At 63.1% G+C, this 57,251-nt stretch carries 52 protein-coding genes and 3 pseudogenes (2 of these 55 cut by a window edge); 22 read left to right on the top strand and 33 right to left on the bottom strand.

Translation table 11 applies throughout. From position 1 onward, the window contains the following. The 4 genes from GKZ92_RS23305 to GKZ92_RS23290 form a co-directional block, all read right to left on the bottom strand. A protein-coding gene (locus GKZ92_RS23305) for a hypothetical protein (protein WP_155225826.1) crosses the window boundary here: on the bottom strand, positions 1 to 277 show its 5' portion. Its footprint begins 137 nt before the window's first position; only the first 277 of its 414 coding nucleotides appear in the window; the start codon lies at positions 275 to 277; its stop codon lies off the left edge, out of view. An 80-nt stretch (positions 278 to 357) separates the two neighbouring features. Further along, positions 358 to 594 carry a glutaredoxin-like protein NrdH gene (gene nrdH, locus GKZ92_RS23300; protein WP_155225825.1) on the bottom strand — a complete coding sequence of 79 codons (237 nt, stop codon included), beginning with the start codon at positions 592 to 594 and terminating at the stop codon, positions 358 to 360. Positions 595 to 899: 305 nt separating this feature from the next. Continuing rightward, on the bottom strand, positions 900 to 1,274 hold the full coding sequence (locus tag GKZ92_RS23295) for a helix-turn-helix domain-containing protein (RefSeq protein ID WP_230461985.1): 375 nt from the start codon (positions 1,272 to 1,274) through the stop codon (positions 900 to 902). Continuing rightward, positions 1,271 to 1,945 (bottom strand): DUF6349 family protein, encoded by a 675-nt coding sequence (locus GKZ92_RS23290; protein ID WP_155225824.1) that lies wholly within the window; start codon positions 1,943 to 1,945, stop codon positions 1,271 to 1,273. The genes GKZ92_RS23295 and GKZ92_RS23290 overlap by 4 nt, the downstream gene beginning before the upstream one ends. A 114-nt stretch (positions 1,946 to 2,059) precedes the next feature. Here GKZ92_RS23290 and GKZ92_RS23285 point away from each other — a divergent pair, with 114 nt between their 5' ends. Both GKZ92_RS23285 and GKZ92_RS23280 read left to right on the top strand, forming a co-directional pair. Continuing rightward, complete coding sequence (locus GKZ92_RS23285) at positions 2,060 to 2,314, top strand: hypothetical protein (RefSeq protein WP_155225823.1); 255 nt, start codon at positions 2,060 to 2,062, stop codon at positions 2,312 to 2,314. Positions 2,315 to 2,346: 32 nt separating this feature from the next. Next, positions 2,347 to 2,877 (top strand): hypothetical protein, encoded by a 531-nt coding sequence (locus GKZ92_RS23280; RefSeq protein ID WP_155225822.1) that lies wholly within the window; start codon positions 2,347 to 2,349, stop codon positions 2,875 to 2,877. Between the two features lie 11 nt (positions 2,878 to 2,888). Here GKZ92_RS23280 and GKZ92_RS23275 read toward each other — a convergent pair whose 3' ends face one another. The 5 genes from GKZ92_RS23275 to GKZ92_RS23255 all read right to left on the bottom strand — a co-directional run bounded on the left by GKZ92_RS23275 (position 2,889) and on the right by GKZ92_RS23255 (position 8,709). Further along, complete coding sequence (locus GKZ92_RS23275) at positions 2,889 to 4,145, bottom strand: PIN-like domain-containing protein (RefSeq protein ID WP_155225821.1); 1,257 nt, start codon at positions 4,143 to 4,145, stop codon at positions 2,889 to 2,891. Positions 4,146 to 4,202: 57 nt separating this feature from the next. Next, positions 4,203 to 5,234 (bottom strand): nucleotidyl transferase AbiEii/AbiGii toxin family protein, encoded by a 1,032-nt coding sequence (locus GKZ92_RS23270; RefSeq protein WP_155225820.1) that lies wholly within the window; start codon positions 5,232 to 5,234, stop codon positions 4,203 to 4,205. Beyond that, positions 5,234 to 5,902 (bottom strand): type IV toxin-antitoxin system AbiEi family antitoxin domain-containing protein, encoded by a 669-nt coding sequence (locus GKZ92_RS23265; RefSeq protein ID WP_155225819.1) that lies wholly within the window; start codon positions 5,900 to 5,902, stop codon positions 5,234 to 5,236. Before GKZ92_RS23265 ends, GKZ92_RS23270 begins: the two co-directional genes overlap by 1 nt. Positions 5,903 to 6,521: 619 nt before the next feature. Beyond that, positions 6,522 to 7,775 (bottom strand): IS256 family transposase, encoded by a 1,254-nt coding sequence (locus tag GKZ92_RS23260; protein ID WP_075862536.1) that lies wholly within the window; start codon positions 7,773 to 7,775, stop codon positions 6,522 to 6,524. A gap of 127 nt (positions 7,776 to 7,902) precedes the next feature. Beyond that, complete coding sequence (locus GKZ92_RS23255) at positions 7,903 to 8,709, bottom strand: hypothetical protein (RefSeq protein ID WP_155225818.1); 807 nt, start codon at positions 8,707 to 8,709, stop codon at positions 7,903 to 7,905. Positions 8,710 to 8,803: 94 nt separating this feature from the next. On the opposite strand from GKZ92_RS23255, the pseudogene GKZ92_RS23250 reads away from it, so the two are divergent. Then, a pseudogene (locus GKZ92_RS23250) lies at positions 8,804 to 9,965 on the top strand (IS3 family transposase). A 15-nt stretch (positions 9,966 to 9,980) separates the two neighbouring features. Here the strand turns inward: GKZ92_RS23250 and GKZ92_RS23245 are convergent. Further along, positions 9,981 to 10,205, bottom strand: a complete 225-nt coding sequence (locus GKZ92_RS23245; protein WP_155225817.1) for a hypothetical protein — start codon at positions 10,203 to 10,205, stop codon at positions 9,981 to 9,983. A gap of 279 nt (positions 10,206 to 10,484) precedes the next feature. Continuing rightward, a complete protein-coding gene (locus tag GKZ92_RS23240) occupies positions 10,485 to 10,646 on the bottom strand; it encodes a hypothetical protein (protein WP_155225816.1) in 162 nt (53 codons plus the stop codon). Between the two features lie 133 nt (positions 10,647 to 10,779). Here GKZ92_RS23240 and GKZ92_RS23235 point away from each other — a divergent pair, with 133 nt between their 5' ends. Beyond that, the gene (locus GKZ92_RS23235) at positions 10,780 to 12,033 is read left to right on the top strand and encodes an IS256 family transposase (protein ID WP_155225815.1); all 1,254 of its coding nucleotides are present in this window, start codon (positions 10,780 to 10,782) and stop codon (positions 12,031 to 12,033) included. 24 nt (positions 12,034 to 12,057) lie between these two features. On the opposite strand, the gene GKZ92_RS24030 is transcribed toward GKZ92_RS23235, so the two are convergent. After that, positions 12,058 to 12,639, bottom strand: a complete 582-nt coding sequence (locus tag GKZ92_RS24030) for a DUF2510 domain-containing protein (protein WP_155225814.1) — start codon at positions 12,637 to 12,639, stop codon at positions 12,058 to 12,060. A gap of 373 nt (positions 12,640 to 13,012) precedes the next feature. Here GKZ92_RS24030 and GKZ92_RS23225 point away from each other — a divergent pair, with 373 nt between their 5' ends. Then, entirely contained in the window at positions 13,013 to 13,519 is a 507-nt protein-coding gene (locus tag GKZ92_RS23225; RefSeq protein WP_155225813.1) for a hypothetical protein, read from the top strand. Positions 13,520 to 13,593: 74 nt separating this feature from the next. Here the strand turns inward: GKZ92_RS23225 and GKZ92_RS23220 are convergent, their stop codons facing one another. Further along, positions 13,594 to 14,367 (bottom strand): DUF4839 domain-containing protein, encoded by a 774-nt coding sequence (locus GKZ92_RS23220; protein WP_196222063.1) that lies wholly within the window; start codon positions 14,365 to 14,367, stop codon positions 13,594 to 13,596. A 172-nt stretch (positions 14,368 to 14,539) separates the two neighbouring features. Here GKZ92_RS23220 and GKZ92_RS23830 point away from each other — a divergent pair. From GKZ92_RS23830 to GKZ92_RS23210, 3 genes and pseudogenes are all read left to right on the top strand, one after another. Next, a pseudogene (locus GKZ92_RS23830) lies at positions 14,540 to 14,650 on the top strand (DUF2510 domain-containing protein); the annotation flags it as partial. Positions 14,651 to 14,761: 111 nt separating this feature from the next. Further along, on the top strand, positions 14,762 to 15,121 hold the full coding sequence (locus GKZ92_RS23825) for a hypothetical protein (protein WP_230462006.1): 360 nt from the start codon (positions 14,762 to 14,764) through the stop codon (positions 15,119 to 15,121). Positions 15,122 to 15,161: 40 nt separating this feature from the next. Next, a protein-coding gene (locus GKZ92_RS23210; RefSeq protein ID WP_085948641.1) for an IS3 family transposase occupies positions 15,162 to 16,327 on the top strand; the annotation gives its coding sequence in 2 pieces (ribosomal slippage) (positions 15,162 to 15,446 and positions 15,449 to 16,327; 1,164 coding nt in all). Positions 16,328 to 16,659: 332 nt separating this feature from the next. On the opposite strand, the gene GKZ92_RS23205 is transcribed toward GKZ92_RS23210, so the two are convergent. Continuing rightward, entirely contained in the window at positions 16,660 to 16,977 is a 318-nt protein-coding gene (locus tag GKZ92_RS23205; protein ID WP_155225810.1) for a DUF732 domain-containing protein, read from the bottom strand. 764 nt (positions 16,978 to 17,741) lie between these two features. Here GKZ92_RS23205 and GKZ92_RS23200 point away from each other — a divergent pair. Beyond that, positions 17,742 to 18,137, top strand: a complete 396-nt coding sequence (locus GKZ92_RS23200) for a hypothetical protein (RefSeq protein ID WP_155225809.1) — start codon at positions 17,742 to 17,744, stop codon at positions 18,135 to 18,137. A 186-nt stretch (positions 18,138 to 18,323) separates the two neighbouring features. Here GKZ92_RS23200 and GKZ92_RS23195 read toward each other — a convergent pair. The 8 genes and pseudogenes from GKZ92_RS23195 to GKZ92_RS23160 all read right to left on the bottom strand — a co-directional run bounded on the left by GKZ92_RS23195 (position 18,324) and on the right by GKZ92_RS23160 (position 29,729). After that, positions 18,324 to 18,894, bottom strand: a pseudogene (locus tag GKZ92_RS23195) (sigma-70 family RNA polymerase sigma factor). A 257-nt stretch (positions 18,895 to 19,151) separates the two neighbouring features. Next, on the bottom strand, positions 19,152 to 21,329 hold the full coding sequence (locus tag GKZ92_RS23190; RefSeq protein WP_155225808.1) for a hypothetical protein: 2,178 nt from the start codon (positions 21,327 to 21,329) through the stop codon (positions 19,152 to 19,154). Positions 21,330 to 21,347: 18 nt separating this feature from the next. Continuing rightward, positions 21,348 to 21,911 carry a hypothetical protein gene (locus GKZ92_RS23185; protein WP_155225807.1) on the bottom strand — a complete coding sequence of 188 codons (564 nt, stop codon included), beginning with the start codon at positions 21,909 to 21,911 and terminating at the stop codon, positions 21,348 to 21,350. Positions 21,912 to 22,129: 218 nt separating this feature from the next. Continuing rightward, positions 22,130 to 26,185 carry an Ig-like domain-containing protein gene (locus GKZ92_RS23180; protein WP_155225806.1) on the bottom strand — a complete coding sequence of 1,352 codons (4,056 nt, stop codon included), beginning with the start codon at positions 26,183 to 26,185 and terminating at the stop codon, positions 22,130 to 22,132. 174 nt (positions 26,186 to 26,359) lie between these two features. Beyond that, positions 26,360 to 26,689, bottom strand: a complete 330-nt coding sequence (locus GKZ92_RS23175) for a response regulator transcription factor (RefSeq protein WP_155225805.1) — start codon at positions 26,687 to 26,689, stop codon at positions 26,360 to 26,362. A 180-nt stretch (positions 26,690 to 26,869) separates the two neighbouring features. After that, complete coding sequence (locus GKZ92_RS23170) at positions 26,870 to 27,889, bottom strand: hypothetical protein (protein WP_155225804.1); 1,020 nt, start codon at positions 27,887 to 27,889, stop codon at positions 26,870 to 26,872. Continuing rightward, complete coding sequence (locus GKZ92_RS23165; RefSeq protein WP_155225803.1) at positions 27,889 to 29,106, bottom strand: sensor histidine kinase; 1,218 nt, start codon at positions 29,104 to 29,106, stop codon at positions 27,889 to 27,891. Before GKZ92_RS23165 ends, GKZ92_RS23170 begins: the two co-directional genes overlap by 1 nt. Further along, positions 29,070 to 29,729 (bottom strand): response regulator, encoded by a 660-nt coding sequence (locus GKZ92_RS23160; protein ID WP_155225802.1) that lies wholly within the window; start codon positions 29,727 to 29,729, stop codon positions 29,070 to 29,072. The genes GKZ92_RS23165 and GKZ92_RS23160 overlap by 37 nt, the downstream gene beginning before the upstream one ends. A gap of 1,055 nt (positions 29,730 to 30,784) precedes the next feature. Between GKZ92_RS23160 and GKZ92_RS23155 the strand changes: the two genes are divergently transcribed. The 5 genes from GKZ92_RS23155 to GKZ92_RS23135 all read left to right on the top strand — a co-directional run bounded on the left by GKZ92_RS23155 (position 30,785) and on the right by GKZ92_RS23135 (position 35,898). Next, a complete protein-coding gene (locus GKZ92_RS23155; RefSeq protein WP_155225801.1) occupies positions 30,785 to 31,801 on the top strand; it encodes a hypothetical protein in 1,017 nt (338 codons plus the stop codon). 249 nt (positions 31,802 to 32,050) lie between these two features. Continuing rightward, complete coding sequence (locus GKZ92_RS23150) at positions 32,051 to 32,557, top strand: hypothetical protein (RefSeq protein WP_155225800.1); 507 nt, start codon at positions 32,051 to 32,053, stop codon at positions 32,555 to 32,557. Between the two features lie 444 nt (positions 32,558 to 33,001). Continuing rightward, a complete protein-coding gene (locus GKZ92_RS24025; protein WP_155225799.1) occupies positions 33,002 to 33,967 on the top strand; it encodes a cutinase family protein in 966 nt (321 codons plus the stop codon). A gap of 1,252 nt (positions 33,968 to 35,219) precedes the next feature. Further along, a complete protein-coding gene (locus GKZ92_RS23140) occupies positions 35,220 to 35,570 on the top strand; it encodes an ArsR/SmtB family transcription factor (RefSeq protein WP_078111946.1) in 351 nt (116 codons plus the stop codon). After that, entirely contained in the window at positions 35,557 to 35,898 is a 342-nt protein-coding gene (locus GKZ92_RS23135) for a DUF3703 domain-containing protein (protein ID WP_055476920.1), read from the top strand. Before GKZ92_RS23140 ends, GKZ92_RS23135 begins: the two co-directional genes overlap by 14 nt. A 92-nt stretch (positions 35,899 to 35,990) precedes the next feature. Here the strand turns inward: GKZ92_RS23135 and GKZ92_RS23130 are convergent, their stop codons facing one another. Further along, positions 35,991 to 36,650, bottom strand: a complete 660-nt coding sequence (locus GKZ92_RS23130; protein ID WP_055476902.1) for a DUF5134 domain-containing protein — start codon at positions 36,648 to 36,650, stop codon at positions 35,991 to 35,993. Positions 36,651 to 36,705: 55 nt separating this feature from the next. Here GKZ92_RS23130 and GKZ92_RS23125 point away from each other — a divergent pair, with 55 nt between their 5' ends. Further along, a complete protein-coding gene (locus GKZ92_RS23125) occupies positions 36,706 to 38,769 on the top strand; it encodes a cytochrome c oxidase assembly protein (RefSeq protein ID WP_223258964.1) in 2,064 nt (687 codons plus the stop codon). On the opposite strand, the gene GKZ92_RS23120 is transcribed toward GKZ92_RS23125, so the two are convergent. Then, on the bottom strand, positions 38,707 to 40,953 hold the full coding sequence (locus tag GKZ92_RS23120) for a heavy metal translocating P-type ATPase (RefSeq protein ID WP_055476901.1): 2,247 nt from the start codon (positions 40,951 to 40,953) through the stop codon (positions 38,707 to 38,709). The two genes, GKZ92_RS23125 and GKZ92_RS23120, sit on opposite strands and share 63 nt — an antisense overlap. A 162-nt stretch (positions 40,954 to 41,115) precedes the next feature. Between GKZ92_RS23120 and GKZ92_RS23115 the strand changes: the two genes are divergently transcribed. Beyond that, positions 41,116 to 41,487: a BlaI/MecI/CopY family transcriptional regulator gene (locus GKZ92_RS23115; RefSeq protein WP_055476900.1), complete on the top strand. Its 372-nt coding sequence runs from the start codon at positions 41,116 to 41,118 to the stop codon at positions 41,485 to 41,487. A gap of 4 nt (positions 41,488 to 41,491) precedes the next feature. Next, positions 41,492 to 42,424, top strand: coding sequence for a M56 family metallopeptidase (locus tag GKZ92_RS23110; RefSeq protein WP_055476899.1), 933 nt, complete (start codon positions 41,492 to 41,494; stop codon positions 42,422 to 42,424). Between the two features lie 357 nt (positions 42,425 to 42,781). Here the strand turns inward: GKZ92_RS23110 and GKZ92_RS23105 are convergent, their stop codons facing one another. The 3 genes from GKZ92_RS23105 to GKZ92_RS23095 all read right to left on the bottom strand — a co-directional run bounded on the left by GKZ92_RS23105 (position 42,782) and on the right by GKZ92_RS23095 (position 46,000). After that, positions 42,782 to 43,057, bottom strand: coding sequence for a hypothetical protein (locus GKZ92_RS23105; RefSeq protein ID WP_055476898.1), 276 nt, complete (start codon positions 43,055 to 43,057; stop codon positions 42,782 to 42,784). Further along, entirely contained in the window at positions 43,054 to 44,844 is a 1,791-nt protein-coding gene (ctaD, locus tag GKZ92_RS23100) for an aa3-type cytochrome oxidase subunit I (protein ID WP_055476897.1), read from the bottom strand. The genes GKZ92_RS23105 and ctaD overlap by 4 nt, the downstream gene beginning before the upstream one ends. Before the next feature lie 229 nt (positions 44,845 to 45,073). Continuing rightward, on the bottom strand, positions 45,074 to 46,000 hold the full coding sequence (locus GKZ92_RS23095; RefSeq protein ID WP_055476918.1) for a M23 family metallopeptidase: 927 nt from the start codon (positions 45,998 to 46,000) through the stop codon (positions 45,074 to 45,076). Between the two features lie 446 nt (positions 46,001 to 46,446). Between GKZ92_RS23095 and GKZ92_RS23090 the strand changes: the two genes are divergently transcribed. The 3 genes from GKZ92_RS23090 to GKZ92_RS23080 all read left to right on the top strand — a co-directional run bounded on the left by GKZ92_RS23090 (position 46,447) and on the right by GKZ92_RS23080 (position 49,014). After that, a complete protein-coding gene (locus GKZ92_RS23090; protein WP_155225869.1) occupies positions 46,447 to 47,016 on the top strand; it encodes a TlpA family protein disulfide reductase in 570 nt (189 codons plus the stop codon). Next, entirely contained in the window at positions 47,013 to 47,825 is an 813-nt protein-coding gene (locus GKZ92_RS23085; RefSeq protein WP_155225798.1) for a cytochrome c biogenesis CcdA family protein, read from the top strand. Before GKZ92_RS23090 ends, GKZ92_RS23085 begins: the two co-directional genes overlap by 4 nt. Positions 47,826 to 48,072: 247 nt before the next feature. Further along, complete coding sequence (locus GKZ92_RS23080; protein WP_155225797.1) at positions 48,073 to 49,014, top strand: cation diffusion facilitator family transporter; 942 nt, start codon at positions 48,073 to 48,075, stop codon at positions 49,012 to 49,014. Positions 49,015 to 49,110: 96 nt separating this feature from the next. On the opposite strand, the gene GKZ92_RS23075 is transcribed toward GKZ92_RS23080, so the two are convergent. Together GKZ92_RS23075 and GKZ92_RS23070 are read right to left on the bottom strand one after the other, a co-directional pair. After that, positions 49,111 to 49,683: a vitamin K epoxide reductase family protein gene (locus GKZ92_RS23075; RefSeq protein ID WP_155225796.1), complete on the bottom strand. Its 573-nt coding sequence runs from the start codon at positions 49,681 to 49,683 to the stop codon at positions 49,111 to 49,113. Between the two features lie 65 nt (positions 49,684 to 49,748). Next, a complete protein-coding gene (locus tag GKZ92_RS23070) occupies positions 49,749 to 50,393 on the bottom strand; it encodes a DsbA family protein (protein ID WP_035755528.1) in 645 nt (214 codons plus the stop codon). A 217-nt stretch (positions 50,394 to 50,610) separates the two neighbouring features. Between GKZ92_RS23070 and lnt the strand changes: the two genes are divergently transcribed. Beyond that, the gene (gene lnt, locus GKZ92_RS23065) at positions 50,611 to 52,113 is read left to right on the top strand and encodes an apolipoprotein N-acyltransferase (protein ID WP_035755530.1); all 1,503 of its coding nucleotides are present in this window, start codon (positions 50,611 to 50,613) and stop codon (positions 52,111 to 52,113) included. Between the two features lie 16 nt (positions 52,114 to 52,129). Here lnt and GKZ92_RS23060 read toward each other — a convergent pair whose 3' ends face one another. The 4 genes from GKZ92_RS23060 to GKZ92_RS23045 form a co-directional block, all read right to left on the bottom strand. Next, positions 52,130 to 54,319, bottom strand: a complete 2,190-nt coding sequence (locus GKZ92_RS23060; protein ID WP_035755581.1) for a heavy metal translocating P-type ATPase — start codon at positions 54,317 to 54,319, stop codon at positions 52,130 to 52,132. After that, positions 54,312 to 54,728 (bottom strand): ArsR/SmtB family transcription factor, encoded by a 417-nt coding sequence (locus GKZ92_RS23055; protein ID WP_035755532.1) that lies wholly within the window; start codon positions 54,726 to 54,728, stop codon positions 54,312 to 54,314. The genes GKZ92_RS23060 and GKZ92_RS23055 overlap by 8 nt, the downstream gene beginning before the upstream one ends. Before the next feature lie 117 nt (positions 54,729 to 54,845). Then, a complete protein-coding gene (locus GKZ92_RS23050; RefSeq protein WP_035755533.1) occupies positions 54,846 to 56,018 on the bottom strand; it encodes a L,D-transpeptidase in 1,173 nt (390 codons plus the stop codon). Positions 56,019 to 56,301: 283 nt separating this feature from the next. Next, positions 56,302 to 56,922, bottom strand: coding sequence for a class I SAM-dependent methyltransferase (locus tag GKZ92_RS23045; protein ID WP_035755535.1), 621 nt, complete (start codon positions 56,920 to 56,922; stop codon positions 56,302 to 56,304). A gap of 49 nt (positions 56,923 to 56,971) precedes the next feature. On the opposite strand from GKZ92_RS23045, the gene GKZ92_RS23040 reads away from it, so the two are divergent. Beyond that, positions 56,972 to 57,251: the 5' portion of an ArsR/SmtB family transcription factor gene (locus tag GKZ92_RS23040; RefSeq protein WP_035755537.1), read on the top strand. 125 nt of this gene lie beyond the right edge of the window; only the first 280 of its 405 coding nucleotides appear in the window; the start codon lies at positions 56,972 to 56,974; its stop codon lies off the right edge, out of view.

Here is a 57,251-nt window from a genome sequence, read left to right as displayed (position 1 = left end):
TGCGGCAGCAGTCCGGGCCGATGTCGGCAACGGTGACCTGAAGTCCCGCCTCGGTGACGGTGACGGCGTGAATGTGGCCGGCGGGGACGTCGATGGTGATGACGAGATCGTCGTCGACGTTGGCCAGAGTGGCCTGCACCTGGGGTGCGGAGGTGTCGGCGGGATCCGCTGCGGCGGGGCTGGCCCACAGTGCAGCATTATCGGCGGCGATCGCGAGGCCACCGAAGGTCCACGGGCCGGTGTGGTTGATGGCGCGGTAGGCGGATGGACGGCTCATCCTGGTTCTCCTTGGTCGGTGTACTTCGGGGTGGGTGTCGTCGACGGCAAGCGCGACACCCGGTTGCGGGGGCTGGCGGGTCAGGCGGCGGTGGCGAGCGCCTTCACTCGGTCGGGGCGGAATCCGCTCCATGACTGCTGGCCGTCGTCGATCACCACGACCGGGGCCTGCTGGTGACCCAGGCTCATCACGTAGTCGCGGGCGTCGTCGTCGGCGCTGATGTCGACCACCTGATAGGCCAGGCCCTGCTTGTCCAACGCTTTGTAAGTGGCGTGGCACTGGACGCAAGCGGGCTTTGTGTACACGGTGATGGTCATTTCTTTAAAACCTTCCCTCAGTGGCTGTTTGCTTTTTTCTATTCTATACCTAAAGGACTGTATATGCAAGGGCTGCAACGTATTTCACGAATCAGGTTAATGTACTTCGACCTGCTGTTAGGGTCATTCGAATACCCACCCACTCCTCTCGTCGAGGATTCTTTTATTCATTCTGAAAGCACCACAGAAATCGCGCCGAAATACGCGAGGGAATGACGGGGGGTTGTGTGACTATGCCGGTAGGCAAGAGGGCTGCGGCCCTCGTAGGGCGGGCATCAGCGCGGCCGGATGTAGTGGAGCCGGCGTCAGCGGATGGTGGTGATGAGCTCGCTGGGGGTGGTGTGCAGGGCGCGGGCTATCCGGGTGAGCGTGACCACGGTCGGCGCACGCTCGCCCGCCTCGATGCCGCGCAGGAAGGTCCGGCTGGTGCCGACGGTGCGCGCCAGGGCTTGCTGGCTGATCTTGAGTTCGGTGCGGCGGGCGACGATCGCCGCACCGACGGCGGCCATGACGGCGGTCTCGTCAACGCTGACGGCGGACGGGTCGCTCGACATGGATTCGGGCCTCTCGGGGGCGGTCGGTGATCGTGTGGTGTTGAGCTTGCCAGAGCCGGGGAGGGCGAGTGCGTGCCGTGCCCGGGCAGACAGGCCGGGCACGGCACCATCGGTGGTGTCGGTCATCGGCCGAGGGTTTCAGCGGCGACGTCGTAGCCTCCCCACAGTGACCGGCCCGGCACGGCTCGCCACCCGTGCGGTCCGCGGCGGGTGATCATCGGATAGCCCTGGGGACGGTCGGTGCCGTGCAGTTCGGTGACGGTGGTTTCCCAGTTGATGCGGGTGCGGCGCTTCGGTCCGTCGTCGTAGGGCGCCGAGGGCACGATCGGGTCGTCGCGCCATCCAGGGAAGCAGTGGTCCAGGCCCAGCAGCGCCGCGTCGGTGTCGTCGTCGACGACCTCGGAGTGCCAGCCGCATCCTCGGCAGAAGCTGCGCGAGACCAGATCACCCACGCACAGGCAGCCGCGGTGCGAGGTCCGGTTGCATCGGAGGTCGGTTTGCAGGGTGATCGGGATGCACGCGCTGGTCGGCTCCCGGCTGCTCGCGTATTCACCGATCGCGACGTGCCAGCCGTGCGAGTCGCGCAGGCAGGCAAGGTCCGGCCACGCCTGGCTCCACTGCGTCATCGCGTGTTGGTAGTCGGCAATCGTGTTGCACCGCAACGTATACAGCCTGGGCACGCCGGTCGTGCGTTCGGCGGTCTCGCGTTCATCGCGGGCCGCTTCGGCGAACATGTCGAGCTGCTGGCCGGGCGAGGGCACCGCGATCGCTGTCGTCGGGAGGGTGGTTGTGGTCATGACTTGACGGTACCCTATAGGGTGCATATTGTGAACCCTATGAGGTACATGCTTTCGGGGGGCGTATCGCCGGAAGTCGCACGGTCGCATCAGCATTCAGCAGAGGGGCATCGCATGTCGTGGAGCTACAGCAACATCGTCGCCAGTCCGAGCGCACGTGAGATCATCCGCGCCACCAGCGTGCTTCAGACCGGCCACGCCGAGCTGGTGCCCATCGAGCACGTGCACGCCATGGTCGATCTGACTTGGTCGAGGTGGGCACTCGGTCTCGCCGAAATCCTCACCACCGGTATCGGGGTCGTCCTGGCGGATGACGAGAACCGGGAATGCCTGTTCCTGACCTGCACGCCGATCTACGCCGCCGACTAACCACCTGAGACCTCGACGAGGGGAGCTGTGCAATGGCACGCCGCCACACACCATCCGATCACGACGACATCGACCTGCTCGATCTGCTCGACGGCACCGCAGAGCGCATCGAAGAGCAGCGCCGCCTCGAGACCGAAGTCGCCACCCTGCGCCAGCTGTGGGAACAACGCCGCGCTGGGCGACCCGACGGCCTGCCCGTACCGACTGGTGAGGACTGGTGTGGCCGCTGCGGAGAGAACACCTTCGACTACGGGCTGGTCATCAACCACGACCTGGGCTACCTCGGATGCCCGGTCGAGGTCGACCCCACCTGGTCGAAATACCAGTGCGTCGGCTTCCGAGGCGCCGTGGGCTACCCGTCAGCAACGCTGACCGTCGAGGACCTCTGCGACCGCTGGGACCGCCAGCACTTCCCCGACTGCGAATGCGGACACCCCTGGGGAGTACACACCCACGCCGCCCACCCCACCTGGAGCTTCGCCTGCAACACCTCGTGCGGCTGCCCGATCTACCGCGAGGCTACAGACAAGACGGGCGGCGTTCGCGGTACGCCAGCGACTTGAAAACACCTGGTCTATGCGGGTGCTGCTGGCTTGTCCTCGTCATCTTGGCCGTCGTCCCGATCGTCCTCGTCTTTCACGACCCCTGATCGCTCGCCGGAATCGCTAAACGAGGGCGTCTGGCTCACTGCGCTGCGCAAGAACTCCGCGAGTGCCGCAGACGCGGGATTACCCGGCCCGAACATGGTGTTCTCGAAGTTCATCGATGCTGGCTTGCCAGCACTCAACAAGGTATGGAACGCCTCAGAATTCAGCCTCGTGCTAAACGCCTCGTTGGTGCGAACCCATTCCCTCAGGCGCTCCTTCGTCTCTTCGGGCAGGAAGATCCTCGAACCAGAATCGGAGAGAGAAATGCGTGCGTTTTTGACCTCGTCGATCACGTCGTCGTCCACATCGGCATCGAGATAGGTGTTGAGGTCTTCGAGGAAGGTGTCCGAGTTCACGTGGTGGTATCGCTGGCCGGTTTCGTCAGCGAACTCGCGCAGAAGGTCAGGTAGAGGTCCGAAGTCCTTGTCGTCAACGATCTGACGCCAGTCTGCCTTCATGTCGTCGCTCACAAACAGCACGTCCTGCTCGACAGCTCGGGCCAGGTCCATCATCTCCATCCAGATGAGCGGGTCACCGATCCCGCCGTCCCGCTTGGACTCATCGACTCCGGTCCCGGGGGGCATGGCAGCGGCGAGCCGAGCACGCGCTTGGTCCTCCCATGCCCGGAGGTCGGTCGATATCCGCCGACGACCGATCTGACCGGCATCGGTGAACAGCTTCTCGATACGATCCCGGATTGGGTCATCTGTCTGAATTTGTTTGGGGTGGAGGATGTTCGACTCTCGCTCTGCCCGTATCGCTTCGCCGACGGTAGTCGCGGCTTCCTTGAATGCCGTGTCCGCCGCGTCGAGTAGTCGTTTCTGCACTCCGGCGTCCTTGACTTCCCTGATAGCCGCGCGAAGTTCCTGCAGGAGCTGACTAGTGACGCCTCTGCCCTTGACTCCCGAGATGATGTTCGTCGCTCTGGTGTATTGCTTGGCGTGATCGGGTGCGACAGCCAGTCGTTGACGGTGGTATTCGAGGCCTGCGCGGTAGGGAAGGAAGAGGCGGGGACGGATATCGTCCCGTTCGAGCTGGACTAGGATCTTCTCGCGGGACTCCTTCGATATCCGGTACAGGCCCAGCAGGACGTTGGCATCCACAGCGATTCTGGCGGAGGTGACGAAACCGCGGCGCTCACCAGCGCTATCGGCGGGGTACCACTCACCGAACACCTCATGCATCGCGTTCTCCTGCCTTCACTGCGCTGTGCCGCTGTGCCCGGGCGCGTTGGTCACAATCTAGAGTTCGGGTCCGTGGTCGCGGGGGCGTTCTGTGCTACGAGCTGATGGCCGCGGGGAGGTCTCAGGTGTCGGTGTGCGGGGTGCTGCGTGTGGAGCGCGGGTGTCGGCGAGCAGTTCTCCGATCGAGCGCGTTCTCTCCGAGGTCCACGCACCGTCGTCGGGGTCCCACCGGCTGTGCCCGGCCGCGCCCGTCAAGATCGGTTCGATGAGGCTGTTGGCGGCCGTGAGCGCGGCGTCGGCCTGGTGCAGGTGCGCCGGCAAGCCGCTGTGCGCGGCTCGCTCAGGGTAGTCGCGCTCCCAAGTTGGGTTGGGCAGGACCAACGGCACCGGGATCGTCAGTCCACGGCGCTGTTCTTGGTGGCGGATCGCGGCGCGCAGCTGCTCGGCATCGAACGATTGTGTGCGGGCGAGGATGACGAGATCGACCAAATCGTGAGCGCGCGTGGAGGGGCTGTCGCCGTGGGTGCCGTGCAGCTCGTAGAGGGCAGCGACCTTGTCGGCGACCGCTTCGGCGGCGGCCTGCATCCGGATCACGGGCATGGGGTCGAGTTCGTCGAGCGCAAGCACCGGGCGCGGGCTGATCGTCTCGGGCGGTAGCAGCATCTCCCGGTGGGTGGCGAGGTCGAGCGTCGCATCGGAGAACCGTTGTCCAGCAATGTTGTAGCGGATACGTCCGGCGAACAATCCGGGACTGCGCGTGGGAGCAATCGTGATGTCGAACTCGCCGAAGTCGCCGGGTCCGGGGTGGGCGGCCTGGCGCAGCGAGTGCTGCATGTGTTCGGCGTCGAGGCGGGTGGCCAGGTCGGCGTCGGCGGTGGGCCGCGCCTGGGTCGGTGCCCGGAATTGCAGGGCGGTGCCACCGGTGAGGATCCACTGGTCGGCGTCGGGGGAGCGGAACAGCCGGGCCAGAAACAACTGCAGGGTCACGGTCTGAGCGAGCTCGTCACGACTGAACCTGCTCGTCCGAGCCTCGGCGGACAGGCGGGCTTTCAGCCCGGCACGGAACGCCTCTTCGGACGCATACGCCATCAGCCGACCAGCACCGGTTCGGCCGGCATCTGCGCCTGATCGAGCAGCGAAGCGAACAGGTCAGCACCCGAGGCGTAGTTCCAGCGCGGCGCAGCCCGATCACATGCCGCGATCAGCTCGTCGGCGTCGACCAGCGACTCGCTCAGGCAGGTGTGTAGCGCGGTCCCGAGGTGTCCGCCGTCGCCGTGGGTGAGGAGCAGGTCGGCCACGGTGCGCGCGGGGGTGGTCACCGGCAGCCCGTCGACGAGGTCCCAGTCGCGGCCGCCGTCACCGATCGGCCGGCGCCAGGTGCGCACCGACGGGTCGCGGACGTTGATGCGGTGCGGGCTGCTCAGCTCGAGACCGAATGCGGTGATCGTGCCCAGCCGCAGGACCTGGGCGGCGGCGGCGTGGCTCACGACGCTGTCGGGGCGCGTGCGGCGTTCCTCGATGTCGGCGGTGGGGTGCAGCGCCAACCACTGTGCCGCCCAGTCACCGAAAGTCGTCCAGGCCGAGGACTCGGGGAGCTCGTAGACGCCGTGGTGGACCCGAACGATGGCCTCACGGCCAGCGAGGCGAGCCAGGACGTACGGCGCGACGCCGAGGTGGCGGGCCTGGGCGGTGGTGAACAGCCCGAACTGGCGATCCGCCAGCTCGCGGATCGCGCCCCACCGGCCAGCATCGCTCATGCAGCAATAATAGCAACAGGTGTCTGGCGCCGGACAAGATTTACGATCGTTCTGACCCGACGCAGATGGCAGCCCTACCTGTCTCTGTCGTAGAGGGGTTTGAGCAGTTCGGTGGCACGGTCACGAGCGGACTCGCCTGCACCTATGAGGGTCCACCATGGCCAATCGCTGCCCGCCCGCAGCGAATTCGCCCCAAACCTTTCTGCAAGCCGCTGCAACGTTTCATCCAAACTCCGGCTCCAATATCGGTCACCGAGAAACTCACCCCAGAGAGGTCGCTGATAGTAGCTCTCAGGGGGGGTAACGGTTGCGATCAACAAGGCGTGTCGGAACTCGACATCGTCGAACAATTCCCGCGGCGGCTGGGCGAACAGTTCCTCAAAGAGTGCGCTCAGATGCTCTCGAATTAGGTGGCTCGGCGGGACTTGCCACTTCGTGCCGTTCCACCTGCTAAATCGGTTGATCGCGTCATAGTCCAAGACCGAATCGGGCCTCAACACGAATGCAACTGGCACGGGTTGCTTCGGATTCAGTGAAGTGTCGTAGGCGTGATCGCGGGCGAGGGAGATCGGTCAAGTCCCAGGTAGTGGTGTAACTCGTTTCTGATCCTTCGTCGCTTTCAGGCAGGCAGTTCGATCAGCGGGTCGGTAGTGGCCTCCGTTGTTGTGGTGGTGTCGGTGGTCAGGGTCAGTCGGCATCGGGTGAGGACCTCGAGGCCGAGGTATCGGCGGCCTTCGGCCCACTCGTCGGTCTGCTCGGCCAGGACCGCGCCGATGAGTCGGATGATGGCGTCACGGTTGGGGAAGATACCCACAACGTCAGTGCGGCGGCGAATTTCGCGGTTGAGTCGTTCGGTGGGGTTGTTGGACCAGATCTGTCGCCACACGTCATCGGGGAAGCCTGTGAAGGCCAACAGGTCCTCTCGAGCGTCACCGAGATGGTCAGCAACCTTGGGGAGTCTGCCTTCGGTGTATTCCAGGAGTCGGTCGAACTGCTCGTGCACGGCAGTGGCGGTGGGCTGGTCATAAACGCTGTGCAGCATCGCTTTGACCGCCGGCCACATGGACTTGGGGCACACCGCCATCAGGTTGGCCGCGTAGTGGGTACGGCACCGTTGCCACACGGCGCCGGGCAGGTTCGCCGCGATCGCCTCGACCAGTCCGGCGTGGGCATCAGAGGTCACCAGACGCACCCCGCCCAGCCCGCGGGCGACCAGATCGGCGAAGAAGGTGTTCCAGGAGGCTTTGGTTTCGCTGGTCGCTACTTGCATGCCCAACACCTCGCGGTGGCCATCGCCGTTGACACCGGTCGCCAGCAGGACAACGGCTTTGACGACCTGCTTGTTCTCGCGGACTTTGATCGTCAACGCATCGGCGGTGACGAAGGTGAACGGCCCGACCTCGTCGAGGCGACGATGGCGGAACGCTGTGACCTGTTCGTCGAGGTCGGTGGCCATGCGTGAGACCTGTGACTTCGACAGCGAGTCGATGCCGAGAGTTTTGACCAGCTTGTCCATCCGGCGGGTCGAGACTCCAGCGAGGTAGCAGTCGGCCACGACGGTGATCAGTGCTGACTCGGCCCGCTTGCGGCGTTCGAGGAGCCACTCGGGAAAGTAGCTGCCCGAACGTAGCTTGGGAATGGCGACGTCGACGGTGCCGACGCGGGTATCCAGTGGCCGGTGGCGGTAGCCGTTGCGGCGGTTGGTGCGCTCTGGTGTGCGTTGGTTCCATTCGGCTCCGCAGACCGCGTCGGCATCGGCCGACAGCAGCGCGTTGATCATGGTTTGCAGCAGCTCACGCATCAGATCTGGTGACGCCTCGGCCAGGGCTTGGCCAAGAAGGCCTGCAGGGTCGACAATGTGGGGTGCGGTCATCGCGATGACTCCTCGAGGATTCTGTGGAAGGTTGACTCGAAGGATCACGCGGTGGCCGCTCTGCATCCGTTAACGACACGACGTCGATAACGAACTCGGCCACCGAGTTACACCACTCTATGGGGCACTACTGGGAGATCATGAGTTCATCCCTACGGACAGCCACCGAAGCAGCACTCATTGCGTAGAACGCGAGCAGAGCTGGGTAGAGCTGGGCGTCGAGCATAGTGTCGTTGTAGACCTGACCTGGCTTGGGCTGGCGGTGCAACGCTAGGAGCCGGTCAAGCACCTCGCCCCAGAGATCACGATGTGTGCCATCGTCGTATCGAACACCGGTGATGAGTAGCTCAAGCAGCGGCGTCGAGGCGCGCAAGTACTCGTTCAAGGCTGCGTCGTAACCGTCGGCACCCTCGCCTGAGATCGGTGCACTCCCGCGCCGCTCGACCGCATCTCGGACGGGGTCAAGACGTCCCATAACTAGGTCGTGTAGATCAATGCGCCGGACTGGGTCCGGCAAGAAGCGCTTCATTTGCGCAATCGCCATCGCCGTGGTTAGCGGCGGCTCGGCGAGCCGATCGAGTGCCTCGACACTGGCCAGTAAATCCTTGAACAGGTCATCGGCTGACGATGCCTCGATGATGTGGCCGCCAGACGAAGACAGAAGTTGCCGCGCGGGCTGCTTGTTCGATGAACGACTGTCCCAGTACAGAGGATACCGGCGCGGTGATGCCTGCAACGTGGCGACAAGGCTTCGATCCCACTCGGCTGACCACCCCGAGATCAGTAGACCGTACTCGCTGAAAATCCGAGTGAGCAGATCAGTCCATGCTGGCGGGTAGTCGCTTAACTCGTCCACAGTGTTGCGGGAGTCGAGTTCGGTGTAGTCCCCATGCAGTTTGATAACAGTCGGGCCGGCATGGGCGAGCGGCGACATCCCAGCCACCGCGTCTGCGCGGGTGAGGGGACTGCTGCACGAATAGGTGACATCTGATCTGGCTTGCCTTCGGGCGGTCGGGAAGGATGTAGCTGTGCCCAAGCCGTACCCGCAGGAGTTCCGTGATGATGTGGTCCGGGTGGCCCGTGATCGTGGAGAAGGCGTCACGATCGAGCAGGTCGCCAAAGACTTCGGTGTGCACCCGATGACGCTGCACAAGTGGATGCGACGTGCTGACATCGATGAGGGCCGCAGTCCTGGCGTGACCTCGACCGAGTCCGCTGAACGCGCGAGGCCCGCAAGCGGATCCGGTTACTCGAGCAGGAGAACGAGGTACTGCGTCGCGCGGCGGCGTATCTGTCGCAGGCGAATCTGCCGGGAAAAGGCTCTACCCGCTCGTGAAGGAGCTCGCCGCCGACGGGATTGCCGTGGCGGTGTCGTGCCGGGTTCTCAAGCTCTCCCGCCAGCCCTACTACCGGTGGCTGGCTGCTCCCGTTATCGATGCGGAGCTGACCGCGGCGTATCGGGCGAATGCCCTGTTCGATGCCCACCGCGAGGATCCGGAATTCGGGTACCGATTCCTCACCGGGGAAGCCGCCACCGTGGGTGAGTCGATGGCCGAGCGGACCGCGTGGCGGATCTGCCGTGACAACGCCTGGTGGTCGGTGTTCGGCAAGAAACGAGGCCGCAACGGCCGACGACCGGGACCACCAGTCCATGACGATCTGGTCCAGCGCAACTTCACCGCCGAGGAGCCAAATCGTTTGTGGCTGACCGATATCACCGAACACCACACCGGCGAGGGCAAACTCTATCTGTGCGCAATCAAGGACGTCTACTCCGGGCGGATCGTCGGCTACAGCATCGACTCGCGGATGAAGTCCCGGCTGGCCGTGGCTGCGCTGCACAGTGCGGTCTCCCGTCGTGGTGAGGTGGCCGGGTGCATCGTTCACTCCGATCGAGGATCGCAATTTCGGTCCCGAAAGTTCCAGCACGCCTTGAACACTCATGAGCTAACGGGGTCGATGGGCAAAGTCGGAGCGTGCGGAGACAACGCCGCGATGGAGAGCTTCTTCGCACTCCTGCAACGCAACGTCCTCGACCGCCAACGCTGGGACACCCGTGAACAGCTTCGAATCGCGATCGTCACCTGGATCGAACGGACCTACCACCGACGACGCCGGCAAGTCCGCCTCGGCCGGTTGACGCCCGTCGAGTTCGAAGCAATGATCAACACCGCCGCTGCCGCGGCGTGACACCGTAACTGTCACCTATTCGTGCAGCAGTCCCCTCTCTCTGTCGGCGTGCTTGCCGCCGCCTTTTGCGCGGCCTGGCGGATCGCCGCCGGCGCGTGGCCGCCAGGGGTCCTTGTCGGGGCAAGTTGGGCACTGGCCATCCTCGGCTGGCTGGTATTGCTGATGGTCGGCGAGATGTCGATCGCCAAAGAACTCGGAGCAGGCCGCGCAATCCGTGTAGCCCTGCACCGTCACCGACACCGGAGCTTCCTCAGTTCGTGACGGAACGGCCATACATCACTAACCGCTGCGAGTCGTTCTCCCCCATCATCATTCAAGTGCCGATAGTGTCTCGTTATGTCCACCGGTCCTATGAACTGGACCTGAAACCGCGCGGCGCTACTGGGTCTCGTCCCAGCTACCCGTCACTAGTCTCACCTCTAGCGTCATCCGACATTCTCTCGGATGACAATACGACCACCAGCCCGCGAAACTCGGATCTCGGACAGATTGGAAACGAACCGCTCGGCGGGCCCATGTTCAGGGGGCGTAGCCACCTACGTTGCGGCAGAACTCAAGGGCCTCTTTGAGGTTGGTGGGTTCCGATGACGAGTAGACCGCACCGAGTGCACTATTCATGTAGCCGCCGGGATCGATGTAGCAACGTACATCGACGTTCGGTCCGAAGGCGGGGTTTCCCATGAGTAGTGCCCCATAGAGTGGTGTAACTCGGTGGCCGAGATCGTGTCTGACGCTGTGTTGTTGACCGATGCAAAGCGGCCACCGCGTGATCCTTCGAGTCAACCTTCCACAGAATCCTCGAGGAGTCATCGCGATGACCGCACCCCATATTGTCGACCCTGCCGGCCTACTCGGCCAAGCCCTCGCAGACGCGTCACCGGATCTGATGCGCGAACTGCTACAGACTATGATCAACGCCCTGCTCTCGGCGGATGCCGACGCCGTGTGCGGTGCCGAATGGAACGCACGATCTGCCGAACGCACCAACCGCCGCAACGGCTACCGTCACCGCCCCCTCGACACCCGGGTCGGCACCGTCGACGTCGCCATTCCGAAGCTACGCTCGGGCAGCTACTTTCCCGAGTGGCTCCTCGAACGTCGCAAGCGGGCCGAGTCAGCGCTGATCACCGTCGTGGCCGACTGCTACCTGGCCGGTGTATCGACCCGCCGGATGGACAAACTGGTCAAGACACTCGGCATCGACTCACTGTCGAAGTCGCAGGTCTCACGCATGGCCGAAGACCTCGACGAGCAGGTCGCCGCATTCCGGCACCGCCGCCTCGACGAAACCGGACCGTTCACCTTCGTCACCGCCGATGCGTTGACGATCAAAGTTCGTGAGAACAAACAGGTCGTCAAGGCCGTCGTGCTGCTGGCGACCGGCGTCAATGGCGACGGCCACCGCGAGGTGTTGGGCATGCAGGTGGCCACCAGTGAGACCAAGGCATCGTGGAACACCTTCTTCGCCGACCTGGTGGCCCGCGGCCTGGGCGGGGTGCGCTTGGTGACCTCCGATGCTCATGCCGGGCTCATCGAGGCGATCGCAGCGAACCTGCCCGGCGCGGTATGGCAGCGCTGCCGCACCCACTACGCCGCCAACCTCATGGCAGTATGCCCCAAGTCCATGTGGCCGGCGGTAAAAGCGATGCTGCACAGCGTGTATGACCAGCCCACCGCCACCGCGGTGCACGAGCAGTTCGACCGGCTCCTCGAATACACCGACGGCCGATTGCCCGAGGTCGCCGACCACCTCGGCGACGCCCGCGAGGACCTGCTCGCCTTCACCGAGTTCCCCGACGACGTGTGGCGCCAGATCTGGTCTAACAACCCCACCGAACGGCTCAACCGCGAGATCCGCCGCCGCACCGACGTTGTGGGCATCTTCCCCAACCGCGACGCCATCATCCGCCTCATCGGCGCCGTCCTGGCCGAACAGACCGACGAATGGGCCGAAGGCCGCCGCTACCTCGGACTCGAAGTCCTCAGCCGCTGCCGACTTACCCTGACCACCGACACCCCAACACCAACGGAGGCGACCACCGATCCACTGATGCAACTACCCGCCTGACCCCCCCGAAGGATCAGAAACGAGTTACACCACTACTCGGGGCTTGACCTTTCCCATGATCGAGTAGCCGTCTGCGTCAATGGTGGGCGAGTTGTTGCATGCAGAGAAGTCGAGGACATTTTTGCTGATGAGATAGAGGTAGTACACCGTCCCGGTGCTCGCGCCGAGCTGGCACATCCTCGTCCCTGGCTCTAATGCGGGGGCCGCTCCGGGTGGTGGCTGGGGAGTTTGAGGTGCGGGCCGCTGTGGCGTGTCTGTCCGCGACTGCTCAGGTGGGCTTACTTTCGGCGGCAAGGACCGGGTAGCAGCGTACGACGGGGATGGCTCCGCCATGGACTGGGGTGTCCTGTCTGGCCGCGGTTCTTCAAGGCCCTTAGTCGGGGTCAGATACTCGACGAGTGCCACAAGAACCACGATCGGTGCGAGTAGGGCGAGGATTGTCACCAAAACCCACCGATACTTCCCCTTCAAAATCTTCGCCGGCGGCTGAGATTCATGGCCTGCAGGCAGCGCCGGGTTGGTGCTCGTGGTCCATTGCGTTCCGTCCCACCAACGGACCCGGCGCGGGTCCTCAGGATCTTCGAACCAACCTGGCCCCGATGTCATACGACATGACGCTACCGATGTTGGTTGGATTGATGGGCGATGCGGGAGTTCCGACGCGGTTTTTCACGTTGGGGCGAGGTCCTTGCATAACCCCGCATGCTGTTGTTGACGAGTCTCACCTAGGGTGTCAAAGTCCCAGGTGTGTTGTCATCCGGCACTCTTAAGGGGTCGAATCACACTGTGCGTCAGCAGATTTCGTGCCTGAAATCACTGGCCACCACCTGCGGGTGGCGGTCGCGAGATGGCATCACGGACCAGCGAGCTGACCTGCGGTTCTGTGCCGATGATGCATCTGGTGAATCATTGGTGCATCCGATGAACCGCCACGAGCGCAATCGACCGACAGCCAGCCATCATGTGGGAAGGTTGCCCTGTGAGTTCTCACGAGCAGACTGGCGACCACCGGTCCGAACGCGACGATCGCGAAGTCGACGAACTCAACAAGCTGGCGAGCCCTCTCGGACTGCACGTACGGCGCCTGACCTACCCGCCTCGGCGATTCGCGATCGGCCCGGAGGGACCGCACCCGAACTACTTCGGGTTCGGCTACGCAATCGCGGACACCTACGACCAAGCCGTCAGCCACCTCATCTCACGAGCAAACAGCGGTCGATGGTTCCTCCACCTCGTCCATCCGTCCGTGGAAGCGACCTTGCTCCCCGACACCACCCCACGCACCGTTCAGGTCCGCGACCTCGACACCGGCCAGACCCTGACCCTGCGTGACGGAATCGACGCGGACATCCACGCCGGCTCAGAAGCCACAGGACCGGTCGTAACCGTGCGCGTACCCCCACAGCCTGCCCGGGACGGCACCGGCCGGCCACAACCGAGACCAAGGCTGGCCAAACCACCGTCGGTCGGCCTGTGGCACCACTAAGTGAGCCGCGGCGCTACGGCGTACGGCGTCCTGGTTGCTGAGCGCTTCTGCGCGTCGCGATCTGTTACAACGATCTAGCGGACGGCAGTGGCGACCGGCTCAAGAAGTAGCAGGCAAGACCGATCCTCGTAGCGGTCGACTTCGGCCGTTATGCCCAGGTTCGTCCCCACGCCGATCGTGTCCGGTACTGGGCCGACCCAGTGAAGGTCGTTGAGGGTGTTCTCATCACGGAACTGGAAAGCCGGTCCAGGCGCTGACGCAGCGTCTCCCGCGTTGATGAGGATGTCGTACCTCGTCTTTGCGTTCCCGTGCGGTGCCATCGCGGCGATGCTGCCGGAAAACTCGATCGTTCGACCACGATGAGCCGCAGCAAACGCTGCGATGTCCGGCGAGCAGGAGTCGGTCAACGCGAGGACAGTCGCGAACTCAGGACTGTTCTCAGGCGTGAGCACCTCGCCATCGCGGGTCGATGACCGTGACGCTGCTGAGGCTGTCGTTTCAGCGGACGGCTGCCCGCTCGTCGAAGCTGTCGCTTCACTCGATGTGGGATTCGCGGATTTCGCCGGGGCAGTGTTCTTCTCGCTGACTAGCCCGATAGTGACAATGATTGCCAGCACGAGCACAACCACGCCGCCACCGATGATCCAAAGCAGCCGTCCAGACTTGGGCCGGGGGCGACGGAAGGTGATTTCAACCTGCACCTTGCCTGGCGACTGCGAGACAAACTCCCAGCCGTCGGCCTCCCATTTCTTTATAGTCCGCGACTCCATGCCGCGGACCGCACGGATCGTTTTCGTCTCGTACGTGACTCCGGTGTCCGTTGCCATGTTCACACCCCTCAGCTTCATGCCCGGAAGGTGGCCGGCCCGTGCTGAGCCTACTGGCCATCCGAGTCCGTGCCCGCCACTGGGACGCCCCATATCCCTTTGCAGCCCGCGGGTGACCCTGGCGGAGGGTCAGGGACGGAGGACGAACGAGAGCGGCTAGTCTTGTCGAGTTTCGTCAAGAGAGGGCACCCCTATGACCACTCCACCGCCTCCCCCACCTGGGTGGTATCCAGATCCATCGGGAGGTTCAGGATCACGGTACTGGGACGGCAATAAATGGAGGGCACAGGTGGCACCCGCCCCGCCAGCGCCCGACTTGGGTAGTGGGAAGCTAGCCCCGCTGCAGTCTGATACACGGGGTGCTGCGGGTGCTCCGAGAACTGTTGTCAGCCTCCGTGACTGGCGAACAGTCGCCGTGTTGCTCGTCGTCGGTGTGATCGCGGTTGTCGGGGCAATAGCTGTGAACGATTCGCAGCCGGACGAAGATGTCTACATCGCCGATGCCGCTCGATCCGTCGAGCGCACATCAACAATCAAGAGGGCACCGGTCAAGGCTGACCCGCTGACTACTGATGGCCTGTACAAGGTGGGTACCGATGTTGTGCCTGGCGAGTACAGCTACACCGCGAACGACGGCAGAAGCGGCTACTGGGCGACGTGCCCTGATGCCAACTGCTCCGACGTGCTCGAAAACGACGTCACTGGCGTCACGGGTTACCTAACGATCGCCCCTTCTGTGAAGTACGGGGCTGGTGCACGAGTAGGTGACATCTGATCTGGCTTGCCCTGCCGGGCGGCCTGGAAGGATGCCAGCTGTGCCCAAGCCCTATCCCCAGGAGTTCCGCGACGACGTTGTCCGCGTCGCCCAGAACCGTGAAGACGGTGTGACTCTCGAACAGATCGCTGCCGACTTCGGTATCCACCCGATGACCCTGAACAAGTGGATCCGCAAGGCCGACGTGGAGGCCGGGATCAAGCCCGGCACCACGTCGGCCGAATCGCGTGAGCTGCGCGAGGCCAAGCGGCGTGTGCGCCTGCTTGAACAGGAGAACGAGGTCTTACGCCGGGCGGCGGCGTACCTGTCCCAAGCGAATCTGCCGGGAAAAGGTGGTACCCGCTCGTGAGTGAGCTGGCCGCTGACGGCATCCCCGTCACGGTGGCGTGTCGGGTACTCAAGATCGCTCGCCAGCCCTACTACCGGTGGCGCAAGAACCCGATCACCGACGCCGAGCTCGCCGAGGCGTACCGGGCCAACGCCCTGTTCGACGCCCACCGCGAAGACCCGGAGTTCGGCTACCGCTACCTCGCCGACGAGGCCGAAGCCGCAGGCGAGAAGATGTGCCGGCGGACGGCGTGGCGGATCTGCTCCGCCGGCGGCTGGACCAGCACCATCAGCAAGAGAGGCCGCGGCAAGCACCGCAAGGCCGGCCCGCCTGTACACGACGATCTCGTCAAGAGAGACTTCACCGCGCCCGGCCCCAACGAGCTGTGGCTGACCGACATCACCGAGCACTGGACGGCCGAGGGCAAGCTGTACCTGTGCGCGATCAAGGACGTCTACTCGGGCCGGATCGTCGGGTACTCGATCGACTCGAGAATGAAGTCCCGCCTGGCCGTGGCCGCCCTGAACAGCGCTGTCGCCAGGCGAGGGGACGTGGCCGGCTGCGTTCTGCACAGCGATAGAGGGTCTCAATTTCGTTCGAAGAAGATGCAGAAGGCCATCACCCGGCACGGCATGCTCGGGTCGATGGGCAGGGTCGGTGCGTGTGGTGACAACGCGGCGATGGAGAGCTTCTTCTCGCTGCTACAGAACAACGTCCTCGACCGTCGATCCTGGGCCACCAGAGACGAGCTCCGGGCCGCCATCGTGCACTGGATCGAACGGACCTACCACCGCCGCAGACGACAGGACCGCCTCGGCAGATTGACCCCCATTGAATTCGAGACCATCATCAACCACGAGGCCCCTCAGGCCGCGTGACTAACCCTGTCACCTATCCGTGCACCAGGCCCTACTTCAAGCAGAGGGGCCTCACTTTGAAACGAGTTCAGTGACGGCCAGTCCTGCGACGATCGCTGTACTGCGCCGCAGTGCTATGCGCGCCTCCGGCTAGGGGTGGCCGTGTAGCCACCCCAATGGCACGTGAGTCTTTCGACGCACGTCACCCCCTGTTTTGAGCGGCAGACGCCTGGGCCTCGTTGGGTTCGTCGGCGGAGTATAGATTTGCAGGGCTACCAGTACGCTGCCGGCCGTCGGACACCCCATCCCCCCGCTAGGTCACGCTTTGCAGTCGCGGCGCACTTCGCTTCGGATCACTCGACAGTTCGGACGTCTACACAGAGGTAACCCGTAGCCGAATTCACGATTCGGCGCCCCTGCTCAAGGCTAATGATGTACTTGCCCGCGATCACTCCCGCTGCCAGCGATTCAGAGTTATCGACGTCACGTAGCCTGTCGCAGACTTCGTCACCGGCGGCCAGCAGATCTTCGTCGGTCCCATCGACCGCCACGCCGTTTGTGCCCATATTGTCGACGCTTGCATTGCGTACGTAGCTGAGGTACTTCGCTTCGTTCCGTGGGTACTGCTGCTGCGGATCGTCGCCGTCGGCGACAGAGACGATTACGAGCACCACACAGAGTGAAGCGACCACCAGGCCAGCGACGACAGACAGAACGATCCAGAGATGCCGGCGGGGTGGAGGTTGCTGCCTGGGCGGAGCTCCCTGGAATGGGACACCTAGCGGCTGAAACTGAGACTGAGGCGGGAAGCCCGACGAATGCGGGTCGTGATACGGAGGCTGCGCCCCTGATCCGTGCACAATCACTTCCTTAGATCCACCAGCAACCTGGCGCTATTGTCTACCGCGATCATCGCACAGGACGAGCCGACGATCCTGACCACTCGGTTGGCGCTGGTAGCTACGGATTCAAAAGCCGTCCACTCAGTTCGAGAACTCACCGAATCTCCCGTTCTAGAAAATCGGCCTCGGCGCTTTGCGGACTGTCTGCCGCCGGCGCCTTAGATCCCTCGCCCACTGCGGCAGGGCAGCGGCGAAGGCGGTGGACGCGGTTTAGTTGACGTTTAGAAGTTGTCGGTGAGGTCGGACCAACGGATGGTGGCGGGATCGACGGTGTAGTGCTTGCGGTCCTTGCCGATGATCAGGTGCCGGGTGCCTGATTCCAGGCACCGTCGACATGGTGGGAACGGTAGCGCCCGACCACGAGGCGTCCGGGTCGTTGGCGTGGCGAGGGGAGAAAGTCTTGAGGGGGGAAGCCGCATGCCCAGGCGGCGGGTAGCTAAGTTACTTGGGCAAGGACGGCCGGCTGCAAGGATGAAGCGCTCCGGTGTTGCTAGCGTGTGAGCCGTAGCCTCGGCTTTCAGAATGGAGTACACGTGCCGCCTTCGCTCTATGGCCGGTCCACCGGATTGCTGGACAAGTTGGCGGTGCAACCTGATGCCATTGATCACATCCCTCACCTGGGGGGATGGGAGACCGCCGGGACACGACCGATCGTCGAGGAGAGGACCGTGAAGTCTCGACAACGCGTCAAGGCGTACGGAGAGGTCTTCACCCCCCGTCATTTGGTAGATCGGATGCTCGACCTGGTCGGTCCGGAGTTAGAGACCGGCCCCGACTTCGTAGACAAGACCTTCCTAGAGCCGGCGGCCGGAGACGGCAACTTCCTCGTGGCGATCTTGCGTCGCAAGCTCAACGCAATCGAGAAGAGGTACCCGGTCGAAACCTGGCCGCAGGAATCACCTTCGCCGTGGCCTCGATCTACGGTGTAGAACTGCTTGTGGACAACCACGAGGACGCGAAGGCGATCATGCTCGCCGAAATGCTGAGCTTCTACCGAACACATGGTGTTCCATGTCCACCAGACGGCGACTTGCACCGAGCAGCAGAGTTCCTCATCAGCACGAACATCGTTCGTGGAAACACCCTGACTGGTCAGGATCTCCGTGCCGATCGAGTTACAACTGCAGGTTCCGATGCGTGTCACGCCTCGCCTGCTGTGAGCAGCATAGTGCGTACCGTCGCAGTCCGTCGCGGATGCGCGATTTGGTGGTGGGCAACGGTGTTCGGAGTCGTTGCGCGACTTCGGCATAGGACAGGCCGCCGAAGTACGACATCTCGATGCACTCGCGCTGCAGGTCAGTGAGATGCCCAAGACTGGCGTGCAGCGTGCGCGCCTCGTCGGCGGCGATCGCCTCTTCCAACGGGATGTTGCGCGGACTGTCGGGCTCAGTCGAGGTCGCGCCGTAGATAGAGTTCCGCTCGGCCTGCAGGTCTTCGGTGCGGACCCGGTCGACAGCGCGGCGATGCGCGATGGTCATCATCCAGGTGATAGCCGACCCTCGGGCAGGGTCGAAGTCATTAGCGTTCTGCCAGTACTGCATATACGCCCTGCACGATTTCCTCGGCATAGTGGCGGTCACGCACGATCCGCACCGCGAGACCGTAGATGCGGGAGCTCGTCAGATCGTAGAGGCGGGTGAAAGCCGCCCGGTCACCGTCGGCCACCAGGACCAGCAGCTCACGCAACAGTTGTCCGTCAACGCGGTGCGCGCCAGCGTGGTTGCTTCTGCGCTCGGAGGTCACGGACTCACTACGCGGTCGACAACAAGGCGTGGGGTGCGTCATCGAGCGCTGACATCGTAATGCTGCGTGCGCCGAGCGGGGACGTGCGGTGATCGGAGACCATGCACGGGTCCTCTCGTCGGGCTCGCGGGGTTCACCCCATGTGTTGATTGACCTGATGGATGCGTTACTTCCCGACGGCGCCGCGGTCCAAACCCCGGCTAGGAAGGGCTGCACTCCGGATCCATACTCAAGGCTGTCGGATTGCAAATTTCCACCTCATAGTTTCCGTAGGTGGACGGAATGTCGGTCAATTTCATCCGGCCGTTGCTGAACGTGCCGGTGATCTGATCTCCCGGCCGCAGCTGCTGTTCCATATCCCCTTGAGATCGGATCGGATCGCCGACGGTGATGGTGACTCTGTTGCCGCTCTCCTTCCAGGTCACCTTCCACTCTCTCTCGTTGGCTGCGCCGCTGTTGAAGTAGAGGGTGCCGGTGTAGTCGGGGACTAAGTTCAGTTTGGCGCCCTTTCGCTCCCACGTCGTTGCTGGGCCGTCCTCGATTCCGCGATCGGTAGCCAGCACTTCGGTGGAGTCTCCCCCGATCAGCTCCACTCCTCCGATCGAGATGCGAAATCCCTTGCCTGAGGAGTCCTCCAGGCACAGCATGGTCTCTCCCTCGGATGTGCAGGTAAAGCCATCCCGTTTGACGGACGTGCCTTCGGCGAGGCGGCTGAATTGCGGGAGGGGATCACCACCACCCACGTTGAACGGGATACCCCCGGTGCATACTCCCTGAGAGGGCTCGTCTCCCTTGCGGAGAGAGGCAGCGCCGTAGGTGGGCGTGACGCCCGCGACGTTGCAGGTGAAGTCTTTCCTCGGCCCTAAATAGGATGTCTTGTCCACCACGCATCCCACGTTGGGAGTCACGCCCTGCCGGCCGCCCCACGTCCCCGCTCCCAAACTGCCGATCTCACACAGAACGGTCTGAGCGGGCGAGGAGAATAGGGGAGAAGAACTGGCGGAGCCACCCTCCTGAGTGATCTCCATGTAGAGCAGTTTGTTGCCGAACAACTCCTTGAAAACGCCAGTAAGTTGACCCCAGGCCAGCTGGATACCTCCGCTCACCACTCCTATGAGTGCGGTTCCCGTCGCAAGCAGCGGGTTGTTCTTGCTGTCGATCCAATCGCCCATGATTCCTGAGATGCAGCCCCAGTGAGCTTTAATGTAATCGACGCCGTTTCCGCCGGCGAATGCGTCTGCCTCATTGGTCACACAGCTGAGGATGTTGTATGAATCCGAAAACAGCTCTGCGAAATCGAGAGCATTCTGCCCGATCATGCCGAAGTACTGCTGCAGACCGTAGGCCGCTGACATCACCAGCATCGGCCCTGGATCAATCCTCATTCCAACGTATCCGGGAACAGATGCAGCGCTGTAAGTCATGTTCAGTTCTCCACCGGGGAGGAGAAACATATCGTTGTTGCTCAGCGCAGAAGCGAGAGAACTGCCGATCTGGCTCTCCAGCGACATTTCACCGATTCCGGAACTGTTCGGTGCGGGACGTGATCTCACCTTCCATGAGACAGAGTCGGCGGCCGTTAGTTGGACGCCGAGCTGATTGCCCTTCGCACTGACACAGGGATAGGCTGAATTGTCTTCTTCGTCGGTGACCTCGTTGTCTTTCACCGCGCGGGGAGTTCCGATCCTGTATGTGGTGCCGCCGACAGTGGCGGGCTTGCCCACGCAGTCAGGCTTGTCGCCTCCCACATTGAACCACTCCTTGACTCCGTCCCAGGCTGTGTTGAAGAAGCCTGCCACGTTGAACTGTTGCAAACTGAACCCGCTGAAGTGTGTTGTCTGAAAGGTGTAGACGAGATGCTCTTCGTTGGCGGTTCGTTCTATTGTGGCCTCCACCGGCGCGGCCTGTATTGATCCGTCGGCAGACTGGATGAAGCCCTGTAGGTTGCCTGGCTTCACCTCTCCCGTGGAAACACCGTCTTCGGCGGGTATGCGGTAGGAGATGGTGACCGGGGATTGAGGCTGAATATCGCCTCCCTCTAACACCGCTGTGAATGAACCGCCTACCGGATCGAACATGGCGTGGAGGGTGGAGTTGTCGATCGCGGAGTCTCCGTTGGAACTGAATGATGCGTCTACCTTGGTTCCGGCAGGAGCGACACCCGCGCCACCTTTCAGTACGATCTCCACTCCGTCTGAGTCCGTCCAGTTAAGCGAGAATCCATCCTGTCCTACCTCGGTGCTGACTTCCTCTTTCTGCTCTCTGTCGAAGATGTCAGTTTCTCTCCAAAGGAGGAATGCCACAGCTACCGCGACCACGGCCACAAAACAGATTCCAACCGTCCAAAGCTGTTTTTCAACTTCACTATTTGATGCCATGTTTAAACCCTAATCGCTCTAGTTCGCTATCCAATATTTGCTGGATTTGATCCAGTTTTCAAGCTTAGGGTCGCACACCCATCTGACAGTGAGCTGGGTTCGTTCCGGCGCATCGAATATCGCGACGTACCCCTCCATATTATCTCTGTCGAGTAGCTGGATACCGTACGCCTGGCCGTTATCAATTCGTCCCGGCCCTGCGAGAGTGGTTCGAACTTGATTCGTAGCGCGGTAGTCGAGGTCTATATCTACGTCTGTCCGTAGACTATTCTCGTTATCCCATGTTTGTATCGAGATAGCTGCTGGTTTTGCTAATCGAGACGAGCATTGTGGTTCGACTTCTGAAATAGACTCCACCGGATTACATTGGTCCAACATCACTATCTTTGCAGTGGGGTCACTAGAGGCTCGGCAAGTTGATGGATCGATGATGTCTGCGTACTTGCGCGCGAACGCCGCCTGGTCCGGTGTGAAGGTTGCCGGAATCGCGGCCGCCGCAACTGGTTCAGTGCGTGAATTACTGGCCGTTCGTTCACTGCTCTTGGGTACGGTGATCACAGCAATGGCGAACGCGATAGCCACGAGGGCTGCGATAGACAGCACCACCCAACGCCCGAGGTTCGTTCGATCTTTCTGCAGGGCGCTCTCGTTGATCCAGAATTGCCATCCCGGCGGTGGTGCCGGCCAATCGCCTGGCGGTGTCCAGTCTGGTGGCGGTGTCCATCCCGGTGGCGCCGGTGGCCAATTCGGGGGAGGGTTATAGCGCATGTCTGGTCCGTTCACTCTGATCGACGGCACGCTTACAGCCAGGTGTACAGCCAGTCGTTCACGCCGTGGCTGTCTGTACCGATGACCTCTCCGTTGAAGTTCTGCAACACTCGCCGAATATCGTCATGGCTACGCAAGTCGTTGCCGATCTTGTTGTCGAACTGTTTGCCGACTTCGACGTAGGTGTTGTAGTCGCCGTGGATGTTGTCGCTTGGATTCCACCAATCCTTGGTGGTGCTGGCCCGGCCGCTGAAGATGTTTCCCTCCTGGCGCTGAAGTTCTTCGCCGTCGCCGCCCGAGACCCAGTTGACCACCTCGTCGCGCGTATCGCGGATGTGGATCGCAGGATAGTCAACCACGGCGGTCTGCAGCGGAGATCCGAAGGTGACGACACCCACCACGTTGAACGCGTCGAGGTTTGCCATGTTGATGGCGTCGATGCCGCCCTGGCTATAGCCGACGAGTAGGACTTCTTTCAGTGCGCCGGAATCGTCGTACGCCGTGTCGTGGATCGCATCTTCGATCGCCAGCATGAGGTCACGATCGGGGTATGAGTTGATGGCCCATGCGTTCTCAATTCCCGATTGGCCGGCCGCAGGATTCCAGAAGTCGGTGCCGCCCACGTACACGATCACGCGTGTGACACCGTCGGCGGTGCTTTCGACGTGTTCGACATAGAAGGGCTTTTCAGGGGAGGTTTTGGACCAGAGCGTTTCGAAGAGCTTGGAAGTAGAGGCAGGGGCGACTGCTGGCGCCACCTCGCTGGGTTCGTCGGTTGGCTGTCGAGGCGGATACTGCGGCGGTTCCGCGACTTCGACGATCTGGCCATAGATGTTGCGCTCCAGGGTCGTCAGGAAGCTGAGCACGACGCGTGTGGAGATTGATGAGTTGAATCCTCTGGCCGCCAGTGCGTCGTCGACAGTCTGTACTACCGACTCGATGCGTGCTATCGACCTGGCAACAACGATCAGCGCATCAGTGATGACACTCCACGCGTAGTTGCGTACGAGGTGGCGTTGGAAGGCGTCACTGTACCCGTCCAGCTCCGGCGCGAACGTTGACTCGAGGTCCGCCACCAACGCTTGATAGTCGGCCGAGCGGATCGACTTGCTCCCGGTGAACAGGCCACCGAACTTGGACGCCACCTCTGCCTGACCTTGGCTGAAGATGAGAGTACGGCGCTGCTCTGGTTCCAACCACGTGAGGGCTTCGGTGTTGGCTACCACCACGTTGTAGGTCTCCGTGGTGACGCCGCCATGACCATCGTCAACAACTACCGTAATCTTTTCTGAGTAGAACAGGTTCTCGTAGCCGTAACGGTCGATAGAACCGGTTGGCGTGTACACGATCACGTTATCGCGCAGGTGGACGGTGGCCCCGCTAGTGGCGGTGAGCGACACCACCTGAACCTCGTCGTCGTCGGGATCGTCCAGTGTCAGCATGAATTCGCCATTGGTCACGAACAATCCGTTGGACCCGGTCCCGGGAGTGATTGTGGCGGTGGGATTCTCGTTGTAGAACGGCACGTGAATGGTGACGGGGATGGTGACTGTTCCGCCGTCATGGCCGTCGTCGACGATGATGTCAAAGGTCGTGTCGTAGGCGCTCTCATGTGCGCGGCCCAGGTCAGGCGTGTAGCGGACCTCTACCGGGCCCTCGGCAGGCCGGACGATGGATAGATGGCCGATGGACGGAGTTGTGGTGCTGTAGTGCATCTGATCGAAGCCGATCCAGCCGGGGAACTGGCCCCAGTCGGCGTCATCCACATCGACCAAGTAGGTACGGTAGCCGATCCCGGCGTTCGGATGTTCGGCCTGGGTGACCGTCACTTCGGGGGCGTTGTTGGCCTGGGTGAATTCGATGTCGATCTGGCCGGCAAGTCCTGTCGGGGTGTTGATGCCGTCGGACGCGCCAACGACAAACAGATCCGTGACCTCTCCCCAGTGAAGGTAGCCCGGGTCGGTGACTGTGTAGGTAAAGGTGCCGTCGTTATTGTGTACCACTGTTCCCCTGAAGGGCTGTACCAGCACCGAGTAGGTGATGGTGTCGCCGTCGGGGTCGCTGGCCTGGGGTCGGAACGTGATTGAGCGGCCGTCCTGGGAACGTCCTGTCTCGATGAGCGATCCGGTGGGTGCGTGATTTGTGATAGGCGGCGCGTCACGCAGCGGGATTCCGGGCACGTCCTCTGACACCGACGGTGAGGTGGGTCCGTCAGGGAGGTTGTAGACACTGCCCAACAACACAAACGAGCCGTCCGCGGCTGTCGGTGCCTGCACTGAGACAAACTGCCAGCTACCGGGAATCTTTGCGTATGTATTCGATTGGCCGGGAGCGAGGATGTCGAAGGTCAACGTCTGTCCACCGGGCGCAGCCTGGGTGACTGCGATGTCGTCGGTGCCGTCGTTGTAGATCGTGACGTAATTGTCGTCTGCCACCGAGTAGCTGACGCCGGCGGTCGCCGGGTTGGCGTAGACCACGTTGGTCGGTGGCGTGGTATCGCCCGCGTCGTGGAAACGGTCGTCCGGATCGATCCCAGTGAAGTCGATGGGAGTCGAGCCAGCGAGAGGGATGTAGTCGGCTGGCGACTCGGTGGCGCTCCAGAACGCGACCGTATCGCCCAGCACATCCGACGGCGTCACTATGATTTGGCCGATCGAAGTGGGCTCGCCGTCCACCCGCGGTGTTTGCACCGTGTAGGAGACGAGTCCTATCGGTGCTGTCTGGGTCGGGCGCGCGAATGTGTGGCTCTCGCCAGCCCCGATGACGACCAAGCCCTGGTCGGAGTAGGTGGGGTAGAAGACGTTGGTGACCGCGATGTCGGTACCGCTGTTGTTGTGCAACGTGAACGAGCCCGAGTCGTCGGACGGGATGCTGTAGGTGATTCCGGCCGGAGGCTTGTGTCCGGTGAACACCGCACCCCAGTCCTCGTCGCCGTAGTTGACGAAACGATTGTCGGGATCGGCGGCCTGCTCCGCGTTGGCCAGCGACTGTAGCCACGCGTGGTAGTCGTCGATCTCCTCCGGTGTCATAGCTAGAAGGTCGGCCGGGCTCAGCCCGAAGTACGACCGGCCGAATGCATCGGCGGCCTGCGAGACCTCCAACATCATCGCCCGGGCCACCGGCGCTTCGACGCCCTCCTCGGCGAGGGTAGGCAGTGTCACGAGAGACTTGTCGAAGAATGATTGGATGGTGGCGTCGTCGAGGTTGAGTTCGTCGGCTGCTGAGTTCCAATCATGTTTTCCGAGTGAGCCTTCGGTTACCGTGCGCATCGGTATGAAGCGGTTGTCACCGGGTGAGATGAGTTCGAGATACTCGTCGCCTTCGCCGCGGCTGCGACGGTTGAGGACACCCAGCAGGGCGCCCTGATTGAACAGGATGAGACCTTCGACGCCACCACCGTGTCGGAGTTGGTAGAACACTGAATCGGGTTCGACGGACTGGGCCACTACGGCAGTCCCGCCTGGGGTAAGGATGGGCCCGTCAGTGGCGACGTCGGGGTTGACTGTGAGGGTGAACGCTGGCAGATTCGGTTGTCCGCTTACGGGTTTGACAGCGGGGGAGGATTCGGTGGTTCCGTCGTCGGAATCGGAGTCACTCGTCGGGTCCGTCGACGTTGCAGGGTCGTGGGGGTTGACGGCGGGTGTGCTCGTAGCGGGCGGTGTCCAGGTGGGCGAGGAGGGGCCCGACGGTGCATCTGTTTCAGGTGTCTCGTCGACTTCGCTTGTCTCGGTCTGCGCCTCCGGCTCAGAAGTCCCGGGCTCGGGAGTCCCGGCGTCCGAAATTCCGGGCTCGGGAGTGCCGGCGTCTGAAGTCCCGGGCTCGGAAGTCTCAGGGTCGGAGGTCTCGAAGTCATCTTGTCCGGGTTCTGATGCTTCGGCGTCCGCCGGGCTGGCAGAGGCCGGTTCGGCGTCGCTGGTGGGCTCTGCGTCTTCGGTTCGCTCGCTCGAACTGGAGGCGCCGGAGCTCTCGGTCGAGTCGTCGGCGGCTGCAGCGGCGACCGGGGCAGCCATGAGCAGTGCGGCGGCGATTCCCGACGAGGCCACGACGCGCTTAGTAAAGGTAATCTTTTTGAACGACGACTTCGTCATGGTTGCCTTCCGGGATGCCGAAATTGGCCTCCGAGAGAGAGTATCGGTTGGTTGGACGATCTGCGGCGTCCCAGATGTGGTCCGTTGAGGTGAACGTTCCCCGTGGCAAGTGGTCCGACGAGACGACCCCCGCATCGGTCGACTGCGCATGTGTAGCTGAGTGGGCGGTCGGTCTTAGGCGCTTTTACGACCTACGACAGGCGAGTACGTCGTCGCCGATGGATGGTGCAAGAGATCCCCGCCATGGTCGGCAATCTCTTCGAGCGTGCAGATTCCGTCTTCGATCGCCCTGATGAGGAGAGCGATCTTTGTTGGCGCGGGTCGGCCGACGACTCGATACTTGTCGCGTATCCGTGTGACGTGCGTGTGCACGGTGGATTCACTGACGAAGAGTCGTCGTGCGGCTTGCTGCTTCGAATCGCATGCGAGCCACAGGATCAGCACCTCGATTTCTCGCTTGCTCAAGGCTGGCCGTCCTGCCATGTTACGAGCTTCAATCGCCATCGTCGCACTCCCGCGGGTTCCTGGTTTTCGCCGGCACGAGTGACGTTAGTGGCCGCCACAGAGGGGGTGACAGACCGATCTAGTGGGGGCACCCGCGATGGTGCCACCGCTATGGGGGGCATAGTTAGCTGCGCGAACATTCTGAGCGTGCACCGGCGTCCTAGATTCTGGACGAAGCCCCTAGACGTGGTCAGCGGGAATTTCGGTGCGTCGTGTGCCGGCGGCGTCGGTCACGAGTACGGATGCCACTGTGTCCCGTCCGGGTGGCCACATGCGTACACACACTCGCCCGCTGGCCGCTTCCTGTAGGGCGTGTGTGGCGGCCTCACGGACTGAGGCTATGACCGCAGGGTCGTGTTCTGGCGTTCCGGAGTCGTCGAGGAAGATGACCTCAACGCCCCGCTGCCGTGCGCTGTATGCAGCGTCGTCGAGTTCAAGGGTGGACAGGATCGGCGCTCTGAGCCGATCGCGTAGGTGGGCCTCGAGCAGTGCACACTCGGCTCGCACTGCTGTGGTGAGGGGTTCGCCTGTCGCGATTTTCTCGATCATGGGTCGGGCGAGGCGGTCTAGGTGGCGCGCTTGCTTCGCGCGCTCATCCGCGCCGGCGGTTTGCGCCGCCAATTCGGCGACGCGTTCGGTTGTTTGAGCCCGCAGCGAGAACACGGCTTTCGCTGTAGGCCGCAGGGTGAACGACAGCAGGGTTGCCATGGCCAGGGGTGCTGCGTCGATGGCAACAAAACTGATGCCATACGCAGCGCCCCGACCGGTAGCGGCGGCCCACACGGCGAACACAAGCACCATTCCGAGCAAGCCGATCCACGGCGCGATCCGCCGGCCGCGAACGTTCATGAAGCAGTAGATGGCGGTTCCGCCGCCGTGTATCCAGGTCTGCAGAGGTGAACTGAGAACCGCGGGGGTCGCCGACAACACAAGTGCGCAGGCCACAGGCCCCGAGGCGGTGAGCGCCAGAGTTGTCCCGAATGGGAGTGGATCGCCGGGGACGAGGACGAGCGTGAGCGTAGCGGCTATCAGGATGACCGGTCCCAGTGCCGCCACCCAGGGAGTGGTGTAACTGTTGACCGTGGCCACGGTCACGATGACCATTGCGGCGAGGTAGCTGCCGATGATGAGCCATGCACCGCGCGTTCGCATTCCGAGCAGGTCGCGAATGTCCTCGCGCCCACCGGTCGGGGTCGGCATCACCGTGCCCACTCCAAGAACACACGAGTACCGCGCGTCGGCGCCGACTTGATGGTGGCGGAGCCACCGATCTGCGACATCCGTTCACGGATGCTGATGGCGATTCCGAGCCGGTCGGCTGGCACCGTTGACGGGTCGAAACCTTGCCCGTCGTCGGCTACTTCTATCTGCAGCCGGTCGTCTGTGATCTCCACCGAGACAATTGTCGTCGACGCCCGCGCGTGACGGCCGCTGTTGCGCACGGCCTCCCCTACCGCTGCCGCGACTGTACGGACCACCATGGCGGGATAGCCGGCGTCTGAGCTGTCGATTGTGCGGCGAACCTCGAAACGTCGGGTCGGGTCCACCGTGGCCGTCACCTCGCTGAGATGCGTCAGAACAGCCTCAGGAGTCATAGTGCCGTCGGTGTCGGTGTCGCCGCGGATCCGGTCGAGCGCGTGCAAAGTGGCCTGGGCTTGAGCTGCCAACTGCGTGGAGTTCCCTCGGCGAGCAGCGACCAGCAAGGTCGCCATGACGCCGTCGTGGGTGAGTTGATTGAACCGTTGCCGCTCGTTGGCGCGAGCCTGCGATGCCGCGGCGGCCGCCGCCGTTCGGTAGGCCTGCGCCCGAGTGTCATCGAGAACGGCTGCGGTACGCATCCCCATCACGGCGGCGGCGAAGTACACCAGCGAGAAGGCGAATGCCCACGCCATGTCCGGAACGAACAGGCCGCTGGGCGCGACGTCGCGGACCACATAGTTGATGGTGATGGTCGACACCACCACCACCACGAGCACGACAAAGGCGTAGGTCGGACGCATGGCCAACGCGGCGGCGATCGCAGCCAATCCACAAAAGGAGAAGAACCATATGCCGGTGGTTCCGGAAAGGTGCGCGCCGTTCCAGCCGAAACCCCAGGTGGCCACCGCCATCAGATATCCGCTGGCAGCAACCCCTGCACATACCCGCAAACTCTTGACGGACCCTCGCCACGCGAGCGGCCCCAGCGCGAGTCCGGGACCGAACACGACAGCCAGCGCGGGGACCGTCCACCACATGTGCATCACTGCCAGTGACGCCGCGATAGCCGGGACAGTGAGCCCCAGGTACACCAAGTAGCCGCAAGCGATGAAGACAGCGAACTGCCGCAAGATACGCTGGCCTGCGGACTCGTCGAGTGCGGCATCCTGATCAGACGCTATCAGCGCCGTCGCAACCGCCGCGGAATCGGTAGCCATCCGTCCTCTATCGCTCGAAACATCAAGTGCTGACGAGTTGGCGCGGGTCGCCCCACGGCCGCGTACTTCGTTCGGATCCGACCGACATAGTCACTAACCGTGTCTGGGGACAACTTCATCGATTTGGCAACTCCCGCCGTGGATTCACCCGCGGCATACAGCTCGAGGACACGTCGGAGCTGCGGCGGAAGATCAACGAAGTCATCGTCGGCATCGATCGCAGCCGCCCAGTCCACCGTAGGAGTCTCCTCGCCAGCCAGCACAGCGCGAAGCGCGGCGAGGAGGACTTCGTCGTCAACGTTTTTCCGCAATACTGCTTTCACTCCCGCACTGGCCGCCAAACGGACCAGATAGGGCTCGTCCCCTGAGGTGTAGGCAACAACTGGTATGCCGAGTTCACCGAGACAGTCGAGGTTCATTTGCGGGGAGCTACCGTCTTCCAACCGAAGATCGAGGACGACTAGATCGAGATCTCGGGTCACCGTCAACAACTCAGACACTGTCGCCGCGCCCGCAGTGAATATCAGATCTGGCTGTTCGCCGAGTATCGCCCGCAGCCCAGCGACGATCGACGGGTGATCATCGACGACTCCAATCCGCGCGCACTCATCCCGCACCACCATGACGCAATCATGACCGACGCTCTTTGACCACGGTTGCGAAGTTGCACGGATCACACCCGCGCCTCACCGACAACGTCGTGTCCTGCACCACCGACGCTAGCTCGACGACCCTAAGGTCTCTATCGACTGAACGGGTTGTTCTTCACCGATTACCTGGGCGTCGCCGCACCGTCTCGCTAGCATCCTGGTCATGACCACTCTCTCCATCGTGTCAAAAACCGTTGCCGCAGCCGGAGTATGCGCCGCAGCTGCCGCCTTGTCGTCATTGACTGCCTCGCCGGCCTCAGCCGAGCCCACCGGCTGCGTCTCGGGGTCGGCGCTTGTCGTCGCCGCGTCATACTGCAGTCAAGGTGCTGGCGAGCATCGCGTCGAGGCAGCGTGTATCACGCCGCCGCTCTATGCGACCCTGTTCACCGCGACTGGCCCGTGGAAGAGCGCGGGCCAACTATCTGTGGTAGCCGTTGGCGCCCCAACGAACGGGGGCAGCTGCATCCTTCCAGTCTTCGCCGGCGTGGGACTACGCTGAGCGGGCGATTAGCCGGTTCCTCAGTGAGAACCGGCTTGTCTGTGGGGAGGGCATAAAAGAGTTTCGCTCCTGCTCGACATGTCCACGTGGTCCGCTCAGAACTACCTTGCACGCCCGCACTGTCGTGGCTAGCTCATCTTGGCGAAAGACGTGCGAAGATAATGTGCCAGTACGCACTTGGGAGGGGGCGCGGATGCGTCGAGTTGTCTGTGGGTTGGTCGGTGTCGTCGCTCTCGCGGCCGTAGCAGCGTGCGGGGCAGGGGCCCAGGTGGATACACCCTCACCGAATCCGACTGCAGGGGCGTCGCAAGACGTTCCCCTCAGTTCCGCGCCGCCCAGTACAAATCCGCCGGCACCTGTCTCAATCGACAAGACCGCGCGCTACAGCTCAGGTTCGCTGGTGGTAAATTGCCCGTCGCAAGTTGGAACCGATGTCGCGGACGAGAGCCCTGCGATGCCGTCACCCTCCCTGTTTGAACCTATGACTGGCAAGTTCGTCAAGGTTCCGCAACCGAAGTTGCCTGCGGGAATGCAGCTGATACGCGTGGGGTGTCTGCCAAGCGGCACCGCTGATAAACCGACTGTGACGTACCGACTTGCGTTGCGTACTCCTGCGCAAGGGCTCGAACCAGAGAAGTTTGAGACCAAGATTTTCACTTACTCGACAAATCCGGCCGTAGAGCCTGTTACCGCGACGCTTGATCTTCCTACCAACCAAGAGACGATTTACTCGATTATGGCTGGCACAGGGGGCAACCTACTCTTCGGTGCGGGAGATGATTCGAAGGTCATACTGATGAAACCGGATGGCACAGAAATAGCGTCATACCCGGTGTCTCGACGTGACGTCGAGTATGTTGATGAAAACGCGTTTGCCCTTGTTGATCGGAACAAAGAGCGCCGTTATGCTACCGATCCGCCCGTAACCCTGTACGACGGAGTTAGCGGTGCACCAGTGACCTACGGTGGCAATCTAGAGGAGCTGACCGCGCGTTCGATCGGCTACAGATACTCCGATGGATTTGTCTACAACATAGGTGATTATGGCCGTGCGTTCATCGACACGCGCAACAAGCGTAGATACGATCTCAACCCAAACGACGCCAGCAATCCCACTACGGACGTGAAAATCTGGGGGGACTACGCGTTCCTCGCCAACCAAGGTTTGAAGGTCATCGAACTAAAAACGGGCCGCGTGCTCGTGTCGAGGACAGCGGAGGAATGGAACGGCCTTGGAGTCGACAACTGGTATGCCGCAGGTAAGTACCTCTACGTCGAGAACGATGACGATTCGCCCGTAATCGATGTCACTACGGGACAGCAGGTTTCGTCGGGATGGGCGCAGCGTCCCGGAAACTTAGTCGGTAGCAAGTGGACACTCGTCCTCGGAGGCCCAGAGAAGGCTGACGATGCACAGTGCTTTACGGGCCGAACTAATACCCCGAGCGTGATGTGGGGTATGTACTCGCTTGCCGACAGCTACGGGTGCGACGAGGCCGGAACGCTTGTCTACTCGCCAGACGGATACGAGGGTCCCTGGTTCTGATCGATATATAGGATTGTCCTCTTCGTACTAATTCTCCTATCCTTCGGGGCCTTTGCTAGTCGGCGGGTGCAGTGCGGGCAGCGCAGCCGAGGAAGTGCATTTAGAAGCCGCGTGCGGGCGGCGCCTGCCGTTAGTACGTTCGGGTGAATCGTGGGAGGTGTGGCTCACAAGCCTGTCTCGCGGGATCTGTACCTACGTAGAGTCCGTCCGGTACGCCTGTTGTCCTTATCTCGGAGAGACGGTTCCTCAATGACGAAGCCCTACGTCGCACTCCGGCGCACCGCTGTGAGCATTCTGTTCGGTGCCGCTATTGTGGTCGCGTCCGCATGCGGCAGCGCAGATAGCAACACCGGTACGCGTAGTGTGGGAGGATCGACTGCGAGCTTTACTGGTACGACCATCTCCGGTGCGAACTGCACCAACCGCAAGGACATCTATCAAACGGGCATGCTCCGGCTCCACTCAAGTCCGAATTGGGAAGACCGCGACCCCAATGCCATTGACGGGGTGCTCGACGACTCAATCTTGATCATCGGCGACGGGCGTGAGGATGCACCTGGGGGAGGCACGCGCATCGAGACCATTCCGTCCGCGATGGCGGAGCAGGTCCGCGCGAGCTACCGGGACTACATGATCATCCCCGGCGGAGGACGAGCCGAGCCCAAGACGCTGATCCTGTATGGGAACCCTCCGGGCGAGACTGACGACTACGACGGCAAGCCGAACTCTGGTCTGAACGCGTGTGTAGCAGCCTAGTTTGACCCGGGGATCGCAGGTTCGTAGGACACTGCAGACGAAGAGGTCGATCTCTCGAAATGCGCGACCTGCCAGGCCGGGCCTTCGCGACACTTAGGTGCTCGGTTCTGGGCGGTCGGCAATGGGCCCGCGGGAGTCACATCCGTAGGTTCCGACAGGAGACGGCGTCAACTGTTCGGGTCAATCCGTAACTGCCCGTTGTCGACTCGCAGCATCGAATGTACTGTTCGGTCGACGCTAAACTGGAAAAGGGGTGGGCGAGTGGGCAAATGGTGGGTAAGGTCGCTGACGACGGTTGCCGCTATAGCGGTCGGTCTCGGATTGTCGGGTCCTGTAGTTCAGCAGCCGGTCGCTCAGGCGTCGCCTGCGTGCGGGGACTACGTTTGGATCGGAGTTGCCGGTTCGGGTGAGCGCGACGGAGCCGCGAAGTTCCGGGACAACGGCATGGGCGGCTACATCAATCGTTCGTATCTGGACTTCAAGGCTGAGTCGCAATCCCGTGGCTTCACGGTGACACACCGCAGTCTCGACTACCGAGCCCGGAAGGTACCAGTAGGCGAGTCACTGACGCAGTGGGCCGACTTCCGCGCGAGTGCGAATGAGGGCGTATCGAAGCTTAAGCGCCTAATAGGCGCCGTTTCAGATCAGTGCCCATCCTCGAAGATTGTTCTGGCTGGGTACTCCCAGGGTGCTGGAGTGGTTCACCGCGTGCTCCAACAAACCAATGTTCCACGGCTCGCGGGCGGACTGCTACTAGCTGATCCAGACCGTCTGACGTACGACAGTGTCATAGGGGCCGGCACGGCTGCCATACCAGTCGCGGGAGCAATTGCCGGCCAGGGTGCAGCGCAATCAATCCCGTCAGCTTCGCACGCGTCTTCAAAACGACTCCCAAACGGTGTCGGCTCGAAATTCATCACCTACTGTCAGATTCAAGATCCGGTATGCAGCTACAATCCCGGCGCTTCGTTCCTACCTGCGCTGACTCTCGGTAGTCACACGAGCTACGTTCCCGAGTGGTGGCGGTTGCAGCTCGCCGACAAGATTTTGCCTCCGGCAAAGCCAGGCCCCGGCAGCCAGTTCGTCGGAACGTGGGTTGGTGACGTGACCCAACAGATGGGCGGTGGCGGACTAAATCTGTACGGAGCGATCGCGGACCTACATCAGCAGGGCAACTCCATTGGCGGGACACTGTCCTTCGTCCGTACACAGGGCGACGATGGAACCCCGGGTTTCTGCACGTGGACAATCCGGAAGGCATCGATCCAGGGAAACCGCCTCAGTATCGACGGCCGGAAGGTTCAAGATACGGGCGGGACCTGTAGCGGATGGACAGCTGAGTTCACACACCGCGGTGGCAGCGTCTTCTTCAAGGCTAAGGGTCAAGGAATCCTCTATCGAATCCGGTAGTAGGAGACCGGGCGGCGCGCAGGCGGATGGATCACGCCTGCGCGCTGTCCTCAGATCGATCCCAACGCTGGCCGCCGAGGCTCCTTGCCACGGGCCTTCTAGCGCCCGGCGCCCCTACTACCCTGGATAGCGTCGACCGCCGACGGAGACATCCATCGAAAGACACCGCATCAGCGCCGACTGAACCGCGCGGCAACAACTGAGCTGAACAGCGCGAAGGGCTACTCGGACGTCGAATTCCTCTGATCGGGCGACAAGGGTACGTCGGGGTTAGGTACCCCGGCCGTGTAGGTTCGGGATGTCCGATTCGAATGTCGGACGGACGTAGATGAAGGACGCTCGACACGTGAGCGGATCGTTGATGACCAAGTCGAGTCTGACACGACTCGCCACCGCCTGGGGTGTCACTTCGTTTGACTAGCCACCTATTCACTTCCCGCCGACGGCTCCGCTGCGCAGGAGTCGCGGGTAGATCGCATCAATGAGGAGTCCTACGGGCGTGACGACATTTACCAAAGCTTCGTGTTTCATTGCCGCAGCGACCATCTTCCTCGCCGGCTGCGGATCAGCAGACACCGACGCAGCACCCGGCAGCGGCCGCGGGTCAGCACCATCTGGTGACCCGAAAGTGGTTGAGTACCAAGCTGAGGTGGTCGGTGCTGACTCAGTGACCGTCGAGTTCACAACGGATAGCGGAACAGTGTCCGAGACCCTGCCTCCGACGTCCACCGACGATACTCGCGTCAAGCTGACCACAGAGTCAGGGGCCATGATCGACTCCCAACACGGCTTTATCGGTTGGACGTCAGCTCGGTATCCACTGGGTGAGGGCCAGTCACCGGCGATCACGATCACTGCCAATGGACGTACCGCCGTCGCTACGTGCCGTATACAGATCAACGGCAAGTCGTCCGGAGTCGCCGGAAACGCAGCAGCCTACGACGCTGCGCAGGAGCCCTACAAGTCCACCAAGGCCCAACGCGGTGTTGCCGTGGCGACCTGCCCAGTGCCGACGAACTAGAGGCGAGCTGCCCGGTCATCGGTCAGACCTGATGTCAACAGAGCCGGTTAAGCCGTAGCGCTCAAGCAGGTGCGGGTTACGCTAACTGAGCAGCTTAATCGGCTGTACGCCAATCAGTTCCAATGCCGATAATTAGATGCTATGTCAGGCACAGGCAAAGGATTATGCCTTAATCGAGCCGGACGGAAGTCCTGACCTTTACTGTTCAGATGTGCGTGAATACATCGAGTCATGTATCATTTTGGCGTGAGCACGGTGGTAGAAGCGCAGCATGACGCGTTGACGAGGTTTGGATACGCACTATCCGATTCGACGCGAACGCAGGTGTTGGTTCGGTTGCGCCATGGTGGAGCCTATCCGGCGGACTTGGCTGAGGCGATTGGGGTGTCGCGGCAAACGTTGTCGAATCACCTGGCCTGCCTACGGGGATGCGGTTTGGTGGTCGCGGTACCTGAGGGTCGACGGAGTCGGTATGAACTGGCTAATAGCCGGATTGGTCATGCACTCGACGATCTACTCGGGCTGGTACTTGCGTTGGATGATCCGTGCTGCGCCGAGGAGGCTGGCGATGGCTCGCATTAGTGAGGCAGCCCGTGACCTCTACCGGGCAGAGATGGCAGCGGCCGCCGCCGCCGAGGTGGCAGAGCAGCGCTGGCACCATCTTGAACGCGCCCACATCGTGTCCCAGCCGGACCCGTGGTTGCATACTCAGAACCACATTTCGATGTTCAGATTCGCTGTGCACCAACATGATCGGCGCGAAGCGCTCGGCCAGGTGGTGCGCATCATCGTTTCCGCTCCCGGATCGCTGAGCGGACGCTACCCCGAGGGCAACACCGGACGTGTTGCCGCCGGTCTGATGCGCCCGATGCCGGTTCCCGGCGATATCGCTTCTGCGTTACGGTCATGAACAGCCGCAGACGCGACAGTGATGAGCATGCGCTGCGCGGCGGCCGTAGCGATATCGGGAATGACCGCTCACTCTGAGGCTCGGGTGGCCTGTCAGAGTAGAGCGGCGAACATGATTCCTGTCCCACCGGCGGTTAACGTGTGGCATATCCACGAGAACTCTAGATGCGGGCGGCGAAGCGTCGCTACAGCGTTTGACAGTGGTGGCGCTGGGGCCGCGGTGCGTGGCAGCTGAATTGACCGGGCTGCGCAGTAGAGGGTGAGCGCGAGGAAGCCGAGCACGAGTAGCAAGGTGACCGACCCCATCCACATGGGATCTGATGACGGGCCGTGCAGCGGTGTCATCTCGTTGATGGCGTCGGCCCCCGACGGGCCTCCGTGGTGTGCGGGGGCGGTGGCAGCGGGAACGGCGGATGTGGAATTGTGCCGGCTCATCACCGCATACATCCACACCATCGAGGCCATCATCACTGCGGTAGAGACGTAAAGCCGCCGCGCGGTCGTCTTCGGCACCGCGAAGACGACCGCGATTGCTGTGGCGAGAGCGAAGAGCAGCATCAGAGGCAGCAGTGGGAGCTGATTGCCTTGTGGCCACGCCATGACGATCATCGCCAGCGACATCAGGAGCATGAGGCAGTGCACGACTGAGAGCCGCAGGTCGCTGCGGTGGGCGGCTAGGGTGCGAATGCTGTCGATCGCTCCGATCGCGAACATGGCGGTGACGATCCACCGCAGGAGTAGGTCGTCGATCACCGCGGCCCTCGATCCATGTGAGTTAACTACTATGCGCAGTAGTAGCATACGGTTGGTGGGCGAATCAAAGGCGTTGCCGGAGGCTGACACCTCGTCAATCCAGTCGCGACTGCTGCGCGCAGTTCCTCTTCGGGTGGTGGCGCCGTTGCTGGTCGGTGGGCTGATGCTGGTGTTGGCGGTGTACGCCTGGGCGTCCGGGGCCACTCGCTATGTCGAGAGTGCGGATCCTTACCCGGGGATGGGTACGGCTGTGGCCGATGTGGTCGGCAATTTTGCTGGCTTTGCGTTGGCTGCGGCGGTCCTCGGAGGGTTAGTTTCGGTGGTGCTCACCGCGTCTCCCGACTCGCAGGGGTTCATTGACGCTGCGGTGTATCCGGTGTTTCGCCGCGTCCGCCGCGCTGCAGGGTTTGGTGTGGTTGTTGCGGTGCTGATGGCGGTTACGTCGGCCGCGGACACCACTGGTGTGTCCGTGGGCGCGATGGTGTCCAGCGGCAAGGTTGGTTACGCGTTCAGTGTGAGTTTGCCGGCGCTGGCGTGGCTGGTTGTGGCGGCAGCGGGTGTCGTGGTGCTGGTCGGTTCGGTGTCGCTGCGGTGGTCGGTCCAGGTGGCGCTGGTGGTTCCCGCGACGGTCGGGGTGCTCGCGCTGCCTGTGGTCGGTAATGCCGCGCAGGGGCCTGACCACGATTACACGACCGGCGCGGTGATTGTGTTCGCGGCGAGCTTGGCGGTGTCGGTGGGGCTGCGGTGGGCCGACCGGTTTAGGGCTCGTGGTTTGGGGTCGGCGACCATCGACAGGGCGGCCGACCGACGTGTCAGCTATGTCGTCTTGGGCGCCGATGTGACAGCTCTGGTGGGCGCGGTGTGTGTGGTGGTGCTGCTGCGGACTCCGGGCGTGTGGTCGTCGGCTTTCGGTCGCGCTGCGGGGCTGTTGGTGGGTGTACTGGCGGTGCTTGTGATCGCCGATGTTGTGCGCCTGCGCCGGGGTGTGCCGATGTCGGCAACTGCTTCTTCCCTTGCCGCGGGGGCTGCGCTGGCAGCGGTGGCGTGTTGGGCGGTGATGGACACCCGGGTCGCACCCGGGTTGATTGCCCACCCATTCACTGCGTGGGACGTGTACCTGGGTTATTCGCTTCCTGGCCCGCCCGGTGTCGGGTCGCTGGTGTCGTTGTGGCGTGTTGATCTTGTGGTGGGTGTGGCAGCGGTGGTGAGCGCCGTGGGATATGTCGTAGCCGCCAGGCGGGAGCGGGGCGGTGGACATCGCTGGCCGATACGGCGGACCGCGTCATGGGTCACGGGCTGCGCTGTGGTGGTGGTATCCACCAGCTCCGGATTGAAGGCCTACGGCAATGCTCTGTTCAGCGTGCACATGGCCGAACACACGGCTTTGACCATGATCGCACCTATTCTGCTGGTGGGTGGCGCACCGATCACGTTGCTGTTGAGGGTGCTGCCAACGGCAGGTAACACTGGTGGAGCGGCGTGCCGGCGGGGACTGCTGACTCTGCTCGGCTCTGGAGGCGTGCACCTACTGCTCAATCCAGTTGTCGCGTTCGCGTTGTTTGTGGGCTCGTCGTTTCTGGTGTACTTCACACCGGTGTTCGACGTACTCGTCCGCTACCACTGGGGGCACGTCTTGATGAGCGTGCTGTTTATCACCCTTGGGTACCTGTTCTTTTGGGTCTCTGTGGGGATCGACCCGGGCCCCAAGCAGTTGCCGATTCTGGCGCGCCTAGGTCTGCTGTTCGCCGTCATGCCTTTTCACGCCATTTTTGGTATCGCACTGATGACCTCCACGACGGTGATCGGTGAATCCTTCTACAGCCAGTTGCAACTGCCGTGGGGTCCCGACCTCGCGCGCACGCAGTGGGCGGGCGGTGTGGTGGCCGCAGTGATCAGCGAGATTCCGATGGTGGTGGTCTGCCTGGTGCTGTTGGTGCAGTGGGTGCGTGCCGAACGCCGGCCCGATCTGCCCGAGTCCGTCGCCATTGATGGCAGCGACTCTCGAACCGTCGCAGCGATGGTGTCTCAGCTGGCACCGACCCAGCAACTGTCACCCTCAGTGGTCTACACGCGCGAAGTTCTGCAGACGCAGGCTGTTGGAGACGACGAAAAACGATGACAAGGCCATTGCCGCCCCGGCGATCAGGGGGTTGAGCAGTCCAGCGGCAGCAAGCGGCAGTGCGGCGATGTTGTAACCGAACGCCCATGCCAGATTGGTGCGCATCGTCCGTCGGGTGGCCGAGGCGAGGTGCAGGGCCAACGCGACGGTGGTGAGATCGTCGCGCACCAACACGATGTCGGCGGCGCCGATAGCGACATCGGTACCGCCACCGATAGCAATGCCCAGATCCGCCGAAGCCAGAGCGGGCCCGTCGTTAATGCCGTCACCGACCATCGCCACACAGGCACCGCTCCTGCGCGCGTCGTCGATGATGGCCACTTTCTCAGCCGGGAGCACCCCGGCGGTCACGTCATCGATGCCGACCTGCGCTGCTACGCGCTGCGCTGCGCCGGCGTTGTCGCCGGTGACCAACAACGTGCGAAGTCCCATGCGGTGCAACTCATCGACTGCCTGGCGAGCAGAGGGTTTGGCGCTATCGCGAATGTCGATGAGGCCCCGAACTGCATCGTCGACCGCGACGTACACCGCGGTGCCACCAGAGCGTTCGACGTCAGCGCGCTGCGCGTCGAGCGCGGCAGGCACCGCAGCGGTACGGGCAATCCACGTCGGCGAGCCCACCTGCACCCTCAGGCCGTCGATCACTCCACGCACGCCACTGCCGACGTCGGTGACCACCTCGACCGGTGCAGGAAGGGACTGCGGACCGGCCGCTGCGGCGATAGCGGTAGCGATGGGGTGGCTGGTGTGCTGCTCGAGTGTCGCGGCCCAGCCAAGGATCAACTCCGTGCTGTTGTTGTCGACGGTGTACACGCCGCTGACCTGAGGTCGCCCATTGGTGAGAGTGCCGGTCTTGTCGAAGACCACCACATCGATCGTCCCGGACAGTTCCAATGCGGAATGCCCTTTGAGGAAGATTCCCAGTTGGGCGCCGCGCCCGGTGGCGATCACCAGGGCCATCGGCATGGCCAGGCCCAGCGCGCACGGGCAGGCGATGACCAGCACGGCCACCGCGGCGCTCACGGCGTGCTCCCAGGACGCTCCGGTTAGTGACCAGCCCACGACAGTGCTCACAGCCAGGGCGATGACGCATGGTACGAAGATCGCGGCGATACGGTCAGCGACCCGTTGAGCGCGGGCCTTGGCCATCTGTGCGCTATCGACCAGCGCGATCATCTCCGCAAGGCGTGTGTCGTCACCGACTGCAGTGACTTCCACCCGTAATCGCCCGTCGAGGCAGGTAGTGCCCCCGACTGCGGTGGAGCGGTGGTTGGCTGATACTTGCACCGGCGTCGTCTCTCCGGTCATCGCACTGAGGTCCACACTGGCTGTGCCCTCGATCACATGCCCGTCCGAGGGAATGGTCTCACCCGGCAGCACGATGAGTCGTTGACCGACTTTGAGTTCCGCCAGGGGTATGAGCATGCTCGTACCCCCTGCACACTCGACGCGGGCCTCGGTTGCGCGTAGCGCGGCCAGCGCGCTCAATGCCTGGACAGCTTGTGTGCGGGCACGCGCTTCGTAGTAGCGTCCCGCCAGCACGAAGACCGTCACGCCGGCGGCAACTTCGAGGTAGATCGAGTCACTGGAGAAGATCGCTGACCACACCCCCTGACCCGCGGCAGACATCGCATCGGCCGAGAACATCGAATACATCGACAGGGCGGTCGCGGCCAGCACTCCCAGGGAGACGAGCGTGTCCATCGTGGCCACACCGGTCCGCAACGTACGCACCGCGGTGCGGTAGAACGGCCACGCACAATAGGTCACGACTGGTGCGGCAAGCGCCACCAACACCGCTTGCCACCCGGGAAAACGCAGGTCCGGGATGACGGCGAGCACTACGGAGAGGTTGGCCAGCGGCACGAACAGGGCCAGCGCGACGATCAGTCGGGTGAACAGCGCCTTCGCCGTCGACGCATCCTCGTTGACAGGAGGAGCCTGCTCGGTCAGTTCCGTAGCCGAATAGCCTGCCGTGTGAACAGCGTCGATCGCATCGGCCACGCCTGCGTGGCTATCGAGTTCCACGGTGGCCCGCCGAGTAGCGTAGTTCACCGAGGCGCGTACGCCGTCAATCTTGTTGAGTTTGCGTTCCACTCGGGCTGCGCACGCACCGCAGGTCATGCCACCTACATCGAGTTGGATGCGGCGGGTCGAGTACGTGTCGTCAACGAGGTCGGTCACGAGTGGCGCTTTCAGTAGGCGGTGAGGTGAGTCATGGCACCGCAGGAAATGCGAAAAGTGTGTCAGATGGTGGCGGCCAACCTGGCGAAGCCACCTTCGGCTACTAAGCAGGGTAGTTTGTTCTAGACTGGCAGCAAAGACAAGGCGATCAGGCAGGCGACGGTGACTCAATTGGGTTCGTTGGAACGCGCAGTGATGGACGTGCTGTGGGGCGCTTCTGCGGCGATGAGTGTGCACGACATTGTCGATGCGTTGGCCGATCGCGATCTGGCGTACACGACGGTGTTGACCGTGGTAACCAATCTGCACAAGAAGGGCTTCGCCGGACGCGAGAAGATCAGCCGCGCCTACAGGTACTTCCCGTTGCAGTCGCGGGAGGAGGCGACGTCGCAGACACTGCGACGGGTGCTCGATGCCAGCGGCGATTCCACGGCGGTCCTGATGCATTTCGCGCGGATGGTTACCCCCGAGGAGCGCGAGGTCCTTAGCGAACACTTGTCCCGGACGCGGACGGATCGTCCGAGAAGGCGCTGAGAGTGTGAGCGTTGCTTTGGCCCACCTGGTGGGCGCGGCCGTGCTGGGTGTGTTGGGTCCTTACGTTCTCGACCGATTGCCACAGCGATGGTCACCGCGGGTAGTGATCACCGCATGGGTCAGCAGCATTGCCACTGCGGTGGGACTGCTTCTCCTGTCGGCGCTGTCGGCCTTATGGCCCGATGCGCCGCCTGCGGAGCGTTTCGTCGACACGTTGGCTCGGTGCGCTGGCGCTGTCCTGCATGCGGTGCGCGACGATTTCAGCCAGGTGTATGGCATCACCGTCGCCGTCGTGCTGTTCGCCGTGGTCGCTCGCACCGCGATGTCGTGCGCTCGTCACACGCGCGATGTGCAACGTGTGCAACGCCTTCATCGCGACGTCGTTGCGGTGGTAGGCAGCACCGAACCCGATACCCCCGACGTACTCTGGATCGATCATCCCCACCCCATGGCCTACTGCGTCGGCGGACGCAGCGGTTTCGTGGTAGCCACCAGCGCGCTGCGCACACGCGTGCCGGCCGAGGCGCGGGCAGCAGTACTGGCACACGAGTTCGCCCATCTAAGGTCTCGTCACGACCGGGTCCTGGCGGTCTGCGACGTCATGGCACGTGCTCTGCCCTTCGTACCGCTGTTTCGGCGGGCGCCAGCGGCGGTCGCGGCCCTGATCGAAGTGGATGCCGACATGTCGGCAGCCCGGGTCACCAGCACGGCTGCGGTACGCAGCGCACTGGCCCATGTCACCGGTCAGGGCGTAGGCCCCGGGACCCCCATGCAGCACTCCACGCGCTACCGGCTGCGCATGCTCGACAATGGCGTGATCGAGCCGACCAAATCGAAGTACGCAGCGGCGAGTGTACTGCCACTTCTGGGTGCCGCATTGTGTACCGTTGCAGCACTTCCGGTGCTCTCAGTTGTTGCGCATGGGCTCACCGCGTGAGTCCCCGCACCGCCACGTTCACTCTTCAGCAGTTAGTGTCGCAAACCCGGTGACGTTTCGTTCATCTGCGCCACCGGTAACGACGACCTTCACCGGCGCGTGTCTCATGGTGTTGCGCGCACGCCCCGCGCGCGCCGCCCCCGCGAGGCCCAGAGTGCATCTTCGCCATCGGACCCGCCAGCCGAGAGACTGTCGCAACAGGATGCATAATCCACGTCACCAGGGTCATACCGGGATCGCGTCAGCTATGCATCGGGGCGTGCAGTCTCGACATGGCCCACGTGGCGCTGTGCAGCACCACGCCCCGCAGGCAAGGCTCTGATCACGCAGAGTTGGGCCGATGGATGACGCGACCGGCTACCGCCGCAGCGCACGGCCGCGCGCTGGTTGTGCTGTGCGGGCCGCGATCGCGGCTGCTCCGCGGGCCGCGCAGGCTGCCGCGGTCGCCGCGATCAGCCACAGCAGCAGGGGAGTGCCCTGAGCGAGGACAGAACCCGCGAGCAGGGTCAACGCAAAGGTCATCAACGCGGTGTAGCCGACTGCGAGGATGGCGAACCATCGAGGAACGGTCAGCGGGCGGCGCGATCGCGGGACGGCGGCCTGGTCGAGGGCAGGGAAGGGGGAGTTGTTCACGGTCGGCTCTCCGGGTCGGGATCTGTAGATGCTTCATGGTCTCCGGTGGTCAGCGGCGCACGGCGGACTTCTTCTGCGGTCTCGCTGGGTTCACCGTGCCGTGTGCCGACGTGAGCTTCGGCGCGCATCCGCTCCACCATGTGCGGGTAGTGCAGTTCAAACGCTGGACGCTCCGACCGGATGCGGGGGAGTTCGGTGAAGTTGTGGCGCGGCGGTGGGCAACTGGTGGCCCATTCCAGGGAGTTGCCGAAGCCCCATGGATCGTCGACGGTGACGACCTCGCCGTAGCGGTAGCTGCGGAAGACGTTCCACAGGAACGGCAAGGTCGAGATGCCGAGGACGAACGCGCCGGCGGTGGAGATGATGTTGAGCGTGGTGAAGCCGTCTGAGGGCAGGTAGTCGGCGTACCGGCGGGGCATGCCTTCTGCTCCGAGCCAGTGTTGCACCAAGAAGGTGAGGTGGAAGCCGATGAACGTCAGCCAGAAATGGATCTTGCCCAGGCGTTCGTCGAGCAGACGTCCGGTCATCTTCGGGAACCAGAAGTAGATGCCGGCGTAGGTGGCGAACACGATGGTGCCGAAGAGGACGTAGTGGAAGTGGGCCACCACAAAGTAGCTGTCGGAGAGTTGAAAGTCGATGGGTGGGCTGGCCAGGAGCACACCGGTGAGTCCGCCGAAGAGGAAGGTGACCATGAAGCCGACCGAGAACAACATCGGTGTCTCGAACGTCATGTGGCCCCGCCACATTGTGCCGATCCAGTTGAAAAACTTTACGCCCGTCGGCACCGCGATCAGGAACGTCATGAAGGAGAAGAACGGCAACAGCACGGCGCCGGTGACATACATATGGTGTGCCCACACCGCGACCGATAGGGCGGCGATGGCGAGGGTGGCGTAGACCAGTCCTGAGTACCCGAACAACGGTTTACGGCTGAAGACCGGGAAAATCTCGGAGACGATGCCGAAGAACGGCAGCGCGATGATGTAGACCTCGGGGTGGCCGAAGAACCAGAACATGTGCTGCCAGAGAATGGCGCCGCCGTTGGACGGATCGAACAGATTCGCGCCGAATTGACGGTCGACTTCGGCGCCGAGCAGTGCCGCGGTGAGCAGCGGGAACACCAGCAAGATCAGGACACTGGTGACCAGGATGTTCCACGTGAAGATCGGCATGCGAAACATCGTCATTCCCGGTGCGCGCAGACAGATGACCGTGGTGACCATATTGACCGCGCCCAGGATGGTGCCCAAGCCGGACACTGTCAGTCCGAGAAACCACATGTCCGAGCCGACGCCGGGTGAGTGAATGGCATCGCTGAGCGGGGTGTAGGCGGTCCAGCCGAAGTCGGCGGCACCACCGGGGGTGATGAAGCCGGCGATCGCGATGGTCGAGCCGAAGACGAACAGCCAGAAGCCGAGGGCGTTGAGCCGCGGGAAGGCGACGTCGGGAGCGCCGATCTGCAGGGGCAGTACGAAGTTGGCGAAGCCGATCACGATGGGGGTGGCATACATCAGCAGCATGATCGTGCCGTGCATGGTGAACAGCTGGTTGTACTGCTCGGTCGAGAGGAACTGCATGCCCGGCGTCGTGAGCTCGCCGCGCATCAGCAGCGCCATCAGGCCGCCGATGAGGAAGAACGCGAAGCACACGACGATGTACATCATGCCGATCAACTTGTGATCGGTCGTGGTCAGCAGCTTGTAGATGAATGACCCTCTGGACTTGCGCCGCTCGGGGTAGGGCCGCGTAGCGACCACCTCGGGTGGGCGCGGGGACACCGCGGTCATCAGGCCTCCATCTGAGTCGGACAAACGGTGGCCCTGATCGAGCAACACGCGCATCCTGCGTGCGACTTCCCGGGCCGTAACTACGGACTGTAGTCGATTAACTACTAGGTAGCATAGTTGGGCCCGGAATCCCGAATCTCGGGCGAGTACCGACATGGCGGCAACGAAAAGTCGGCTCCCTCACCAATATCAGGCGCGGAGGGTCATCGCGGTTACGCGGCGCTGCTCCCTACCGCCAGAGGTCTGCACTTCCGCTGCTCGGCGGTTCGTTGGGAGGGATAGTAGGTTCGCCGTCGGCGGGCAGACGGACGCCGCGTTCGGCGAGCCAGCTCACCGGGTCGAGGGCAGCACCGGATGCATCGGCCACCTCGAAATGCAAGTGGGGGCCGGTTGAGTTACCTCGGTTGCCAACCGTGGCAATGGGTTGGCCGACCGTGACCGGAGCCGCTACCTCGATGAGGTTGTCGTCGTTATGGCCGTAGGTGGTGACTGTTCCATCGGCATGTCGGATACGTACCCACAATCCGAAGCCTTGGGCAGGGCCGGAGTTGATCACTTCGCCGTCGGTGACCGCGAAAATCGGCGCGCCGAGGTCGTTGCCGATGTCCATGCCCTGATGACCTCGACCGTCACCGAAGGTGGAGGTGATTCGACCATTCGTCGGAGCGACTACGGACCCCGGCGACGGCGACGAATAGACGGGTGGACCGTTCGGTGCGGGATGCGGGGTCGCAGGATCGTGGGGACGCATCTCAAATGCCAGCAGCGCCAGCAACCGCCCGATCGGTAGCGCGTCGACAACCAGTTCGGCGGCTGCTCGTCCCGCACTGAGAACGGCGGCAAAGCAACCCACCGCAGTGATGGGGTCATCCGTTGGCTCCGACGGCTCGACTGGGCGCGCACGATCGGCCAGACATGTGCTGACGGTCCGGATCTCGTCGGCTAGTTCCCCCATCGCCGGCCCCCCCAAGGATGCCGAGATCGTCTCGGCGACCAGTTGGGCGAACTGCTGGGCCACATGGGTGTCATCTGCGTCGGCGCGCGCTCGAGCGTCAAGCGAGAGGCTCAGCAGAACCGCAGCAACAATTCCCACGGCCCCCAGCCTCAGACAGGGCCGTGCAACGCCGCAGCGGCGAATGAGGGACGACATAGGCATGCCAGCGAGACCTTCCGGAGACGGGCGCGACGCACTGACATTCAGCAGCACACGCCAGGTGCACATAAGGCCACGATCGGCAGCCCTCCGTTCGAACCATAGGCCCCACAGGTCACAGCAGTAACACGATCTGATTGAGCACCTGTAGCAATCGCGCGCATTTACTACTAGGACTAATAGTTGTGGATGGTCATTGACTGCCGAGCCGGACACTCGCCAGGATTAGAAGGTAGTAGCAGGTGAGAGGGTCTAGTGCGCTGGGTGAACGTCACACATCTACGCCAGGAGAAGTGGGGCTCCGGTCAGGGATCGGCCACAAAAACTATGGTCATGTTGACATTTCGAATGGTGATCTACCACGCTGCGTAGTAGATCAACGGCGAGGAGCGCTGGTGCAGCAGGAGAGAAGGCGGGTATCCGCGGTGCGGGCGGCGGTCCTGGCGCTGATGTGCGTGGTGCCGTGGGTAGCGTCGGGTTGTGGTAGCGCTGGCGACGACGCCGTTGCGCAGGGGGGAACCTTTCAGTTCGTCTCGCCCGGCGGGCAGACGGTCATCACCTACGACCCGCCCGCGAACCGTCAGAGGATCGCTGACGTCTCCGGCCCTGACGTGGTGACCGACGAGACCATCGGACTCGACGACTTCGCAGGCAAAGTCGTCGTCATCAACGTCTGGGGTTCATGGTGTGGACCCTGCCGGGGAGAAGCCGACGACCTCGAACATGTCTACGCCCAGAACAAGGCCTCGGGAGTCGAGTTCCTCGGTATCAATCTGCGCGACAACCGGCAAGCGGCGAAGGACTTCATTATCGACAGAAAGGTCGCCTTTCCCTCGATCTACGACTTTGCCGGTCTGACCCTGGCTGCGCTGACCACCCCAACGTCGGTGGTGCCGACCACCATCGTGCTCGACCGCGACCACCGTCCGGCCGCGGTGTTCCTCAAGGCCATCACCGCCGACGAACTCGGGTCAACAGTTCAGCGAGTTCTCGCTGAGCCTGTGGCACAACCCCAATGACCCCACAGTCGGTCGAAGTGCAGGCTGCGGTCGGCGAGACGTTTGCCGACCTCGTCGCCAGCGGTCCGCTCCTGCTGGCGCTGCTCGCGTGCGTGATCGCCGGGCTGGTGTCGTTCGCCTCACCGTGCGTGGTCCCCCTCGTTCCGGGGTATCTGTCGTATCTGGCTGGCGTGGTCGGCGCCGAGGCGCCCGCGGTGTCGGTGGGGGAGTCGAACAAGCGGGGTCGCTCGCGCGTGGCGCTCGCCGCAGGCCTGTTCGTCCTCGGTTTCACCGTGGTCTTCGTGGCAGCGACCGCCACCGTACTCGGAGTCACCACCACTTTCGTGGTGAATCGTGAAGTCCTCCAGCGCATCGGCGGCGTGGTCACCATCATCATGGGCCTGGTGTTCATCGGGCTGGTGCCGGCACTGCAACAGGAACGACGGTTCGCCCCCCGCCGCGTCTCCAACATCGCCGGCGCTCCGCTACTCGGCGGGGTCTTTGCACTCGGGTGGACCCCATGCCTGGGGCCCACGCTCGCGGCGGTCATTGCTACGGCCAGCGGCACCGAGGGCGCCACTGCAGCCAAGGGTGTCGCGTTGATCGTGGCGTACTGCGCCGGCCTTGGTATTCCTTTTGTCGTGCTTGCGTTTTCCTCGGCATGGGCGTTGCGCAGCCTGGGCTGGTTGCGGACCCACGCCCGCATGATCCAGATCGTCGGCGGCGCCATGATGATCGCGGTGGGCATCGCCTTGATCACCGGCCTGTGGGACCAATTCATCGTGTGGGTCCGCGACGCGTTCATCACCGATACCCAACTACCCATCTGAGGCCCGTAGTGGTGGCGTCGGTTCGACGGTCACAGCGGCCACAGGTTTCCGGTCACCGCACCGTTACCAGACCCACCACCACCGGCATCACGCCGCCGACGTCGGGCCATCTCAGCACATCCCGATTCAGTCGTGACGTGATCCGCCGGTTCCGTTCCGCCCCGGTCTGTCATATAGTCACATGCGCATGTATTGATATATGTGGACAGCGTAGCTATCTGGGTGTGGATGAGAGGGAGTACGACGCATGGGAGCCGGACACAATCACGGACCAACCGACCCCGCATCCAGCGACTCGTCGCTGCGTGTCCGGCTGGCGATCGCGTTTGCTCTGACGGGGATCATCGTCGTGGCCCAGCTTGTCGGGTCGGTGATCACGGGAAGTCTTGCGCTGCTGACCGACACCGCACACGCCGCGACAGATGCGATCGGTTTAGCGGTCGCGCTCGTCGCAGCAACCGTGATGTACCGCCCGGTCAGCAAAACCCGCACCTGGGGACTGCGGCGCATCGAGGTCATCGCCGCTCTGGGGCAGGCCTCGCTGCTGCTCGCTGTGGGCCTCTACGCTGCTGTCGAAGGCGTACGACGACTGTTCTCGCCACCCGAGGTGCCCTCGACCGAACTCCTGCTTTTCGGAGTCATCGGACTCGTGGCGAACATCGTCGCCATGCTCGTGCTCGCCTCGGGACGCGGCGCCAACTTCAACATGCGAGCGGCGTTTCTGGAGGTCCTCAACGACGCACTGGGATCGCTGGGTGTGATCGTCGCCGCAATCGTCATCGCTACCACCGGTTTCCAACAAGCTGACGCGCTGGCCGGGTTGTTCATCGCCGCGCTCATCGCACCCCGCGCCGTCAAACTCATGGCCGAGACGACGCGGGTGCTGATGGAATTCACCCCGAAAGGGATCGATCTCGACGACGTCAGGGCCCACATCCTCGAGATGGACCGTGTGCACGACGTGCACGACCTTCACGCATCGACGGTGGCCACGGGCCTACCGATCATCAGCGCTCACATTGTGGTCGATGACGACTGCTTCCAGGACGGCCACGCCCCCACCATCTTGGATGACATCCGGACCTGCGTGGCGACTCACTTCGCCATCTCCTTCGAGCATTCCACCTTCCAGCTCGAGACCAGCGCCCAGCGCCACCACGAGGAAGCGTTAGCCACCCATCACCCGTGAAGGATCACATCGGCAACACCACACCTGCGGTCTGGGCGAGTGCAGATCTCTGCTACACGAGTCTGCCGTCTCGGGCCGGGCGCTACCGCGGAGGTGTCACATCAGCGTCGACCAGTACCACCAGAAACGGTGGGCGATCAGGGCGATCACTGTCAGCATCCACACCAGCGGTACCACGGTGTGCACCGTGAGGATCGCATCGAGGGCTCGGCGCGCTGCCCCGGGTGGGCAGAAATGGTCGGCATTGCGCAGGCTCACATACCAAAAGGCAACCACGACAACCACCCACACGGCCATGCAGTACGGACAGAGCGCGTTGATTCGGTACAGGCTCTGGAAGATCAGCCAATGGACGAACACCACCGCACCCGTCAACCCACTCTGCAGCCCGATCATGACCCAGGTGGGCGGCCGGCTCCCCATCAGGACCGCGACAGCAATCAGCGCGGAGAAGCCGGCAATTCCGATCAGTGAGTTGGGAAACCCGAAGACGACAGCCTGGGGGGTATCCATCACCGATCCGCAATTGACGATCGGGTTGATACTGCAGGTCGGTGTGTACGCCGGATCGGTTGCCAGTTCGAACTTTTCAACCGTCAGCGTGAACGCAGCGATGAGCCCGATACCTCCGCAGACCGCAAGGATCCACCCGAGCAGTCGCGGAGACACTGGGAATCGTGTAGCTGCCGCCGAGGGTGAGGATGGCGAGGCCTGGCGGGGTGGTGGTGGGACGGTCACTGGCGTAGTGCGGATTCGAGCGCCGAGCTCAGATCGTCATAGCTCTCGGGTTTGATGAGTTCGTCGTTGATGAAGAAGGTGGGTGTACCGGTGACACCCAGCGCTTTGCCGTCAGCGACATCGCGGTCGATGAGTTCGCGGGTGGCCTGCGAGTTGTAGTCGGCGGCGAATCGATCCATGTCCAGACCGAGCTCCTGGGCATAGGAGAAGAACAGATCGTCCAGCGGTACCCGCTGCTCACCCCAGCTGCGTTGGGTGTCGAACATCTTGCGGTACATCGGTTCGAACTGACCTTGCTCGGCCGCGGCGGCAACGGCGCGTGCTGCGCGGTCAGCGTTGAAATGTCCGGGGAGCGGGAAGTAGCGGACCACGAAAGTGACCTGATCGCCGTATGTTTGGCGAAGCTGCTCCACCGCCGGGTATGCCGCCCCGCACCCTTCACATTCGAAGTCCAGGAATTCCACGAATGTTGCCTTGGACTCGGTCGGAGTCGATAGACGTGGGGAATCATCCCGTACCGTCATGCTCGCCTGGGCGGCAGCCTGTTCGCTGTCACCGGCCCGGGACACCACGAACACCACTGTCAGCGCCAGGCAGAACACGAACACCACGGCGAGTGAGATCTTGACGGTGCGGCTCACCGGGGCACCCTTGACTCGAGTCGAACCTTTAGCGCTTGACCTGCCACGATGTTCACTCCCGTCGAACTACTACTACGTTAGCTAGTAGTTTACAGGCGCGCGGCCCCGGCCGGGCGACCGCGGGCGGATCGGTGCGCTCGACAAACTTCGGTGAGGGGTGCGGTGCGCGGTGGTGGGTTTTTCGGATAGTCGACGTGCCGGCGCGTCGTTTCTGCCGATGCGTCAGCCTGTGTTGCGCGGCGCAGCTGCCGTCGGCGCCGGCGGCATGCTGTACGTGAGTTTCCCTCCGCGTCAGCTGTGGTTCCTCGCCCCGTTGGCTATCGCGGTTCTGGTGGTGACGCTGCGGGGGCGGTCGTTGTGGGCGGCATCCGGCTATGGCTATCTGGCTGGGCTGGGGTTTTTCGTGCCGTTGCTGCCGTGGGTCGGTATCTATGTGGGTGCGGTGCCGTGGCTGGTCTTGGCAGCAGTCCAGGCGGTGGCGTTCGGGATCTTCGGGGCGTTGGCAGCGGCACTGGGCAGATGGCGCGGCGCGCCGGTGTGGTTGGCAGGCGCCTGGGTGGCAGTCGAAGCTGTTCGTTCCCGGATACCGTTTGGCGGTTTCCCCTGGGGCCGAATCGCATTCGGCCAACCGGAGGGGCTTCTACTGCCGTTGGCGGCGCTGGCCGGCGCGCCGGGGTTGTCGTTCGTTGTGGTGCTGCTCGGCGCGGCCCTGGCCGCGGCGGCGGGGGCTGTGGTCCGCCGGCAGCCTCAGACGTTGGCCGGGCCTGCGGCCACGGTTGCTGTGATTGGACTGCTGGTGTGGATGATGACGCCCGCGGGGGGAGGCGATGACGCGGGGGAGCGGTCGGTGACGGTGGCGGTGGTGCAGGGCAATGTGCCGCGGCTGGGGTTGGATTTCAATGCTCAGCGACGCGCAGTGCTCGACAATCATGTCCAGCGCACCCTCGATCTGGCCGAGGAGATCCGCTCTGGGCGGGTCGTGCGTCCCGATGTGGTGGTGTGGCCGGAGAACTCATCCGATATCGACCCGTTCGGGAACCGCGATGCTGCGGCGCAGATTGATCGTGCCGCGCGGGCGATCGGGGTGCCGATCCTGGTGGGAGCGGTGATCGCCGGGAGCAACGGCACGTCCCGCAACACGTCGGTGGTGTGGGATCCGGTTACCGGGCCTGGTCAGGAGCACAACAAACGTCAGCTGGTGCCGTTCGGGGAGTACTTGCCGTTGCGGCAACTGATGACACAGCTGTCCTCCTACGCCAGCCGGGCCGGGAACTTCGTTCCAGGCGCAGGCAATGGCGTTGTCGATCTTGCAGGTGTACCGGTGGCGGTGGCGACCTGCTACGAAGTCGCGTTCGACGATCTGGTGACCGAATCGGTGCGCGCCGGTGCGCAACTGATCGCCGTGCCGACCAACAACGCGACGTTCGGGCGCACCGAGATGACCTACCAGCAACTCGCGATGTCGCGGGTGCGGGCAGTCGAGCACGATCGGGCGGTGGTCATCGCAGCAACCAGTGGGGTGAGCGCGGTCATCGAACCTGATGGGACCGTTGCACAACGCACAGCGCTGTTCACCCCCGATGTCCTCATCGCGCGGGTGCCGCTGAGGACAACGACGACTCTGGCGACGCGGATCGGAGCAGCAGGAGAAGTGATTTGTGCTGCCGCGGTCCTGGCGGCACTGGTTGTCCGCACGTGGAGATCACGCCAACGCACCTGACGCGGCGTGGTTGTGCTCAGTGGCGTTCGCGATGTGGCGTTGGCGAGCTACTCGATGTGTCATCGGCGTCATCCGGCGGGCTCGAACAGCAGCTGCACCCTGGTTCTGTTGTGGCAGAACAGCTGTTGCTGGTCGCTGCGCCTCGTGATCGGGGAGTCGGCAGCAGGGGCACCTCGGGCACCGGCCGTGGTTGATCGGTGGTGGCCGATACCGGGGCGCAGCAGGCGTCGCCTGTGTCGTGGTAGGCCGCCACCGAGATGTTGAGCCTGCCGGGGGTTACCCGGGGCACGGCAGCGGTGCCTGGCAGTGCTTTCGTCCGGGCGGCACGAATCGCGTTGGCGATCACCAGTACTTCTGCGAGTTCGTGGACGAAGACCACTGTGGCCAGACCGAGGACGCCCGTGGCGGCCAGCGGAATCAGAACACCGATGATGGCCAGAGAGAATCCTATGTTCTGCAGCATGATTCGGCGTGCGCGCCGAGCGTGGGACAGCACTTGCGGGAGATGGCGGAGATCTTCGCCCATCAACGCCACATCGGCGGTTTCGATAGCGACGTCGGTACCCATCGCTCCCATCGCGATTCCGACATCGGCGGTGGCCAACGCTGGGGCGTCGTTGACGCCGTCGCCGACCATGGCGATCGCCCGCCCGCGCGCCAGCGTGGGCAGCAAGTCGGCTTTGTCTTCGGGGAGCAGTTCGGAATGGACGGTGCTGATTCCGGCCGCAGTGGCCAAGGCATGTGCGGTGCGGTCGTTGTCCCCGGTCAGCATGACCGAGTCGACACCCAGCGCCGTCAGCTGAGCGACCGTTTCGGCGGCCTCGGGGCGAAGCTCATCGCGGACCGCGATCGCGGCGACGACCGTGCCATCGCGTTCGATCAGCACGACGGTGGCACCGTCGCTCTGCAACCGGGTGACGTCTGCGGCGAGCGCCCCAGGATCAAGCCACCCGGGTTTGCCCAGTCGCAATTGCTGTCCGCGAATCTGGCCGGTGAGTCCGTGACCGGCGATCGCGGTGACGTCCTCGGCAGGTGAGCCCAGAGCAGGTGCGGCCGCGAGAATCGCACTCGCCAACGGGTGCTCGCTGCGTGCCTCGAGCGCGGCGGCATAGGACAACGCGTCCTCGCGGGTGATCTCGGGTGTGGCCACCACGGCGATGACCTCCGGAGTGCCGCGGGTCAAGGTGCCGGTCTTGTCCAGCGCGACGACGCGAACCCGTCCCAACTCCTCCAGGGCAGCACCGCCTTTGACCAATGCACCATGGCGGCTGGCGGCGCCGATCGCGGCGACCACCGTCAGCGGCACCGCGATCGCCAACGCACACGGGGACGCAGCAACGAGGACCACCAGGCCGCGTTCGAGCCACACCAGGGGATCACCGAGTAGCGCACCGATACCTGCCACGAGCGCCGCGAGCACCATGATGGCCGGGACCAGGGGGCGGGCGATACGGTCGGCGAGACGTTGGCCGGCGCCTTTGCGTTCCTGCGCTTGCTCGACGATGTGAACGATGCGGGCCAGGGAACTATCCGCGGCGCGGGCGGTCACGCGGACTTCGATCGCACCGCCACCGTTGATCGCGCCGGCGTAGAGCGAGTCACCCGGACCCGCCTCCACCGGAACAGATTCGCCGGTGATCGCCGACACGTCCACGCTGGTTGTGCCCGCTGTGATCGTTCCGTCGGTGGCCGCGCGCTCACCGGGACGCACCACCATCACATCGCCGATGATCAACTCATCCGGTGACACGGTGATCTCACGTCCCTCACGAATCACCGAAGCAGTGGGCGGAACCAGCGCGAGCAGCGACCGCAGCCCTCGCCGAGTTTTGGTGACCGCGTAATGCTCGAGTCCTTCAGCGACCGAGAACAAGATTCCGAGTAGCGCGGCCTCGGGTATTTGACCCAGCGCCACAGCCCCGATCGCGGCGATCGTCATCAGCGTTCCGACACCGATACGCCCGTGGCGCAGCGACCGCAGCGTCGATGGCACGAACGTTGAGGCCGCAACGACAACCGCGATCAGTTCCACGACGATGCCCGCGGTCTCTGATAGAGAGCCTCCGATGATCCAGCCGAGCGCGAGGAACACTGCTGCTGCGGCGGCGAAACGCAGCTCGCGCACCTGCCACAACCGAACCGGGCCCTGATCGACCTCAGCCTCGAGGTCGGCGGAATCGGAGGGTCCGCAGCATGCGTCAGCCATGAGCATGTCCCTGCACTGTGGCCGCCGACGGTGTCGTCGTGGCTGCGGTGGAGAGTCCTGCAATCGCTAGGACCGCTGTCACGAGAGCGTGGCCGGAGGGGGTCAACGCATACATCACCAACCGTCCGTGGCGGCGCCCGGTCACCAGTCCGGCACCCTTGAGTAGGCGCAGATGGTGCGAGACGAGGTTCTGCGCCAGGCCTACCACCCACGCGAGGTCGCAGACACAGAGTTCGTCCGCCGACAGCAACGCCGTTGCCACTCGCAGCCGGGTCGGATCACCGAGTGCACGAGCTCCGGTGGCGGCACGGTCGATTGCGGTCACATCGGGTAACGCAGTCCGGATATCTTCTGCGTGCGGCAGATCGAGACACAGCAGATCGCACGTGTCCACCGACTCCTGAGTCATATCAACATCCTTACGTTCATTGATATGAACTATGTTAGGCATGCCGGTACGGATATCTCAACACCCGTCGATATGTCGAGAGGAGTCGACACGCTCTCGAGCCAGGGGGCGGGGCGCTTAGGTGTCGGTGTTGCCCTTCTTCCACTGTGACCACGGGATGTTCCAGTCGCCGAGTCCATCGACTCCCGACAGTGTGTCGGCGTTGGTGTTCTTGACCGTGACGGGGTCACCGCGCAGGGTGTTCTTCACGAGCCATTCCGCGTCTGCGGGACTCAGGTTTGGGCAACCGTTGCTGACGTTGCTGTTGCCTTGGGCCGACATCGACCACGGTGCGCCGTGCATGTAGATGCCGCTGTAGGACATCTGCACCGCCCATTGAACGGGTGTGCGGTATCCCGCTGCGGACTCGACAGGCACTCCGTAGGTCGACGAGTCCATGATGATGTGCTCGACGCGATCTCCGATCATGTAGATGCCGCGGGGCGTCGGAGTGCTGTCTTTGCCGAACGAGGTCGGCATGGTGCGGATGACCTTGCCGTCTCGTTTGACGACGATTGTTTTGGTGTTGTCGTCGGCGACGATTTCCTGAGCTCTGCCAATGGTGAAGTCATAGGACAAGTTCTCGTCGCCGTAGAGCCCGTCGCCGAGGTTGACTCCGTAAATGTTGACGGCGACACTGACTTTGGTGCCCGGTGTCCAGAAGCGTTCGGGCCTCCACCGGACCTCGGAGTCGCTGATCCAATAGAACGCACCCTGCATCTGGGGGTCAGACGACACGGTGATCGCCGCCTGTGCCTTCTTTCGGTCGGGGATGGGATCGGCGAACCGCACGCCGATCGTGTGGGCGATCCCGACGGTTTTCTCGCCGAGGATGGCCGCGCTGGTCAACGATTCCGGCGAGGTCGTGGTGAAACGCTGCGAGACGACCGATCGACCGCCCACGCCCACGGCCTCGGCTTGAACCACGTATCGCTTCGAATACCCCAGGGGCTGGGTGCTTGTCCACGTTGAGCCGTCCTCGCTCAGGGAGCCCGCCAAGGGACGGCCGCTGGCTGTGGGAATACGGACGTTAGTCAACGCGCCGCGACTGGCCGTGACAACAATAGGAAGCCCAGGTTCGACAACCGCGTTGGGCGCAAGTCGCCCGCCACCTTCAGTGGCCACAGCGATGGAAGGTTGTGTGATGTCGGCGAAGCTGTCAACGGCCTGAATCTCATTGCTGAAGGCGGCACCTCCGGTCGAGCTGCACGAGGTCAACACCATCACCACCGCCGTCAGCGTTGCGAGCATCAGCAGTCGCGGAATACCGACTCGGACCGACCCGCGACATTCACGAGAGCCCGAGCACTGCGGCTGCCCACCGTGAGTCGATCGGCGATCACATAGCTCTTCGGTAGCTCGAGTCCCTCTTACGCGGCCCATCGATTGTCGAACCCTCCCACTCGGCGCTGGACTAGGTTTACTAACCACGATAGTAGTTGAAGGCTGTGCGCTCCTTTACCCACTGCACCGCGTGAGAGAAGGTTCGAAACGTCTCGTGGTGGGCGACCGCCGAGCCACCACATCGACCTCACTATTGCCGTGTGGCGACACCCAACAGGTAGTCGCCGCCGATGCGTGTTCGCCACCGCTCGCCGACGTCGAGACCGTGGCGGGACAACTCGTGCAGGAACTCACCGGCAGTGAACCGATCCTCGCTCGGATGGTCAAACAGCACTTGGTAGGTCGGCCGAGCAAGGGCGGTCGCGGTGACCTCGTCAAAGAAGAACCGCCCACCCGGTTTGAGTACGCGGGCCACCTCGTCCAAGGCTTCCCGCCAGTTCGGGATGTGGTGAATGATCGCGAAGTCGAAGACTGCGTCATAAGTACCGTTCTGCCCACCGCCGACGTCGTGAAATGCTGAACGCAGGTCCGTTGCGCTACCTCGGGCGAGGTGTGCCCTGCCGGTGTGTCGGCGTAGGCGGTGGCGAGCGCGAGAAATCATCGCCGGATCGAGGTCTACCGCGTCGACGCGCGCGGCGCCGAACTCGTCGAGGATCAGCCGGGTGCCGTAACCCGACCCGCACCCCAGCTCAGCAACGCGCGCTCCCGGGGTCCGTCCGCCCAACGCAGTCAAGACACGCGCCTCGTAGCGCTGCAGCCACCGCCGGGGCGGCGAGTTCACCAGGACAGTCTCCATGCGGTTCATCAACATTGTTGACCACCCTCCCTCATCATCGGCGGAGACCGCTTATTATCGTCTGGTGACGATCAATAGCATGGATGGGTGTCGCACGTCGAGAGCCGGAACGAATGTGGACGCGGCGGTGGCGTTGTTTCACAGCCTGTCCGATAGCACCCGATTGGCGATTGTGCGTCGTCTTGCCGGTGGGGAGGTCAGGGTCGCCGACCTGGTAGGGGAGTTGGGTTTGGCGCAGTCGACAGTGTCGGCGCATGTGGCATGCCTTCGCGACTGCGGGCTAGTTGAGGGACGCCCACAGGGTAGGCAGGTGTTCTACCGCCTCACTCGGCCCGAGTTGATGG

This window comes from Gordonia sp. 135, assembly GCF_009720185.1.
In the GTDB taxonomy this organism is placed as follows: Bacteria; Actinomycetota; Actinomycetes; order Mycobacteriales; family Mycobacteriaceae; genus Gordonia; species Gordonia alkanivorans.
Note: the sequence above shows the minus strand (reverse complement) of the source record. Positions and strands in the feature narration are given on the sequence as shown.

Coding starts and splice junctions, on each gene's coding strand:
- nrdH (WP_155225825.1), bottom strand. CDS start 594: ATGACCATCACCGTGTACACAAAGCCCGCTTGCGTCCAGTGCCACGCC.
- GKZ92_RS23295 (WP_230461985.1), bottom strand. CDS start 1,274: ATGACCGACACCACCGATGGTGCCGTGCCCGGCCTGTCTGCCCGGGCA.
- GKZ92_RS23290 (WP_155225824.1), bottom strand. CDS start 1,945: ATGACCACAACCACCCTCCCGACGACAGCGATCGCGGTGCCCTCGCCC.
- GKZ92_RS23285 (WP_155225823.1), top strand. CDS start 2,060: ATGTCGTGGAGCTACAGCAACATCGTCGCCAGTCCGAGCGCACGTGAG.
- GKZ92_RS23280 (WP_155225822.1), top strand. CDS start 2,347: ATGGCACGCCGCCACACACCATCCGATCACGACGACATCGACCTGCTC.
- GKZ92_RS23275 (WP_155225821.1), bottom strand. CDS start 4,145: ATGCATGAGGTGTTCGGTGAGTGGTACCCCGCCGATAGCGCTGGTGAG.
- GKZ92_RS23270 (WP_155225820.1), bottom strand. CDS start 5,234: ATGGCGTATGCGTCCGAAGAGGCGTTCCGTGCCGGGCTGAAAGCCCGC.
- GKZ92_RS23265 (WP_155225819.1), bottom strand. CDS start 5,902: ATGAGCGATGCTGGCCGGTGGGGCGCGATCCGCGAGCTGGCGGATCGC.
- GKZ92_RS23260 (WP_075862536.1), bottom strand. CDS start 7,775: ATGACCGCACCCCACATTGTCGACCCTGCAGGCCTTCTTGGCCAAGCC.
- GKZ92_RS23255 (WP_155225818.1), bottom strand. CDS start 8,709: ATGTCGCCGCTCGCCCATGCCGGCCCGACTGTTATCAAACTGCATGGG.
- GKZ92_RS23240 (WP_155225816.1), bottom strand. CDS start 10,646: ATGGGAAACCCCGCCTTCGGACCGAACGTCGATGTACGTTGCTACATC.
- GKZ92_RS23235 (WP_155225815.1), top strand. CDS start 10,780: ATGACCGCACCCCATATTGTCGACCCTGCCGGCCTACTCGGCCAAGCC.
- GKZ92_RS24030 (WP_155225814.1), bottom strand. CDS start 12,639: ATGACATCGGGGCCAGGTTGGTTCGAAGATCCTGAGGACCCGCGCCGG.
- GKZ92_RS23220 (WP_196222063.1), bottom strand. CDS start 14,367: ATGAAGCTGAGGGGTGTGAACATGGCAACGGACACCGGAGTCACGTAC.
- GKZ92_RS23190 (WP_155225808.1), bottom strand. CDS start 21,329: ATGGCATCAAATAGTGAAGTTGAAAAACAGCTTTGGACGGTTGGAATC.
- GKZ92_RS23180 (WP_155225806.1), bottom strand. CDS start 26,185: ATGACGAAGTCGTCGTTCAAAAAGATTACCTTTACTAAGCGCGTCGTG.
- GKZ92_RS23175 (WP_155225805.1), bottom strand. CDS start 26,689: ATGGCGATTGAAGCTCGTAACATGGCAGGACGGCCAGCCTTGAGCAAG.
- GKZ92_RS23170 (WP_155225804.1), bottom strand. CDS start 27,889: ATGCCGACCCCGACCGGTGGGCGCGAGGACATTCGCGACCTGCTCGGA.
- GKZ92_RS23165 (WP_155225803.1), bottom strand. CDS start 29,106: ATGGCTACCGATTCCGCGGCGGTTGCGACGGCGCTGATAGCGTCTGAT.
- GKZ92_RS23160 (WP_155225802.1), bottom strand. CDS start 29,729: ATGGTGGTGCGGGATGAGTGCGCGCGGATTGGAGTCGTCGATGATCAC.
- GKZ92_RS23155 (WP_155225801.1), top strand. CDS start 30,785: ATGCAGCTGATACGCGTGGGGTGTCTGCCAAGCGGCACCGCTGATAAA.
- GKZ92_RS23150 (WP_155225800.1), top strand. CDS start 32,051: ATGACGAAGCCCTACGTCGCACTCCGGCGCACCGCTGTGAGCATTCTG.
- GKZ92_RS24025 (WP_155225799.1), top strand. CDS start 33,002: ATGGGCGGCTACATCAATCGTTCGTATCTGGACTTCAAGGCTGAGTCG.
- GKZ92_RS23140 (WP_078111946.1), top strand. CDS start 35,220: ATGTATCATTTTGGCGTGAGCACGGTGGTAGAAGCGCAGCATGACGCG.
- GKZ92_RS23135 (WP_055476920.1), top strand. CDS start 35,557: ATGGCTCGCATTAGTGAGGCAGCCCGTGACCTCTACCGGGCAGAGATG.
- ctaD (WP_055476897.1), bottom strand. CDS start 44,844: ATGACCGCGGTGTCCCCGCGCCCACCCGAGGTGGTCGCTACGCGGCCC.
- GKZ92_RS23095 (WP_055476918.1), bottom strand. CDS start 46,000: ATGCCTATGTCGTCCCTCATTCGCCGCTGCGGCGTTGCACGGCCCTGT.
- GKZ92_RS23090 (WP_155225869.1), top strand. CDS start 46,447: ATGTGCGTGGTGCCGTGGGTAGCGTCGGGTTGTGGTAGCGCTGGCGAC.
- GKZ92_RS23085 (WP_155225798.1), top strand. CDS start 47,013: ATGACCCCACAGTCGGTCGAAGTGCAGGCTGCGGTCGGCGAGACGTTT.
- GKZ92_RS23080 (WP_155225797.1), top strand. CDS start 48,073: ATGGGAGCCGGACACAATCACGGACCAACCGACCCCGCATCCAGCGAC.
- lnt (WP_035755530.1), top strand. CDS start 50,611: ATGCGTCAGCCTGTGTTGCGCGGCGCAGCTGCCGTCGGCGCCGGCGGC.
- GKZ92_RS23060 (WP_035755581.1), bottom strand. CDS start 54,319: ATGGCTGACGCATGCTGCGGACCCTCCGATTCCGCCGACCTCGAGGCT.
- GKZ92_RS23055 (WP_035755532.1), bottom strand. CDS start 54,728: ATGACTCAGGAGTCGGTGGACACGTGCGATCTGCTGTGTCTCGATCTG.
- GKZ92_RS23050 (WP_035755533.1), bottom strand. CDS start 56,018: ATGCTCGCAACGCTGACGGCGGTGGTGATGGTGTTGACCTCGTGCAGC.
- GKZ92_RS23045 (WP_035755535.1), bottom strand. CDS start 56,922: ATGTTGATGAACCGCATGGAGACTGTCCTGGTGAACTCGCCGCCCCGG.